The organism is Nonomuraea sp. JJY05 (assembly GCF_043496855.1).
Lineage (GTDB): Bacteria > Actinomycetota > Actinomycetes > Streptosporangiales > Streptosporangiaceae > Nonomuraea.
Window position 1 is genome coordinate 114,446 of sequence record NZ_JBIEIS010000029.1, and the last position, 53,889, is coordinate 168,334.

General features: G+C 71.0%; 52 protein-coding genes, 2 tRNA genes and 1 pseudogene (1 of these 55 running past the window's edge). 30 read left to right on the forward strand and 25 right to left on the reverse strand.

Annotated elements, in window-relative coordinates; all coding sequences use genetic code 11:
• Positions 1-323, reverse strand: the start of a protein-coding gene (locus tag ACFKCF_RS38045) for a polysaccharide lyase family 1 protein (protein WP_394500150.1). It extends 1,216 nt beyond the left edge of the window; the window shows 323 of its 1,539 coding nt (coding positions 1-323); its start codon is at positions 321-323; the stop codon falls past the left edge of the window.
• 478 nt (positions 324-801) lie between these two features.
• A complete protein-coding gene (locus tag ACFKCF_RS38050) occupies positions 802-1,776 on the reverse strand; it encodes a helix-turn-helix transcriptional regulator (RefSeq protein WP_394500151.1) in 975 nt (324 codons plus the stop codon).
• Positions 1,777-1,912: 136 nt separating this feature from the next.
• On the opposite strand from ACFKCF_RS38050, the gene ACFKCF_RS38055 reads away from it, so the two are divergent.
• Positions 1,913-2,308: a RidA family protein gene (locus ACFKCF_RS38055; protein WP_394500201.1), complete on the forward strand. Its 396-nt coding sequence runs from the start codon at positions 1,913-1,915 to the stop codon at positions 2,306-2,308.
• 573 nt (positions 2,309-2,881) lie between these two features.
• On the opposite strand, the gene ACFKCF_RS38060 is transcribed toward ACFKCF_RS38055, so the two are convergent.
• Positions 2,882-3,484, reverse strand: a complete 603-nt coding sequence (locus ACFKCF_RS38060; protein ID WP_394500152.1) for a hypothetical protein — start codon at positions 3,482-3,484, stop codon at positions 2,882-2,884.
• 533 nt (positions 3,485-4,017) lie between these two features.
• Here ACFKCF_RS38060 and ACFKCF_RS38065 point away from each other — a divergent pair.
• Positions 4,018-4,716, forward strand: a complete 699-nt coding sequence (locus ACFKCF_RS38065) for a hypothetical protein (RefSeq protein WP_394500153.1) — start codon at positions 4,018-4,020, stop codon at positions 4,714-4,716.
• Positions 4,717-4,905: 189 nt separating this feature from the next.
• Here the strand turns inward: ACFKCF_RS38065 and ACFKCF_RS38070 are convergent, their stop codons facing one another.
• The 4 genes from ACFKCF_RS38070 to ACFKCF_RS38085 all read right to left on the reverse strand — a co-directional run bounded on the left by ACFKCF_RS38070 (position 4,906) and on the right by ACFKCF_RS38085 (position 9,760).
• Entirely contained in the window at positions 4,906-5,340 is a 435-nt protein-coding gene (locus ACFKCF_RS38070; RefSeq protein WP_394500154.1) for a VOC family protein, read from the reverse strand.
• A 58-nt stretch (positions 5,341-5,398) separates the two neighbouring features.
• Positions 5,399-6,592: a cytochrome P450 gene (locus tag ACFKCF_RS38075; RefSeq protein WP_394500155.1), complete on the reverse strand. Its 1,194-nt coding sequence runs from the start codon at positions 6,590-6,592 to the stop codon at positions 5,399-5,401.
• A 185-nt stretch (positions 6,593-6,777) separates the two neighbouring features.
• Entirely contained in the window at positions 6,778-8,928 is a 2,151-nt protein-coding gene (gene helR / locus ACFKCF_RS38080) for an RNA polymerase recycling motor ATPase HelR (protein WP_394500156.1), read from the reverse strand.
• Positions 8,929-9,622: 694 nt separating this feature from the next.
• Complete coding sequence (locus tag ACFKCF_RS38085) at positions 9,623-9,760, reverse strand: hypothetical protein (protein WP_394500157.1); 138 nt, start codon at positions 9,758-9,760, stop codon at positions 9,623-9,625.
• A 32-nt stretch (positions 9,761-9,792) separates the two neighbouring features.
• On the opposite strand from ACFKCF_RS38085, the gene ACFKCF_RS38090 reads away from it, so the two are divergent.
• Complete coding sequence (locus tag ACFKCF_RS38090; protein WP_394500158.1) at positions 9,793-10,461, forward strand: MFS transporter; 669 nt, start codon at positions 9,793-9,795, stop codon at positions 10,459-10,461.
• 35 nt (positions 10,462-10,496) lie between these two features.
• Here ACFKCF_RS38090 and ACFKCF_RS38095 read toward each other — a convergent pair whose 3' ends face one another.
• Positions 10,497-11,231, reverse strand: coding sequence for an aminoglycoside 3'-phosphotransferase (locus tag ACFKCF_RS38095; RefSeq protein WP_394500159.1), 735 nt, complete (start codon positions 11,229-11,231; stop codon positions 10,497-10,499).
• A 168-nt stretch (positions 11,232-11,399) separates the two neighbouring features.
• Between ACFKCF_RS38095 and ACFKCF_RS38100 the strand changes: the two genes are divergently transcribed.
• From ACFKCF_RS38100 to ACFKCF_RS38110, 3 genes are all read left to right on the forward strand, one after another.
• Positions 11,400-11,813, forward strand: a complete 414-nt coding sequence (locus tag ACFKCF_RS38100; RefSeq protein WP_394500160.1) for a molybdopterin-binding protein — start codon at positions 11,400-11,402, stop codon at positions 11,811-11,813.
• Between the two features lie 61 nt (positions 11,814-11,874).
• Positions 11,875-12,732 (forward strand): ABC transporter permease, encoded by an 858-nt coding sequence (locus ACFKCF_RS38105; RefSeq protein ID WP_394500161.1) that lies wholly within the window; start codon positions 11,875-11,877, stop codon positions 12,730-12,732.
• Complete coding sequence (locus ACFKCF_RS38110; RefSeq protein ID WP_394500162.1) at positions 12,729-13,760, forward strand: ABC transporter ATP-binding protein; 1,032 nt, start codon at positions 12,729-12,731, stop codon at positions 13,758-13,760. The genes ACFKCF_RS38105 and ACFKCF_RS38110 overlap by 4 nt, the downstream gene beginning before the upstream one ends.
• 19 nt (positions 13,761-13,779) lie before the next feature.
• On the opposite strand, the gene ACFKCF_RS38115 is transcribed toward ACFKCF_RS38110, so the two are convergent.
• The 4 genes from ACFKCF_RS38115 to ACFKCF_RS38130 form a co-directional block, all read right to left on the reverse strand.
• Positions 13,780-17,925 (reverse strand): molybdopterin-dependent oxidoreductase, encoded by a 4,146-nt coding sequence (locus ACFKCF_RS38115; protein WP_394500163.1) that lies wholly within the window; start codon positions 17,923-17,925, stop codon positions 13,780-13,782.
• Positions 17,926-18,143: 218 nt separating this feature from the next.
• The gene (locus ACFKCF_RS38120) at positions 18,144-18,431 is read right to left on the reverse strand and encodes a DUF1905 domain-containing protein (protein ID WP_394500164.1); all 288 of its coding nucleotides are present in this window, start codon (positions 18,429-18,431) and stop codon (positions 18,144-18,146) included.
• A 151-nt stretch (positions 18,432-18,582) separates the two neighbouring features.
• Positions 18,583-19,230: a response regulator gene (locus ACFKCF_RS38125; RefSeq protein ID WP_394500165.1), complete on the reverse strand. Its 648-nt coding sequence runs from the start codon at positions 19,228-19,230 to the stop codon at positions 18,583-18,585.
• The gene (locus tag ACFKCF_RS38130; RefSeq protein ID WP_394500166.1) at positions 19,215-20,456 is read right to left on the reverse strand and encodes a sensor histidine kinase; all 1,242 of its coding nucleotides are present in this window, start codon (positions 20,454-20,456) and stop codon (positions 19,215-19,217) included. The genes ACFKCF_RS38125 and ACFKCF_RS38130 overlap by 16 nt, the downstream gene beginning before the upstream one ends.
• A 237-nt stretch (positions 20,457-20,693) precedes the next feature.
• Here ACFKCF_RS38130 and lepB point away from each other — a divergent pair, with 237 nt between their 5' ends.
• The 6 genes from lepB (at position 20,694) to ACFKCF_RS38160 (ending at position 27,219) form a co-directional block, all read left to right on the forward strand.
• Positions 20,694-21,128, forward strand: a complete 435-nt coding sequence (gene lepB, locus ACFKCF_RS38135; protein WP_394500167.1) for a signal peptidase I — start codon at positions 20,694-20,696, stop codon at positions 21,126-21,128.
• Between the two features lie 10 nt (positions 21,129-21,138).
• The gene (locus ACFKCF_RS38140) at positions 21,139-24,042 is read left to right on the forward strand and encodes a BTAD domain-containing putative transcriptional regulator (protein ID WP_394500168.1); all 2,904 of its coding nucleotides are present in this window, start codon (positions 21,139-21,141) and stop codon (positions 24,040-24,042) included.
• A gap of 74 nt (positions 24,043-24,116) precedes the next feature.
• Entirely contained in the window at positions 24,117-24,308 is a 192-nt protein-coding gene (locus ACFKCF_RS38145) for a hypothetical protein (protein ID WP_394500169.1), read from the forward strand.
• A 63-nt stretch (positions 24,309-24,371) separates the two neighbouring features.
• Complete coding sequence (locus tag ACFKCF_RS38150) at positions 24,372-24,893, forward strand: MauE/DoxX family redox-associated membrane protein (protein ID WP_394500170.1); 522 nt, start codon at positions 24,372-24,374, stop codon at positions 24,891-24,893.
• A 14-nt stretch (positions 24,894-24,907) separates the two neighbouring features.
• Entirely contained in the window at positions 24,908-25,405 is a 498-nt protein-coding gene (locus tag ACFKCF_RS38155) for a hypothetical protein (protein WP_394500171.1), read from the forward strand.
• The gene (locus tag ACFKCF_RS38160; protein WP_394500172.1) at positions 25,402-27,219 is read left to right on the forward strand and encodes an ABC transporter ATP-binding protein; all 1,818 of its coding nucleotides are present in this window, start codon (positions 25,402-25,404) and stop codon (positions 27,217-27,219) included. Before ACFKCF_RS38155 ends, ACFKCF_RS38160 begins: the two co-directional genes overlap by 4 nt.
• Here ACFKCF_RS38160 and ACFKCF_RS38165 read toward each other — a convergent pair.
• From ACFKCF_RS38165 to ACFKCF_RS38185, 5 genes are all read right to left on the reverse strand, one after another.
• A complete protein-coding gene (locus tag ACFKCF_RS38165; RefSeq protein ID WP_394500173.1) occupies positions 27,192-27,680 on the reverse strand; it encodes a S26 family signal peptidase in 489 nt (162 codons plus the stop codon). The two genes, ACFKCF_RS38160 and ACFKCF_RS38165, sit on opposite strands and share 28 nt — an antisense overlap.
• The gene (locus tag ACFKCF_RS38170) at positions 27,677-29,518 is read right to left on the reverse strand and encodes an ABC transporter ATP-binding protein (RefSeq protein ID WP_394500174.1); all 1,842 of its coding nucleotides are present in this window, start codon (positions 29,516-29,518) and stop codon (positions 27,677-27,679) included. The genes ACFKCF_RS38165 and ACFKCF_RS38170 overlap by 4 nt, the downstream gene beginning before the upstream one ends.
• Positions 29,515-30,063: a hypothetical protein gene (locus ACFKCF_RS38175; protein ID WP_394500175.1), complete on the reverse strand. Its 549-nt coding sequence runs from the start codon at positions 30,061-30,063 to the stop codon at positions 29,515-29,517. The genes ACFKCF_RS38170 and ACFKCF_RS38175 overlap by 4 nt, the downstream gene beginning before the upstream one ends.
• A gap of 63 nt (positions 30,064-30,126) precedes the next feature.
• Positions 30,127-30,312: a hypothetical protein gene (locus ACFKCF_RS38180; RefSeq protein ID WP_394500176.1), complete on the reverse strand. Its 186-nt coding sequence runs from the start codon at positions 30,310-30,312 to the stop codon at positions 30,127-30,129.
• 184 nt (positions 30,313-30,496) lie between these two features.
• On the reverse strand, positions 30,497-33,217 hold the full coding sequence (locus ACFKCF_RS38185; protein WP_394500177.1) for a BTAD domain-containing putative transcriptional regulator: 2,721 nt from the start codon (positions 33,215-33,217) through the stop codon (positions 30,497-30,499).
• Between the two features lie 86 nt (positions 33,218-33,303).
• Between ACFKCF_RS38185 and ACFKCF_RS38190 the strand changes: the two genes are divergently transcribed.
• From ACFKCF_RS38190 to ACFKCF_RS38200, 3 genes are read left to right on the forward strand one after another with little or no spacing between them, the layout of a single operon-like run.
• A complete protein-coding gene (locus ACFKCF_RS38190; RefSeq protein ID WP_394500178.1) occupies positions 33,304-33,828 on the forward strand; it encodes a MauE/DoxX family redox-associated membrane protein in 525 nt (174 codons plus the stop codon).
• On the forward strand, positions 33,792-34,730 hold the full coding sequence (locus ACFKCF_RS38195) for a hypothetical protein (protein ID WP_394500179.1): 939 nt from the start codon (positions 33,792-33,794) through the stop codon (positions 34,728-34,730). The genes ACFKCF_RS38190 and ACFKCF_RS38195 overlap by 37 nt, the downstream gene beginning before the upstream one ends.
• Before the next feature lie 48 nt (positions 34,731-34,778).
• Positions 34,779-35,411: a 2'-5' RNA ligase family protein gene (locus ACFKCF_RS38200; protein ID WP_394500180.1), complete on the forward strand. Its 633-nt coding sequence runs from the start codon at positions 34,779-34,781 to the stop codon at positions 35,409-35,411.
• A 148-nt stretch (positions 35,412-35,559) separates the two neighbouring features.
• Here the strand turns inward: ACFKCF_RS38200 and ACFKCF_RS38205 are convergent, their stop codons facing one another.
• Positions 35,560-36,471 (reverse strand): NAD-dependent epimerase, encoded by a 912-nt coding sequence (locus ACFKCF_RS38205; protein WP_394500181.1) that lies wholly within the window; start codon positions 36,469-36,471, stop codon positions 35,560-35,562.
• Positions 36,472-36,542: 71 nt separating this feature from the next.
• Between ACFKCF_RS38205 and ACFKCF_RS38210 the strand changes: the two genes are divergently transcribed.
• Complete coding sequence (locus ACFKCF_RS38210; protein WP_394500182.1) at positions 36,543-37,478, forward strand: GlxA family transcriptional regulator; 936 nt, start codon at positions 36,543-36,545, stop codon at positions 37,476-37,478.
• Between the two features lie 29 nt (positions 37,479-37,507).
• Here the strand turns inward: ACFKCF_RS38210 and ACFKCF_RS38215 are convergent, their stop codons facing one another.
• Positions 37,508-37,780 carry a ribbon-helix-helix protein, CopG family gene (locus ACFKCF_RS38215; protein WP_387578709.1) on the reverse strand — a complete coding sequence of 91 codons (273 nt, stop codon included), beginning with the start codon at positions 37,778-37,780 and terminating at the stop codon, positions 37,508-37,510.
• Between the two features lie 555 nt (positions 37,781-38,335).
• On the opposite strand from ACFKCF_RS38215, the gene ACFKCF_RS38220 reads away from it, so the two are divergent.
• Positions 38,336-38,599, forward strand: a complete 264-nt coding sequence (locus ACFKCF_RS38220) for a hypothetical protein (RefSeq protein ID WP_394500183.1) — start codon at positions 38,336-38,338, stop codon at positions 38,597-38,599.
• Here ACFKCF_RS38220 and ACFKCF_RS38225 read toward each other — a convergent pair whose 3' ends face one another.
• From ACFKCF_RS38225 to ACFKCF_RS38235, 3 genes are read right to left on the reverse strand one after another with little or no spacing between them, the layout of a single operon-like run.
• Entirely contained in the window at positions 38,600-39,103 is a 504-nt protein-coding gene (locus ACFKCF_RS38225; RefSeq protein WP_394500184.1) for an NUDIX hydrolase, read from the reverse strand. It lies immediately after the preceding gene.
• A 12-nt stretch (positions 39,104-39,115) separates the two neighbouring features.
• Positions 39,116-39,859 (reverse strand): ABC transporter permease, encoded by a 744-nt coding sequence (locus ACFKCF_RS38230; RefSeq protein WP_394500185.1) that lies wholly within the window; start codon positions 39,857-39,859, stop codon positions 39,116-39,118.
• The gene (locus ACFKCF_RS38235; protein ID WP_394500186.1) at positions 39,840-40,781 is read right to left on the reverse strand and encodes an ATP-binding cassette domain-containing protein; all 942 of its coding nucleotides are present in this window, start codon (positions 40,779-40,781) and stop codon (positions 39,840-39,842) included. Before ACFKCF_RS38235 ends, ACFKCF_RS38230 begins: the two co-directional genes overlap by 20 nt.
• A 248-nt stretch (positions 40,782-41,029) precedes the next feature.
• Between ACFKCF_RS38235 and ACFKCF_RS38240 the strand changes: the two genes are divergently transcribed.
• The 5 genes from ACFKCF_RS38240 to ACFKCF_RS38260 all read left to right on the forward strand — a co-directional run bounded on the left by ACFKCF_RS38240 (position 41,030) and on the right by ACFKCF_RS38260 (position 43,382).
• Complete coding sequence (locus tag ACFKCF_RS38240; protein ID WP_394500187.1) at positions 41,030-41,272, forward strand: AAA family ATPase; 243 nt, start codon at positions 41,030-41,032, stop codon at positions 41,270-41,272.
• Positions 41,273-41,399: 127 nt separating this feature from the next.
• Entirely contained in the window at positions 41,400-42,362 is a 963-nt protein-coding gene (locus ACFKCF_RS38245; protein ID WP_394500188.1) for a GH25 family lysozyme, read from the forward strand.
• A gap of 76 nt (positions 42,363-42,438) precedes the next feature.
• Positions 42,439-42,966 carry a C40 family peptidase gene (locus tag ACFKCF_RS38250; protein WP_394500189.1) on the forward strand — a complete coding sequence of 176 codons (528 nt, stop codon included), beginning with the start codon at positions 42,439-42,441 and terminating at the stop codon, positions 42,964-42,966.
• Positions 42,967-43,039: 73 nt separating this feature from the next.
• On the forward strand, positions 43,040-43,270 hold the full coding sequence (locus ACFKCF_RS38255; RefSeq protein WP_394500190.1) for a transposase: 231 nt from the start codon (positions 43,040-43,042) through the stop codon (positions 43,268-43,270).
• A gap of 39 nt (positions 43,271-43,309) precedes the next feature.
• Positions 43,310-43,382, forward strand: a tRNA-Thr gene (locus ACFKCF_RS38260).
• 502 nt (positions 43,383-43,884) lie between these two features.
• On the opposite strand, the gene ACFKCF_RS38265 is transcribed toward ACFKCF_RS38260, so the two are convergent.
• Entirely contained in the window at positions 43,885-44,631 is a 747-nt protein-coding gene (locus tag ACFKCF_RS38265; protein WP_394500191.1) for a DUF2071 domain-containing protein, read from the reverse strand.
• A 301-nt stretch (positions 44,632-44,932) separates the two neighbouring features.
• Between ACFKCF_RS38265 and ACFKCF_RS38270 the strand changes: the two genes are divergently transcribed.
• The 7 genes from ACFKCF_RS38270 to ACFKCF_RS38300 all read left to right on the forward strand — a co-directional run bounded on the left by ACFKCF_RS38270 (position 44,933) and on the right by ACFKCF_RS38300 (position 50,121).
• Positions 44,933-45,006, forward strand: a tRNA-Met gene (locus tag ACFKCF_RS38270).
• A gap of 71 nt (positions 45,007-45,077) precedes the next feature.
• Complete coding sequence (gene rpmG / locus ACFKCF_RS38275) at positions 45,078-45,242, forward strand: 50S ribosomal protein L33 (protein WP_019632658.1); 165 nt, start codon at positions 45,078-45,080, stop codon at positions 45,240-45,242.
• Positions 45,243-46,166: 924 nt separating this feature from the next.
• The gene (locus tag ACFKCF_RS38280) at positions 46,167-46,616 is read left to right on the forward strand and encodes a MaoC family dehydratase N-terminal domain-containing protein (protein WP_394500192.1); all 450 of its coding nucleotides are present in this window, start codon (positions 46,167-46,169) and stop codon (positions 46,614-46,616) included.
• 1 nt (position 46,617) lies between these two features.
• Positions 46,618-47,046, forward strand: coding sequence for a MaoC family dehydratase (locus tag ACFKCF_RS38285; RefSeq protein ID WP_366320717.1), 429 nt, complete (start codon positions 46,618-46,620; stop codon positions 47,044-47,046).
• A 111-nt stretch (positions 47,047-47,157) separates the two neighbouring features.
• Positions 47,158-48,282, forward strand: a complete 1,125-nt coding sequence (locus ACFKCF_RS38290) for a hypothetical protein (RefSeq protein WP_394500193.1) — start codon at positions 47,158-47,160, stop codon at positions 48,280-48,282.
• 11 nt (positions 48,283-48,293) lie between these two features.
• Positions 48,294-49,331 carry a UDP-N-acetylmuramate dehydrogenase gene (locus tag ACFKCF_RS38295; protein WP_394500194.1) on the forward strand — a complete coding sequence of 346 codons (1,038 nt, stop codon included), beginning with the start codon at positions 48,294-48,296 and terminating at the stop codon, positions 49,329-49,331.
• A gap of 223 nt (positions 49,332-49,554) precedes the next feature.
• A complete protein-coding gene (locus ACFKCF_RS38300; RefSeq protein ID WP_394500195.1) occupies positions 49,555-50,121 on the forward strand; it encodes a TMEM165/GDT1 family protein in 567 nt (188 codons plus the stop codon).
• Positions 50,122-50,162: 41 nt separating this feature from the next.
• Here the strand turns inward: ACFKCF_RS38300 and ACFKCF_RS38305 are convergent, their stop codons facing one another.
• Positions 50,163-53,021 (reverse strand): ATP-binding protein, encoded by a 2,859-nt coding sequence (locus tag ACFKCF_RS38305; protein WP_394500196.1) that lies wholly within the window; start codon positions 53,019-53,021, stop codon positions 50,163-50,165.
• A gap of 115 nt (positions 53,022-53,136) precedes the next feature.
• A complete protein-coding gene (locus tag ACFKCF_RS38310; protein ID WP_357753286.1) occupies positions 53,137-53,283 on the reverse strand; it encodes a hypothetical protein in 147 nt (48 codons plus the stop codon).
• Positions 53,284-53,481: 198 nt separating this feature from the next.
• On the opposite strand from ACFKCF_RS38310, the pseudogene ACFKCF_RS38315 reads away from it, so the two are divergent.
• A pseudogene (locus tag ACFKCF_RS38315) lies at positions 53,482-53,889 on the forward strand (deoxyribose-phosphate aldolase); the annotation flags it as partial.

The window sequence follows — 53,889 nt, forward strand, 5'->3', positions numbered from 1 at the left end:
TCGATCACGCCGGCGGCGGTGTCGCAGCTCCCGCCCGAGACCTTGGTGGTGTTGCCGTGGTTGATGGTTCCTGAGACCTCGATGATGATCGGGGTGCTGCTGCTGGCCCGGTCGCACAGGGCCGCGTGAATCGCGGTCCCCGTGGTGGCCCTCACCGTCTGCCCGCCTGCGCCACCGGTGGTCCCGCCGTTGGCGGTCGCGTAGCCGCTGGCGCCGTCGGCCGCCGCTGATGCCTGCAGCACCGGTAAGGCCACACCGGCCGCGGCCGCGATGGCCAGGGCGGCCAGGACCGCATGGAGTCGCGACGCGACTGCTCGTCTCATCCTCGGTTCACCTTCTCCTTCGAACAACGGGTGCGGTCTTCGCTGCGCGGTCGAGGCCGCGGCATCGGGCTTGTTACAGGTCAGGTCGGCCACTGGGGTCCGGCTCCGGCCGCCGACGGGACGGCGGAGGCCGGCAGCGAATACGCACCACGCGCATGAACGAACACCTCCGCGGTGGGGATGACCCACACCGTAGGAAAGCGCTTTCCGAGTGTCAATGGAGCTTGAAACTTTCATCTCGTCACCCGATGACGTCTCGGAGGGCCCGATACCGGTCGCCCTTGGCGTCGTTGTACGCGGCGGACACTGCTTCCGGAGCCGGGAGCCGGATGTCACTCACGAGCTGTGGGATCGAGGGAGGCGGCGTCCGCCACCCGTTTCCCGCCCCCTGACCCCCGGAATCGAGGTCCGCTATGTCGAGGCGGCTCGATGGGGCGCGCCGCCGTCGTCCCGTTCGGCTCGCAGAAGGCGGCGACTCTCAGGATGACGCCGCGTAGCGGGCGGCGATCGCGGTGGCGCGGTTGTGCAGGGAGGTGCGCAACCAGTGCGGGGCCAGGGCCTCCCCGTCCGTGCTGAGCTGCCACAGCGCCCATTCGGCGTGTCGTGAATCCTGGAAGGTCACCTCCAGCCGCAGCCAGCCGTCTGCGTCGGGTTCCTCGGAGCGGACGGCCAGCGCGGTGCCCAGCAGTTCCTCCCGCCGCCTCGGGTTCACCCGTACCAGCACGGCGACTTGGTCGCCGCCGGCCCGGAACCGCGTGCTGCGTTCCTGCCAGGCCCGGTCCAGATCGACCCGGTCTGGTCGCTGTGCGGGTTCGGGGAGTTCCTTGGCGTCCAAGACCCGGGACAGCCGGTAGGTGCGGTCCGCGCCGGACCTCGTGGCCAGCAGGTAGCCCCGGTCGCGGATGGTGACCAGGCCGATCGGGTCCACCGTGCGCCACTTCGGGGGTTGGTCCATGGCCGCGTAGTGGATCCGCAGCTTGTGTCCGGCGAACACCGCGCGCAGGACCTCGGCCGCTATGGCGTCAGGAACCTCCTCGGCGACCAGCCGACGCGAGAGGAGGTCGGTCTCCGGGTCGATGAGCAGTCGCTCGGCCGCGCCGGCCGCGGTGTCCCGATAGCTCTCCGGGAGCGCGTCAACCACCTTGAGCATGGCCGAAGCGAGCGCCGAGCCGAGGCCGAAGGCCTGCGCGCCGCGCCGCGATCCGGCGACCAGCAGGGCAAGGGCCTCGTCGGGGTTCAGTCCGGTGAGCTCGGTCCGGAAACCGGGCAACAGCGCGAAACCGCCGTGCCGGCCGCGTTCGGCGTAGACCGGGACGCCGGCTGCGGACAGCGCCTCGATGTCGCGCAGCACGGTGCGGGTGGACACTTCCAGCTCGCGGGCCAGCGCGGCCGCGGACAGCCGGCCGTGCTGCCGCAGCAGCAGCACCAGCGAGACCAGCCGGTCGGCGCGCATGCGAGAACTTTATCGAAATACACGACACAGGATGTCGTGATTTGTTGGGAGGCTCATCAACGCGGCCAGAGAGATCACGGCCACCGAGCCGATGGACGTACGTGATGTCGACGAATCGAATGGAGCTGATGTGGCAATGGAGCGAACGGCGGTCAACCCGTGGGCGTGGTCCGTGGAGATGGGGTACAACCAGGGTGAGATCGTCTCCGGGCACACCCGGACCCTGTACTGCTCCGGGCAGACGGCGATGAGCGGCGAAGGCAAGCCCCAGCATGCCGGTGACATGGCGGCGCAGTTGGCGCTGACCCTCGACAACCTGGAGGCCGTGCTCGGCGAGGCAGGCATGTCGCTCGCGAACCTCGTCCGGCTCAACGTCTACACCACCGACGTCGATCGGCTCTTCGAGCACTACGGCGTGCTGGCGTCGCGGTTGGGCGCCGCCGGGGTGGCACCGTCCACCACGATGCTCGGGGTGACCCGGCTGGCGATCCCCGACCTGATGGTGGAGCTCGAGGGGACCGCCGTCGCGTGACGCGTCCTCGCCGGCCGTCCGCACTGCAGTACCGACCGCCCGGCCCGCCGCCGGTCGTGGTCCTCGGCGGGCGGCCCCGAGACGCGGGCGGACGACGGCGTCCTGACCCGGAAGAGGCCCGTCACCAGCAGTAACGCGGTGACGGGCCGTTCGCGTTGTGACCGGCCGCCTACGGCCACCCTGTACGGGGAACCGCGCCGGAGATCGCAGCCTGTCCCGGCGGTGTACGACCGCTCATCGGGAGGAGGCGGCCGGGGGAGTGCCGTAAGGACCGACGCCCGACAGAACGCCGCGGAGGTCCGGCGCTGTGCCGCGCCGTCGGCCGCTCACCTCGTTGTCGTCGCCGGCCTGATACGCCGAACTCCGCTGACTCGAAATGACGCCAAGAGACAAATGCCGTGGCAAGACAATTTGCCGCGGCATTTGTCATCCGCCTTTTCGAGCGGCCGAGGGTGATTTCGACTCCATCGCCGATCACAGTGCCAGGAGACGCCCTCAGCCTCCGGGGACGGGGTCCTCGCCGAACTCGTCCCCGGCGGGCGTTCTCACCCTAGTCCGTACCGTGCACCACGGCTACCAGCCGTGGTGGCCGTGGTCGTCGTGCTCCCACTTCTTGTCGTGCTCCCACTTCTTGTCGTGCTCGAACTTCTTGTCGTGGTCGGACTCGTCGTGCTCGAACTTCTTGTCGTGCTCGAACCGGTCGTGCTCCCACTTCTTGTCGTGCTCGAACTTCTTGTCGCGGTCGAGCTTGAGGTGGTCGATCTTGACGTGGTCGACCTTGAAACGATCGCGCTTCTTGTCGCGGTCGAACTTCTTGTCGTGGTCGGAGTCGTCGTGCTCGAACTTCTTGTCGTGCTCGAACCGGTCGTGCTCCCACTTCTTGTCGTGCTCGAACTTCTTGTCGTGCTCGAACTTCTTGTCGTGTTCGAACTTCTTGTCGTGGTCGGACTTGTCGTGGTCGGACTTCTTGTCGTCCTCGCCCCACCAGAGGACATCGCATACGCCCCACTCGTCCGAGCAGGCGTTCCCGGCTTTGGGCTGGAGGGAGGCGGTGCTCGCGCTCGCCACTGCCTGGCTCAGCGGAACGAACATGAGACCGGCGGCCGCAGCGGCCAGAGCCAGCTTCGCGGTACGCGTGTGGCGCGGCGTCGGCAGGTGCCGAATTTCAGTATTCACGTTCTCTCGTTTCCATTCATGGATAAATCGACGCGAAATCCAATGCCCACATGTGGATAGGCATTCAGACAGAAGCGTACATACCCGCAAGGAATATCTCATTCACCTCAATGAACTCAAACAACACGTCAAAATCCGACACCTTTAAAGGGGGGTGTCGCCGCATAAAGATTTTGGCCTTCTTTGCATGTCGCGGGACATGTCACGACGCTTCTTCTGACTAATCGGCATTCGCCGACACGTGGCAAGGAATGGCCGACCGGCAGTTGGGGAAGCCGGCATGGCTCGGCACCTGCTCGAGTGACCATGCCGACAACCAGCGACGCGCGGTCCAGGGGCGGCCACGCCGAGGCCGTGATCAAGAGTCCTCACGTGAAAGGGCCCCGGAGATCCTCCGTGACCCCGGCCGCCGTGGACCGCGGCGTCTCACGAACACAATGAACACAATCTCCGCTGGTCACACAAGGCAGACGACCGATCGGCCGGGTTCGCATAATCAGGGCGCCGCACTTGTCAATGCGAAAGAGACCACTGTGAGAAATCGGATCAGCGCCCTCCTCGGCGCTCTGGCGGCGCTGTCCATGCTCGCGGTCAGCGCCTGCGGAGCGACCGCGGCCAAGCAGACGGGCGCGGGCGCGAGCGCGGCCGGCGAACCCGTCAGCGGGCTGCGCATCATGGTGCCCAACGCCCCCGGCGGCGGCTACGACACCACCGCCCGCACGGCCGCCAAGGTCATGGAAGACACCAAGATCGCCTCAGGGGTGCAGGTGTTCAACCTGCCCGGCGCGGGCGGCACGGTCGGTCTGCAACGCACGATCAACGAAAAGGGCAACGGCAAGCTGGCCATGCTCATGGGCCTGGGCGTCGTCGGCGCCTCCTACGCCTCCAAATCCACGGCCACGCTCACCCAGACCACGCCGATCGCCAAGCTCATCGAGGAGGCGGGCGCGATCGTGGTCTCCAAGGACTCCCAACCCTTCGACCTGGTCCTCCTGCTGGTGCTCGGGCTGCTCGGCTTCGGGATGCGCCGCTTCGGGCTGCCGGTGCTGCCGCTGATCGTCGGCGTCATCCTCGGCCCCCGCGCCGAACTCCAGGGCCGCCGCTCCCTGCAACTTTCCGGCGGAGACCTGTCGGGCCTGCTCGGCGGGCCCGTCTCCTACACGGTCTACGCCGTCATCCTCATCCTGCTGGCCTGGCCGCTGATCAGGCGATTCGTCCGGAAGTCCGCGTGACCGTCCTGGCCGGCCACGTACCCGACCGTCGTGGTCAGGCGGCCCCGCAACCCCCGGTTCTCGCAAGAGAGGCACACCATGCACGACCTCCCCCGCCTCAGGGTCCCAACCCCCGTAGCGGGGAGATGGAAGGACCCGACGGCTGACAGGAGCTGAAGGCCGGCGGCCGCCCACCCCAGAAGAAGACCTCTAGAGGTTGCCGAAATCAGGAAGGGTGATCGAACCGTCCTCGGCGAGGGGGATGCCGGGGTTGTGCGCGATCTCCCAGGCGTGGCCGTCGGGATCGACGAAGGCACCGGAGTAGAACCCGATGGCGTTGACGGCCGCGGGCTTGGTGACGGTTCCACCAGCCCGCGCCACCGCCGCCAGCAGGGCATCGACCTCCGCGTCGGACCGTACGTTGTGCGCCAGGGCGATCCCGCCGAAACCGCCCGCCGGCCCAGGCTCCAGACCGCAGTCCTTCGCCAGTTTGTCGCGGCCCCACAGGATCAGTCCCAGGCCTCCGGCCTGGAAGAAGACGGTCTCCTCGACTTCTTGCCCCCGCCAGCCGAGGGCCTCGTAAAAGCCCTTGGCGCGAGCGAGATCGGAGACCCCCAGCGTGATCAGAGTGATTCGCTGTTCCATGCAATCACGCTACTCCGGGCCGTGATGACCGGCCACGCCCGTTGACAGACCGCGCCCGCTACCAGGTCACCGGTAGCTTGTGCACGCCGTAGACCAGCATGTCGGACCGCATGGGCACGTCCTCGGCAGGCACCGCCAGGCGCAGGCCCGGCAGCCGGTCGAGCAACGCGGGCAGGGCGATGCGCATTTCGTTGCGGGCGAGTTGCTGGCCCAGGCACTGGTGGATGCCGTGTCCGAACGTCAGGTGGCCGGTCGCGTCCCGGACGATGTCCATGATCCCGGGATCGGCGAACCGCAGCGGGTCCCGGTTGGCCGCGGGCAGGGAAACCGTCACGGTCTCACCCGCCTTGATCGGATGACCGTCGAGATCCACGTCCTCCAGCGCCGTCCGGACCATGAAGTCGACCACTGTGAGATAGCGCAGCAGCTCTTCCACCGCGCCCGGCACCAGGGCGGGGTCGCGGCGCAGCGCGGAGAGCTGGCCGGGGCTGCCGAGCAGGGTGAACGTGCCCAGGGCGAGCATGTTGGCCGTCGTCTCGTGTCCGGCCAGGAGCAGCAGCAGGGCCACGCCGGACAGCTCCTCCTCGGTGAGCTCCCCGCCGGACGACAGGCCGCTGATCAGGTCATCGCCCGGTCGGGCCCGCTTGTCGGCCACCAGAGCGCGCAGGTAGCTGTTCAGCTCGTTCATCGCCCGCTGCTTCTGCTCAGTGCTGACGTCCAGTGCCACGATCGTCGCCGACTGCCGCTGGAAGCTCTCGCGGTCGGCGTACGGGACGCCGAGCAGCTCGCAGATCACCAGGGCGGGGATCGGCAGCGCGAAGTCGCGCACCAGCTCGGCCGGTGGGCCGGTACGCAGCATCGTGTCGATCGTGGAGGCCGTGATCTCGGCGATCCGCGGTTCCAGCAGTTTCATGCGGCGCACAGTGAACTGGCCGGTCAGCAGCCTGCGATAGCGGGTGTGCTCGGGCGGGTCCAGGCGTACGAAGAACGCGGGCGGTCGGCGCATGGCCAGGTGCTGCCCGATCTGCGGCGTCGTCGGATGGTGGAGCTCCGGCCGCGTGCTGAAGCGGCCGTCGCCCATCACGGCACGGGCCGCCGCGTAGCCGGTCACCAGCCAGCCGAGGTGGCCGTCGGCGTACCGCAACCTGCGGACCGGGGCCTCCTCCCGCCACTTCTCCAACTCCTGCGGAGGATCGAGGGGACGCTGGCGCCGGGTAGGCATGGTGACCGGAGGGGGCGCGGCATCGCTCATGTCGAACTCCTCGTGGATCGCTTCTGGTCGCTTCCACTTGCCCCACCAACATCCATCACCGGGGGTGGCGCATCAATTCACTTCGATGAACTGATGGCCGGTGCGGAGCCGGCCGTCCCCCGCCGCCCTCGACCGCCTCACCGGCCATCACCCCGCCGCACAGGCGGTCCTGGGGGTCGGCACGGTCAGGAGCTCGTGAGGATGACCAGTTGCTGGGTCGCTCGGGTCATCGCGACATAGCGATCGACCGCTCCTTCGATGCCCTCGCCGAACGCCTCCGGGTCGATGAGGACGACCAGGTCGAACTCGAGCCCCTTCGACAGCACCGGCGTCAGCGACCGGACGCGGGACGTCGCCTGGAAGGTGGGGTCGCCGATGACGCAGGCGATCCCGTCGGCATGCGCGGCGAGCCAGGTGTCGAGGATCGAGCTCAGGTCGGAAACGGACCCGTGCACGACGGGGACGTCGGTGCTGCGGATGGAGGTCGGCACGTTGGCGTCCGGGAGCGCGGCCCGGATGACCGGCTCGGCCTCCGTCATGATCGCTTCCGGCGTCCGGTAGTTGATGCTCAGGGAGGCCAGGTTGATCCGGTCGAGCCCGACCCGCTCCAGCCGTTCCTGCCACGACTCCGTGAACCCGTGCCTGGCCTGGGCCCGGTCCCCGACGATGGTGAAGCTCCTGGACGGGCACCGGAGCAGCAGCATCTGCCACTCGGCGTCGGTCAGCTCCTGGGCCTCGTCCACGACGATGTGCGCGAACGGGCCGGCGAGCAGGTCCGGTTCGGTGGTGGGCGACGCGTTCTCGTCGATCAGGGCGTCCTGCAGGTCCCGTCCGCGCAGCATCGTCACCGCGCCTTCACCGTCGTCATCGGCCTCGAGCAGGTTGTCGACGACCCCGGCCATGCGCTCGCGTTCGGCGGCGACAGCGGCGTCCCGCCGCCGCTTGTGCCGCGCCGCCTCCGGGTCGCCGAGCCGCTGCCGTGCCGCGTCCAGGAGCGGCAGGTCGGACACCGTCCAGGCCTGGGCGTCCGCGCGCTGCAACCGCCGAACCTCGTCGGGGCTGAGCCAGGGAGCGCACATCCGCAGGTAGGCGGGTACCGACCACAGGTCTCCGACGAGGTCGGCCGCCTCGATCAGCGGCCACGCGCGGTTGAAGGTCGTGAGCAGCTCCCTGTTCCGCAGCAGCGACTTGCGGAGCAGGTCAGGTGAGATGTCCTCGTCGTCGTGCTTGTCCGCCAGGATCGTGAGCAGTTCCTCCCAGATCTGGTCGCGCGCCTCGTTGTGCGGAGTGCCGGGCTCCGCCGCTTCGAACGCCTCGGCCCAGTCCTCGGGGCCCAGCCAGATGTCGGACCAGTGGGTCGTGACCGTCATGCCCTTGGTGGGCGGGTTCTCGTAGAACCTGACGGCCGGCTCGATGGCCTTGACCAGATTCGCGGACGACTTCAGGCGGGCCACGTCCGGGTCGGTCTCGATCGTCGCCGTGGCCCCCTCGGCGACGAGGTCCCGCAGGGTGCAGGTCTGCACGCCCTCCTCGCCGAGGCTGGGCAGGACGTCGGCGACGTAGGCCAGGTACGGCTGGTGCGGACCGACGAACAGCACGCCGCCCCGGCGGTGACCGAGGCGAGGGTCGGAGTAGAGGAGATAGGCGGAACGGTGCAGGGCGACGACGGTCTTGCCCGTACCCGGACCGCCGTCGACCACGAGAGCGCCGCCGGATCCCGCGCGGATGATGGCGTCCTGGTCGGCCTGGATGGTGCCGAGCACGTCCCGCATCCGTGGCGAGCGGCTGCTGCCCAGGCTGGCGATGAAGGCGGACTGGTCGTCGAGCGCGGCGTGCCCTTCGAACCCGTCCGCGGTGAACACCTCGTCCCAGTAGTCGCTGATCCGGCCGCGGGTCCAGCGGTACCTGCGGCGGCTCGCCAGACCCATCGGGTTCCCGTGGGTGGCCCCGAAGAACGGCTCAGCCGCGGGGGAACGCCAGTCGAGCAGCAGCCGGCGGCCCTCGCTGTCCGTGAGGCCGAGCCGTCCGATGTACACGGGCTCGGGGTCGTCCGCGCCGACCATGTGTCCAAGGCACAGGTCCAGACCGAAGCGACGCAGGGCGCGCAGGCGAGTGGTCAGCCGGTGGATCTCCAGGTCCCGGTCCAGCGCCGCCCGGCCCTTTCCGCCGGGCGCCTTGCGCTCGGCGTCGAGGCGGTCGGACAGCTCGGCGATCGACTGCTCAAGGCTCTCCGCGATGGCCGCGAAGTGTCGCTCGTCGCCGGCGATCAGTGCCGGGTCGGCCTTGGGGGCGAGGTGTTCGGGCAGGTCGAACGCGCTGGCAGTCAGGGGATTCAAGTCATCAGCTCCGATGTGAGGGCGCTTGCGAAGGTTGGCGTCTGGGCCGGCGTGACGGACCCGGTCGCGAGGGCTGGATTCACCCCGGACACGGACGAGGCCGCCGCAAGAACTACTCGTCCGGCGGCGCGCAGATCCGCGCCTCCGCGCCGAGTCCCCGCAACCGCACCGTCAGTGCCGCCATCGGCTCGACGTCCCCGCGCGACCCGTACGTCGACAACAACGCGCGCATTCCGCGTCCCCCATTTCCGCAGGTTCTGGCCTCGGCCGACGATTCTGCGGCATGACCCGGGGCTTGTGGCAAGCCCCCCGGTGCGCTATACGTTGAGAATGGAAAGGAGTGGACACTCCCCTTTCCTTCTTGGTCCGCTGTGGACGGACGAACCTTCTCACATGGCGGCGGCAGCCGGTCCGATCGGATGCTCGCCCACGTCGTCATGACGATCCCGCGGGCTGACCGTCGGTCAAGCACCGCGGTGACGTGCCACGGTACGGCACAGGAACGTGCCCTTCTTCTCCGCCGGCTCTTCCATGCTCTTGCACCCCCAGTCTCCAGCGGAGGAGAACCTTCCATGTCCGGGACCGCCGTCCCGTCCGGGACGTCCGCGGACGCCTCGCGCCGCACGCGCGGCGTCTCGCGCGTCGCCGCCGCCAGCCTCATCGGCACCACCATCGAGTACTACGACTTCGCCGTTTACGGCACCGCCGCCGCCCTGGTCCTGGGCCCCGCCTTCTTCCCGGCCGGGACCTCGGCGGCGCAGACCCTGGCCGCGTTCCTCACCTTCGCCGGCGCGTTCCTGGTCAGGCCCGTGGGCGTGGTGCTGTTCGGCACCCTCGGCGACCGGCCGGGCCGCAAGCCCGCGCGTGCTCATCGTCATCGGCATCTGGGTGCGCAGCCAGCTGCAGGAGTCGCCGGTCTTCACCACCGCGCCGCGCCAGGCCACGTCCCGCTTCCCGCTCGGCACGCTGCTCAAGGAGCATCCCGGCCGGCTGGCCCTCGGCATCGGCGCGGCGATCGGCGGCTCGTCCGTCTACTACCTGACCACCGTGTACAGCCTGCAGTACGGCCCCGCCGTACTCGGCCTCCCGCAGAGCACGGTGCTCGCCGCCGCCAGCATCGCCGCGACCGCCGGCGCCCTGGCCACCGTGCCCGCGGCCCGCCTGGCCGGCCGGGTGGGCCGGCGCCCGGTGATGCTGGCCGGTCTCTTCGGCTGCGTCCTGTGGGCGCTGCCCATGTTCGGCTCGCTGCAGACGGGGAACGGCGTGCTGATCACAGGTGCGTTCGCCCTCGGGCTGCTGCTGTTCACGCTGAGCTTCGCGCCGATCGCGGCGTTCCTGCCGGAGTTGTTCCCCGCCCGCCTGCGCTACACCGGCGCCTCGACCACCTTCATCCTGGCCAACACCCTGGGTGGCGGCTTCGCGCCGGTCATCGCCACCTGGCTGAACACGCAGTGGGCCTCGCCCCCTGGTGCTCGGCGTCTACACGGGCACGCTCTGCCTGGTGAGCCTCGTCTGCGTGCTCCTCCTGCCTGAGACCCGCGAGCAGGAGTTCTCGTCCTGACCCCGCGTCAGAGAAGCTCGTCCAGCAGCCGGTAGTAGTACAACCGTTCTTCCTCGATGTGGTCCACGAGGCCGTAGGCGGAGACGAATTCCTCCCATGCCGCCGGGCCGTGGTCCTCGGACAGGTCTCTGTGCGCGATGGCGAGGTCGCGGTACCGGTCGGCCACGCCCAGTGCCGGGACGTCGATGACGACGGGCTCTCCCGAGGCAGGCAGCAGCACGTTGGAAGGTGTGTAGTCCCCGTGCGCGACGACGAGGTCCTCAACGCGTGGGCGGGTGGCCAGCAGCCGTTCGTGGACCGTGTCAGGGGTCAGCCCGAGGTGGTCGGCGTCGAAGTCGTCCGGGTCGACAAGGCCGTCACGGACGTTGGCGGCGGCGCGTTCGAGCACCGCCGGCAGCCGGCCGTCGAAGGGGCAATCGGCAAGGGGCAGCTCGTGCAGGATGCGCAGCGTCCGGCCCAACACGGCCCCAATGCCGGCGGGCGCGGCGGTCTCCAGGGACGGAGCCCCCACGTCGGCGAGAACGAGGACAGGGTCGTGGAAGGCGACCACTTCGGGAACGGGGACGCGTCCTTGGAGCCAGCGCAGTCGCAGGTGCTCGGCCCTGGCGAGGGGGCCGTGCTTGACGTAGAAGACCTTCGACCCCGACACGACCCTCAGGGCGGTACCGCTGGCCCCTTCATGATCGGATGACCAGGAAGCGTCCTGCCCGATCAGCCGGCGGAGTCGATCAGGAAGCTGCATGGATCACATTCTCATCCATCCCGGCAGCACCGGACGCCGGCTCGGGGCTCAAGTGGATGACTCGTGGATCGGCCGAGATGCCGGCCGGGCGGGTGCGGGTCCGGCCTCGTGGATGCCATGGCCGAGCGGTATTTGGGCTGGAATGTGCGAAGGGTATGGTGAGAGCCTATGACGACGTTTCGGATCAGCGAGGCCGCGGCGCTGCTCGGGGTCAGCGCCGACACCGTCCGCCGGTGGGTGGACGCGGGGCGGCTGGCGGCCGAGCGGGACGAGCACGGTCATCGGCAGGTGAACGGCGCCGACCTGGCCGCCTTCGCCCGTGCTCAGGTCGAGGAGAGCGAGAGCGGCAGCCGTTCCTCGGCGCGTAACCGCTTTCGCGGGATCGTGACCGAGGTGCTCCGGGACGCCGTGATGGCGCAGGTGGAGATCGCCGCCGGGCCGTTCCGGGTGGTGTCGCTGATGAGCCGCCAGGCCGCCGACGAGCTCGGCCTGGAGGCGGGGGTGGTGGCGGTCGCCGTGATCAAGTCCACCAACGTCGTCGTCGAGATCCCCGGTCACGAGCGCGTGGCCGGCAGCCTGTGACCCCGCCCGGCACGACGGTCGAGCCCGGCTTCGGGCCGGCGGCTCGTGGACCTGGTGCTGTATGACCGAGCCCGAGCCCGAGCGCGCTGACCGGGCGGAGCCGGAAGCCGGGTCCGCCGTTCGCCCGGCCCGTCAGGCTGCCGGACGGCTGCCGTGGATGCTGGTGCTGCCCGCCCTGGCCGGGCTGGCGTTCCTGGTGCTGCCGCTGGCCGGGCTGCTGATCCGCGCGCCCTGGGGCACGCTGCTGGAGCGGCTGACCGAGCCGCAGGTGCTGGAGGCGTTGCGGCTGTCGCTGGTGTGCGCGACCATCGCGACGGCGCTCTGCCTGGTGTTCGGGGTGCCGCTGGCGTGGTTGCTGGCGAGGGTGGATTTTCCCGGGCGGCGGGTGGTGCGGGCCCTGGTGACCGTGCCGCTGGTGTTGCCGCCGGTGGTGGGCGGTGTGGCGCTGCTGCTCGTGCTGGGGCGGCGCGGGCTGGTCGGGCAGTGGCTGGAGTCGTCGCTGGGGATCACGCTGCCGTTCACGACAGCGGGGGTGGTCGTCGCGGAGGCGTTCGTGGCGATGCCGTTCCTGGTGATCAGCGTGGAGGGGGCGCTGCGCGGCGCCGACCGGCGCTTCGAGGAGGCCGCCGCCACGCTGGGGGCCTCGCGCTGGACGGTCTTCCGCCGGGTCACGCTGCCGCTGATCGCGCCGGGAGTGGTGGCCGGGGCGGTGTTGTGCTGGGCGCGGGCGCTGGGGGAGTTCGGCGCGACGATCACGTTCGCGGGCAACTTCCCGGGCACCACCCGTACGATGCCGCTGGCCGTCTATCTGGCGCTGGAGACGGAGCCGGAGGCGGCCATCGTGCTCAGCCTCGTCCTGCTGGCCGTCTCCGTGATCATCCTGGCCAGCCTGCGCGACCGGTGGGTGAGCAGCCCATGACGCTGCAGGCCCATCTGGTGGTCAGCCGGCCCGCCTTCACCCTCGACATCGCGTTCGAGGTGGCCGCCGGCGAGGTCGTGGCGCTGCTCGGCCCCAACGGCGCGGGCAAGACCACAGCGCTGCGCGCCCTGGCCGGGCTCACCGCGCTGTCCGGCGGCGAGATCGTCCTGGACGGCCGTGGCCTGCACCCGCTGGCCGCCGAGGAGCGCCCGATCGGCATGGTCTTCCAGGACTACCTGCTCTTCCCGCACCTGTCCGCCCTGGACAACGTCGCCTTCGGGCCGCGCTGCCAGGGCGTCCCCAAGGCCGAGGCCCGCCGTACGGCCGCCGCCCTGCTGGAACGAGTCGGCCTGGCCGACCGGGCCGCCGCCAGGCCGCGGCAGCTGTCCGGCGGGCAGGCCCAGCGGGTCGCGCTGGCCCGGGCGCTGGCCGTACGGCCGGGTCTGCTGCTGCTGGACGAGCCGCTGGCCGCGCTGGACGCCCACACCCGGCTGGAGATCCGCTCGCACCTGCGCCGTCACCTGGCCGACTTCGACGGCGCGACCGTCCTGGTCACCCACGACCCGCTGGATGCCATGGTGCTGGCCGACCGGCTGATCGTCATCGAGAACGGCGCCGTCGTCCAGCAGGGCAGGCCCGCCGAGGTGGCCCGTCACCCGCGTACCGACTACGTCGCCCGCCTGGTCGGGCTCAACCTGTATCGGGGAGTGGCGGACGGGGCGCGGGTCAAGGTCGGTGAGCTGGTGTTCAGCACGACCGAGCACCTGTCGGGGCCCGCGTTCGTGGCCTTCGCCCCCGCCGCCGTGGCCCTCTACCGGACCCGTCCGGACGGGAGCCCGCGCAACCTGTGGCAGGCGCGCATCGAGGGCATCGAACGGCACGGCGACAACGTACGCGTCCACCTCGACGGGCCGATCACCGCCTTCGCCGACATCACCCCCGCCGCCCTGGCCGACCTCGATCTGACCCCGGGCCAGCGGATCTGGGCCTCGGTCAAGGCCGGCGAGACCCACGCCTACCCGGCATGAACGCCGGTCGGCGGGGCTTTCAGTACACGTCGCGCACGTAGCGTTTCGTCGTGGCCAGCTGCTTGACGTACGCGGCGGCGTCGTCGGGGGCCAGGCCGCCGTGGCGGGCCGCGATGTCGCGCAGGGTCTGGTCGACGTCCTTGGCCATCCGGGTGGCGTCGCCGCACACGTACACGTGCGCGCCGTCCTGCAGCCAGCTCCACAGTTGCACGCCGTGCTCGCGCATCCGGTCCTGCACGTAGACCTTGGCCCGCTGGTCGCGGGAGAAGGTTAGGTCCAGGCGGGTCAGCAGGCCGTCGTCGTGCAGCTCGGCCAGTTCGTCGCGGTAGTAGAAGTCGGTGGCGCGGCGCTGCTCGCCGAAGAAGAGCCAGTTGCGGCCGTGGTGGCCGAGGGCCCGGCGTTCGTCGAGGAAGCCGAGGAAGGGGGCCACGCCGGTGCCCGGGCCGATCATCACCATGGGGGTGGCGGGGTCGGAGGGCGGCCGGAAGTGCGTGGTGGGCTGGACGTGCACCGGAACGGTGGTGCGCTCGGGGCTGTCGGCCAGGTACGCCGAGCAGGCGCCGCCCCGCGTCGCGCCGCGCGGGTTGGGGAAGCGCACCACGGAGACCGTCAGGCTGATCTGGTCAGGGCTGGTGAGCGGGCTGGAGGAGATGGAGTAGAGGCGCGGTTTGAGCCGCTTGAGCACGTCGGCCCACTCCTGGGCCGTGGCGCGCACGGGGATGTCGGCGAGCACGTCCACGGCCTGGCGACCCCACACCCATTTGTCCAGCTCGCCCTTGTTGCCGGGGCGCAGGAGCCGGGCGAGGTCGCGGTCACGGGTGCGTTCGGCGACGAACTTCAGCAGGCCAGGGGTGATCTTGGTGATGTCGAGGTGGCGGTACAGGGCCTCGCGCAGCGGCAGCGTGCCCAGGCCGGGCAGCTCGACGGTGTCGGCGGGGCTGAGGCCGGTGCCGGCCAGCCACTCCATGACCAGGTCGAGGCTGTTGACGGGCATCACGCCGAGGGCGTCGCCCGCCTGGTAGGTCAGCCCGCCGCCGGTGTCGAAGGTGAACCGGCGCACTTCTTTGGCCGAGCCGGGCAGGCTGAGCAGCCTGTTCCCGGTCAGCGTCGCGGTGACGGGGGTGACGCGGGTGGCGGGCGGCGCGGCCTTCTTCGTTTCGCTCCGCCCCGGTCCGGGATCGGCCAGCGTGGACAGGAGCTGGTCGAGCCAGTCCAGGGCGCGTTCCTGCTCGTCCGGCTCGCAGTCCACGCGCGGCGCGAGGCGGAGCGCGCCGAGCTCCTCCAGGCGCCGATCGAGGCGCCGGCCGTGGCCGCAGAAGTCGTCGTAGCTGGAGTCGCCGAAGGCGAGGACGGCATAGCGCACGCCGTCGAGCCGCGGCGCCGCGGGCTCGGCGAGCGCCTCCCAGAACGCGGCGCCGTTGTCGGGCGCCTCGCCGTCGCCGAACGTGCTGGAGATGATCAGCAGGTCGGCGTCCGGCGTCAGGGCCTGCGGGGCGCAGTCGTCCATGCTGACCACCCGCGCGCTGCGGCCGGCGCCCGCCAGCCGCTCGGCGCTGGCCGCGGCGAACTCCTCGGCGTTGCCCGTCTGCGAGGCCCACAGAATGACGATCTCGCGCGCGGGGGTCTCCGGCTCGGCGGGCGCCGGCTCCGGTGCGGCGGGCGTGGGTTTCTGGACCGGCAGGACGATGCGGGAGAAGGCGCCGGCCAGCGCCCCGTTCACCCACAGCGCGTGGTCCGGCGCGAAGGGAGCATGGCCGGGCAGCACCGGTACGTCCGTTCCGTCGAGCGGGGTGCTCGCCAGTCCGGACAGGAATCCGGACAGATAGCGGCGTTCCGACGGGGAGAGCTCCGGCGGGGTCACGTCGGCGAGCCCGAACAGCCCGTGCAGCGCCCCAACGGCGATCGGTGTCCGCGCCTCCTCGGCGGTCGCGGCCGCACGGACGCCAGATGCGGAGGTGGGTACGGCCGTGACGGGATCCGGGGAGATCTTGGCGAGGGAGACCGCGCACACCTTCAGCTCGGGCTGGAAGGAGATGGGGTCGACGGCGTCGCTGGTGACGGCGTTGACGCTGAGGTACTCGCCGAACAGGTCGTTCCAGTGGAAGGGCGCGAACAGGTTGCCCGGCATGACCCGGTCGGTCACCACCGCCGGCAACACGGCCCGGCCGCGCCGGGAGGAGACCGCCACGAGGTCGCCCTCGCCGATGCCGTGCTCGGCGGCGTCGGCCGGGTTGATCTCCACGAACGGGCCGGGGTTGAGCTTGTTCAGCTTCGCGATCTTGGCCGTCTTGGTGAGCGTGTGCCACTGGTGCTGCACCCGCCCGGTGTTGAGCACGTACGGGAAGGTGTCGTCGGGCAGTTCGGCGGCGGGCAGGTGCGGGCGCGGGAAGAAGACGGCCCGGCCGTCGGGGGTCGCGAAGGCCAGCCGCGGGCCGCTGCCGTCCTCGCTCGTGAGCGTCGCCTGGCTGCGGCCGTCGTTGAGGTAGCGGACCGGATTGCGCTCGCCGGAGCCGGGCGGGGCGGGCCACTGCACGGGAGTCTCGCGCAGCCGGTCGTACGTCACGCCGCGCAGGTCGTACCCGGTCGCCGGGTTCCACGCCCGCCTGATCTCCTCGAACACCTCCTCCGCGCTGGAGTAGGAGAAGCCGTCCTCGAACCCCATCTCGCGGGCGACCCGGGCGATGATCAGCCAGTCGGGCAGGGCCTCGCCGGCCGGCTCGACGGCCTGCCGGAGCAGGGTGAGGTTGCGCTCGGAGTTGATCATCACGCCTTCGGTCTCGGCCCACAGGGCGGCGGGCAGGACCACGTCGGCGTAGGCGTTGGTCTCGGTGGCCGCGAAGACGTCCTGCGTGACGACGAACTCGGCGGCCTCCAGGCCCGCGATCACGGTCTTGCGGTTGGCGACGCTGGCCACGGGGTTGGTGCAGATGATCCAGCAGGCCTTGATCTCGCCGTCGGCCATCCGGGAGAACATGTCGATCGTGCCCTGCCCGATGTCGGTACGCAGGGTGCCGGGCGCGATGCCCCACAGGTCCTCGACGAACCGGCGCTCCTCCTCCACCAGCACCGAGCGCTGGCCGGGCAGGCCGGGGCCCATGTAGCCCATCTCGCGGCCGCCCATCGCGTTGGGCTGGCCGGTCAGCGAGAACGGGCCGCTGCCCGGGCGGCAGATCGCGCCGGTGGCCAGGTGCAGGTTGCACAGCGCGTTGGTGTTCCAGGTGCCGTGGGTGCTCTGGTTGAGCCCCATCGTCCAGCAGCTCATCCACTCGCCGGCCTCGCCGATCCACTGGGCCGCCTGGCGCAGGTCGGCCTCGGGGATGCCGGTGAGCTCGGCGACCTTGGCGGGCGGGTAGTCGAGCAGGAAGTCCGGCATGGCCTCCCAGCCGCGGGTGTGCTCGGTGACGAACTCCTCGTCGACGTGCCCGTTCTCCACCAGCAGGTGCAGCAGCCCGTTGAGCAGGGCCAGGTCCGTGCCGGGGCGGATCTGCAGGAACAGGTCGGCCTTGGCGGCGGTGGCGGTGCGCCGCGGGTCCACCACGATGAGCTTGGCGCCGGCCTTGACCCGGTCCATCATGCGCAGGAACAGGATGGGGTGGCAGTCGGCCATGTTCGCGCCGATGACGAAGAACACCTCGGCGCGCTCGAAGTCCTCGTACGAGCCGGGTGGGCCGTCCGAGCCCAGCGACAGCTTGTAGCCGCTGCCCGCGCCGGCCATGCACAGCCGCGAGTTCGACTCGATCTGGTTGGTGCCGACGAAGCCCTTGGCCAGCTTGTTGGCCAGGTACTGGGCCTCCAGCGTCATCTGCCCGGACACGTAGAACGACAGCGCGTCGGGCCCGTGCTCGTCCAGGATCGCGCGCAGCCGCCGGGCGGTCGCCGTGATCGCCGCGTCGATCCCGCTCTCCTCCGGCTGCACGCCCCTGGCGGGCCTGACGAGCGCGTGTTCCAGCCGGTCCGGGGCGGCGAGCAGGTCGGCGCTGGTGGCCCCCTTGGTGCACAGGCGACCGGCGTTGGCCGGATGGCTCTTGTCGCCGGAGACCTTGACCACCCGGCGCCGCCCGTCCGCGCCCTGGGCCACGTCCAGGACGATCCCGCACCCCACCCCGCAGTAGGAGCAGACGGTCTTCACGCGCGCGATGGCGTTGCTCGGGTCTGTCGCCGTCATCGGCCCTTCCCCTTCGACAGGGCCTGAACGACGTTCCCTATCAGTGGGCGCGCCGTAGCCGCACCGGGCAGATCCAACGCGCAAAACGTAAGAAACAGGCGTTACGCGGATGTCACAGCAACCGACCGCCGCCGGTTACATCCAGATCACCGCCGATCCCCGCCCGCCACACGCGCAGGGTCACGAGGCGGCGCGGCCGGCACGTCGTGGGGCGCTGGTCAGGCCTCAACGGTCAGGCGAACGGTCACCACGTCCCCCACGTCGAGCCCTTCGGCCTTCCGCACCCCCGCCTTCACCGGCACGATGTAGCGCCCGTCCTTCGGGAACAGCGACGTCTTCCACCGGGTCTCGCGGATCTGGGCGGTGACCGGAATCATGCCCCAGCCGTAGCTCACCAGGCCGGCGGTCGTCTCCAGATCGCGGCACTCCTCGTCCGGGACGGTGATGAAGTGCCAGGGCGCCGGCCCTCTCCAGTACCACATCTCACTGCTGAACTCGACGTCCATCAGACCCAGGATAGGAGCTGTCACAGCCCGAGATCGTCCGATTCCTTCAGCAGCGCGCTTCTCGGGCTCCACTGCGGCGGGGAGGACGCCTTGCGCCGGGACCGGTTCCTCCGCGTGCCGGTGGTGCGCCCACGCCTTTCCGCCGAGGGCGTCAGGGCTGGTTCAGGTAGGCGAGGACGGCGAGGACGCGGCGGTTGTGGTGGTCGTCGTCGACGATGCCGAGCTTGCCGAACATGGAGGTCGTGTACTTGCTGATGGCGCTCTCACTGAGAAAGAGCCGCCGGCCGATGGCCTGGTTGGACAATCCTTCGGCCATGAGGCCGAGCACGGCGTGTTCGCGTTCGGTGAGCCGCCCGAGCCGCCGGTCCGAGGACCCGCTGGACAGCAGCTTGGCGATGACGGCCGGGTCCATGGCGGTCCCGCCGGCCGCGACGCGTTCCAGGGCGTCGATGAACTGATCGGCGTCGAACACGCTCTCCTTGAGGAAATAGCCGATGCCGCCGGCGCCGTCGGCCAGGAGCTCGCGGGCGTACAGCTGCTCGACGTGCTGAGAAAGGATCAGGACCGGCAGCCCGGGCACCTCGCCGCGGGCGGCGAGGGCCGCCCGCAGGCCCTCGTCCGACTGGGTCGGCGGCATGCGGACGTCGACGACGGAGACGTCCGCCCGCCACCTCAGCAGCGCGTCGAGCGTCTCGGGGCCGGTGGCCGCCGTCGCCACCACCTGGTGCCCGTACGCCTGGAGCAGGCGGACCATCCCGTCGCGCAGGAGGTAGAGGTCTTCGGCTACGACGATTCGCATGGCACGACCATCCTCACCCGCGTCGGACCGCCTGCCGGGCTGGTGATCTCCACGGTGCCGTCGAAGACCGCCAGGCGCCGGCGCAGCCCGGCGAGTCCGCCATCAGCCGGCACGTCGGCCCCGCCTCGGCCGTCGTCCTCGACGTCGACGACGATGCCGGTGTCGTCGCGGGCGACGGAGATCCGCGCCCGGGTCGCGCGGGCGTGCTTGACGGCGTTGGTCAGCAGCTCCGCGACCCCGAAGTACACGGCGGACTCGATCGGCGGGTCCAGGCTCAGCCGAACGTCGGCGCTCACAGCCACGTCGAGCGGGCTGTCCAGGGCGAGAGCGCGAACGGCGTCGACGAGCCCGCGCTCGTTCAGCACCGGCGGGCTGATGCCCCTGACCAGTTCGCGCAGCTCGTTCAGGGAGGTGGCGGCGCCGGCTCGCGCGTCCCGCAGCAGCGCCCTGGCCTGGTCGGGGTCGGTTTCCATGAGTTTCTCCGCGGTCGCCAACGAGAGCCCGAGCCCGACCAGGCGTGCCTGCGCTCCGTCGTGCAGGTCCCGCTCGATCCGGCGGATCTCGGCGGCCTGCGCGACCGTGGTGTCCGCGCGCTGGGCCGTCAGCTCATCGACCCGGTCCGCCAGCGACCTCGCGGGCGACGGGCGCAGGAAGCGGGCGGCCACCGGTACGACGGGCCGCCAGGCGTACGGGGCGGCGGCGATCGCCACGACCAGGCCGAGCACCCCGGCGAGGAACGATGACCGGCTGAACCCGAGGACCGCCACCGCGACTCCGGCCGGCGGGACGGCGGCGACCACGCCCGCGGTGAGCGGCGCGATCGCCGTGAACCGCAGGTCGCGCCAGAAGGCGGGATCTCTCCACCGGGTCCGCCACTTCTGGTCCATGAGGGCGTCGCGCCTGGTGCGCTCGTAGCTGAAGCCGTTCCACCAATATCCGGTGGACATCCGCGTCACCGGCCCGGCCTGCCGATATCCGGCGGGAATGACGGTGCCCGTCCACCTCGCGACCAGGGAGCGGACCATCCGGCCCACCGGGCGCGCCAGGGCGAGCGTGCCGATGCACGCCCACACGAACGGCACCGTCCCCGACCACGGGTCCCCGCCCCACCACCAGACCCACAGCGCCGCGGCGGCGGCCCACACGGCCGGGACCAGCATGGTGACGGCCGCCACCACGCACGCGCGTACGAACCCCGCGCAGGCCCTCGCCACCCACTGTCGCATGATTCTTCCTTCTCACCTCACGAGCACGGCTTGGTGTCTTCACTGTGCACCGCACCGGAGCCGCTCCCCGCCGGATCGGCCCTGAAGTGGGTCTGGACCCACCCAACCGTACGCCCAGGCCTATAACGCACCATCCAAGGACTCGTCGTGGTGCCCGGTTGACAGCGTGCGGAGCCAACGGCGATCCTCAGCCGGATAAAGATCAATATTTCCCTGGGGCCGACGGTGGAAAAGCGGATGAAGCTGATCAGCATGGGATTGTTCGCCGGTGTGCTCGCGGCGGCGGCCGGCGCCTTGGTGGCCCGCCGGCGCTACGTGGTGGTCACCGTCGAGGGGATGAGCATGGCTCCGACCTTGCACGACGGCGACCGGGTGCTGGTCCGGCGGCGCCGGATCGGCGAGGTGGCCAGGGGCGACGTCGTGGTCCTCGAACCTCCGTCCGAGCCGCGGGTGGACGTGGACGGCACGCGCTGGAACATCAAGCGCGCCGTCGCCCTGCCGGGTGACCCGGTGCCGCCGGACGTGGACGACGCCGGGGAGCGCGTGCCCGCCGGCGCGCTGGTGGTCTACGGCGACAACCCCCACAGCGTCGACTCGCGGCAACGCGGTTTCTTCCCGGCCGATCGCCTGCTCGGGGTCGCGCTGCGGCGCTTGGGCGGGTCTGCCCTGTAGGCGGCGGGACATGAAGTTCCGGATGCTCGGACCGCTGCGGATCGAGGGCGACGACTCGCCGGCGGGAGGAGCGAGGATCACGGCGCCCAAGCAGCGGACCGTGCTCGCCATGCTGCTCGCCCGGGCGGGCCACGTCGTCCCGATCCGGTCATTGGTGGCGGAGGTGTGGGACGATCAGCCGCCCCGCTCCGCGGTGGCGAACCTGCGTACGTACCTCATGCAGTTGCGCAAGCTGATGCCACCCGCGGCCGACCCGGCCGTGGAGCGCCTGGTGACCTCGGACGCCGGTTACCTGTTGCGGGTGGAGCGCGAGGAGTTCGACCTCTTCGAGTTCGAGGCGCTGACCGCGCACGCCCGCCAGGCGCTGGGCAGGCGCGATCTCAGCACCGCCCTGGACTCCTACACCCGGGCCCTCGCGCTGTGGCAGGGGATGGCGGCCGAGGACGTGCCGCTGGGGCCGACGCTGCGCGAGGTGGTCGCCCGCCTCACCGATCACTACCTGAGCGTGGTGGAGGAGCACGCGGACATCCAGCTCGCCCTCGGCAGGCACGCGACGGCGGCCAAGCGGCTGCGCGAGGTGATCGGGCAGTACCCGCTGCGCGAGCGGCTGCACGGCCAGCTCATGGTGGCCCTGTACCAGAGCGGCGACGTGGTCGGCGCGCTGGACGCGTTCGGGGCGGCCCGGAAGGTCCTCGCCGACGAGCTGGGCATCGATCCGGGGCCTGACCTGCGCAGGCTGCATCAGCTGATCCTGCGCAGGGACCCGGCCCTGTTGTCGGAGGAGGGGGAGGCCCCCGCCGACGACGGGCGGCCCCGGCCGCGCCAGCTGCCGCGCGCGCCGAGCGTGTTCGTGGGCCGCTCGGCCGAGCTCGCCCGGATCCACGCCGTGCTGGGCGCCGACGCGGGGCCGCCCGTGCTGGCACTGCACGGCCCCGGCGGGATCGGCAAGTCGACGCTCGCCCTGAAGGCGGCGTACGGCGTGGCCGAGCGGTACCCCGACGGCCACCTCTACGCCGACCTGCAGGGATCGACACCGAGCCTGTCTCCGCTGCGCCCCGACGAGGTGCTCGGCCGCTTCCTGCGCGCGCTGGGGGTGCCCCCTGGCGAGGTGCCCGCGGTGCCGGCGGAGGCGGCCGCCCTCTACCAGTCGGTGCTGGCCGACCGGCGCGTCCTGGTCATCCTCGACAACGCCGTCGGCGCCGCCCAGGTGGCCCCTCTGCTGCCGGCGGGCGGTGGCTGCGCGGCGCTGGTCACCAGCCGGTCGGCCCTGACCACGTTGGACGCCGTACCGATCGCCGTGAACCTGCTCGACGAGGAGCAGTCGGTACGGATGCTGGCGCTGCTGGCCGGTCAGGCGCGCGTGGCCGCCGAGACGGAGGCGGCGGCCGAGATCGCGCGCTGGTGCTGCCACCATCCGCTGGCACTGCGCATCGCCGGCGCCCGCCTCGCGGGCCGGCCGGACTGGTCGCTCGCGGGCTTCAACGAGCGGCTGAGCAACCAGCGGCGGCGGCTGGACGAGCTGCAGGCGGCCGACCTGCGCGTCCGCTCCTGCTTCGAGGTCGGTTACGCGACCCTGACGAGTGCCGCGCGGACCGTCTTCCGCCTGTTCGGCGTGCTGGAGGTGCCGGAGGTGGGCGTCGAGCTCGTCGCCGCGCTGGCCGACGTCGACCGGAAGACCGCCGAGGCCGTGCTCGACGAGCTGGTCGAGGCCCGCCTGATCGAGCCGGTCGGCGAGAGCCGGTTCCGCACGCACGACCTGCTGCGGCTCTTCGCGGGGGAGCTGGCCGCCTCCCACGCCCCGCCGGAAGACCTGGACCTGGCCGTACGGCGGGCCCTGGACTGGTACCTCGACCTCTGCCACCAGCTGCGCGACCTGCTGCAGCCGCACCTGCGCGCCGCCGGCGGGAACAGCGAGCGCCGCCGCGACCCCGGCCTGATGCTGCGTGACCCCGCCGCGGCCGTGCGGTGGCTCGACACGGAGCTGCGCTGCCTGGTCGCGGCCGCCGTCCAGGCCGCGCGGGGGAAGCCGGACGTGGCGCGCTTCGCCATCGAGCTGATGACCCTGGTCAAGGCCACGGTGATGAAGGGCGGCTACTGGCGCGAGCTGGAGACCATCGCGCGGCTCGCCATCGAGGTGGCGCGGCGCGACGGCGACCGCGGCGCGGAGGCGTCCACGCTCGCGACCCTGGGGCTGCTGGAATGGCGGGCCGGCCAGGGGGAGGCGGCCGACGGCCACCTGCGGCGCGCGCTCGATCTCTGGCGCGACCTGGGCAATCCCGAGGAGGAAGGGATGGCGCTGCACAACCTCGGCTGGCTGCACATGCAGACCGGCGACCTTGAGGCGGCCCTCGGCCACATCAGCGCGAGCCTGCGGCTGCTCAAGGCGCACGGGTCCAGGCGCGTCGGGCTGGTCGGCCACAACCTGGGCGAGCTCCTGCTCCAGCTGGGCAGGGACGCCGAGGCGGCGGACCGCTTCGAACGGTGCCTGACCGTCCGCCGGGCCGATCGCGACCTGAACGGCGAGAGCATCACGCTGGCGGCGCTCGGCCGCGCCTACTGCCTGCTCGACCGGCAGGACGAGGCGCTGGCCGCGATGGACGAGGCGCTGGCCCGCTGCGAGGAGACCGGCAACCGCGAGGACGAGTGGGAGGTGCTGCTCAGCAGGTCCGAGATCCGGCTGCGCCAGGGCGCCCTCGCCGCGGCCGAACGCGACCTGGTCAGGGCCCTGGAGCTGACCGCCCAGATAGGCGACGCGTACGGCTACGCCGCCTGCACCCGCCAGCTCGCCAGGGCCCGGACGGCGGCGCGCGACCCGCGCGCCGCGGGTGACGCCCGCAGGGCCGAGGAGCTGTTCGCGGATCCGGCGATGCGCCTCAATCCGGTGCTGGAAAGGCTGCTCACCGCCCAGGTGTAGCGCGGCTGTATCGGTCGCTGTATGTCCCCCAAATAGCGTTTCGGCCTGACCGCATCGCTATACAAGGAGCGAACATGACTTCTGTCTTGGGCAAGCTCGGCGACAGGATTCTCGACAGGCTCGTCCCGAAGGCGTCCGCCAAGGCGGCTGCCGAGTGGTACGTGCACTGCTACTGCAGGGAGCGTTCCGACTTCAGGAAGATCTGCACGACCGCCGGCGGCACGACCCGCTGTGGGTCCTGCTACGCCTTCAGGATCTGCGGCTAGGTAGAACGCGCGGGCCGGCGGCGGCCACCTCCGCCGCCGGTCCCCGGACCCGAGGGTGACGCCGTGCTCTTTCTCATGATCATGTGCCGGGCGCTGCTGGCCGCCGTCTTCGCGGTCGCGATCGCGGGGAAGGTGCGCGGCCGATCGGCGCACAGCGAGTACGTGTCCTCGATCGTGGTACTCAAGATCCTGCCGAGAACCGTGTCCACCATGGCCGCGCACGCCCTGGTGGCGGCGGAGGCCGCTTCGGTCGTCCTGCTGGCGCTGCCGTGGACCGTACCGCTGGGGTTCGCGGTCGCGGTGGGCACGCTCGCCGCGCTGACCGGCGGCATCCTCGTCGCCCTGCGCCGGGGGCGGCAGGCGCCGTGCCGGTGCTTCGGCGCGTCCGTCACGCCGCTCGGCCGGCCGCACGTGATCCGCAATCTCGTCCTGGCGGCGTGCGGCGGCACCGGGCTGGCCGCATGGGCCGCGGCCGGGACGGCGACGGCGCATCCGGCCGGTGTCGCGCTCGCTCTCGTCGCCGCCGCCGTGGGCGCCCTGCTCGTGGTGCGCCTCGACGACCTGTTGGAGCTGTTCACCGCCTGAAGAGGGGTTGTCCGATGCCTTTCCTGATCGCCGCCGTCGTGCTGGTCGGCCTGCTGTGCCTGCTGGACCTGGTGCTCACCCTGGGCGTGCTGCGCCGGCTCCGAGAGCACACCGCCGAGCTCGAACGCCTCGCGGGGACGTCGACGCTCATGCCGTACGATCCCCGCGTGCTGGTCGGGCGCACGCTGCCGCAGGACGTGGCGGGACCGCGGCTCGTGGGCTTCTTCGACGTGGGCTGCGACACCTGCCACGAGCGCGCGCCGCAGTTCGCCGCGCAGGCCAAGGGGCAGAGTGCCCTGGCGGTCATTTCCGGCGCCGTCGAGGAGAGCGCGGACCTGGTCGAAGTGGTGGGCGGCGTGGCGAGCGTCGTCATGGGCGAGGACGCGCAGCGCATCGTGCAGGCTCTCGACATCCACGCGTTCCCCACGTTCCTGAGGACCGACCAGGACGGCAGGGTCGTGGCCGCGGACACGGAGCTGACCGATCTCGTCGCCATGGCGCCGGCGAAGTGACCCGGTCCCCGCTGCGCCGCGCCGCCACCCTGGCGCTGCTGTGCTGGCGGGCCGGGCCGGTGCTGGCGATGTCCCAGCTGGTCACCACCGTCCTGGCCGGGCTGCTGCCCACGGCCACCGTGTGGGCGACCAAGACGCTCGTCGACGGGCTGGCGACGGGCCGGCCGGAACGCGTGCTGACGCCGGTCGCCGGCCTCGTCGTCCTGGGGCTGGTCGCCGGGGTGCTGCCGCAGCTGACCGGCTATCTGCGGGGTGAGACGGATCGCCGGCTGGACCTGTTGCTGCAGGATCGCCTGTACACGCGGGTGAACACGTTCCACGGGCTGTCGCGGTTCGAGAATCCGGTGTTCCTCGACGAGCTGCGCATGGCCGCGCAGGCGACGGGCAACGCGATGGGGCCGATCACCTCGGGCCTGTTCGACCTCGGGCGCAACGTCATCGCCCTGGCCGGGCTCCTCATCGCCCTCGCCGTGCTGAGCCCGCTCATGGCGGGCCTGGTGGCGCTCGCGGCGCTGCCCGTCCTCGCGGCGAGGATGTCCCTGGAGAAGCGGCGGATCAGGATGATCGCCGGGCAGTCCGCCGCGGCGCGGCGGCAGATCTTCTACTCCTCCCTGATCACCGACGTGGAGGCCGCCAAGGAGGTCCGGCTCTTCGGGCTCGGCGACTTCCTCAAGCGCCGGGTGCTCGGCGAGCTGGCCGTCCTGCAGGCGGGGGAGCGGCGGCTGGACCGGCGGGAGGCGCTCACGCAGTCGGCGCTCGCGGCGCTCTCCGCCGCGGTCAGCGGCGCCGGGCTGCTCTGGGCGGTGTACGCCGCCCTCGACGGCCGGCTCACCCTCGGCGACGTGACCGCGTTCGCCGCCGCCGTGGCGGGCACGCAGGCCGCGCTGGCCGCCACCGTGGACAACGCCGCGAACGCACGCCAGGCGCTGTTGCTGTTCGCCCACCACGAACGGGTGATGTCGCTGCCCGGCGACCTGCCCGCGCCCGGGGAACCGCAGCGGCTGCCCGCGCTGCGCCGCGGCATCGAGCTGCACGACGTGTGGTTCCGCTACGACGAGAGCCACCCCTGGGTGCTGCGCGGGGTGGACCTGACGATCCCCCACGGCGCTTCCGTCGCGCTGGTGGGGCTCAACGGAGCCGGCAAGAGCACGCTGATCAAGCTGCTGTGCCGCTTCTACGACCCCTCCCGCGGCGCGATCCTCTGGGACGGCATCGACATCCGCGACGTGCCACCCGCCGAGCTGCGCGCCAGGATGGGCGTGCTCTTCCAGGACTACATGAGCTACGACCTGACCGCGGCGGAGAACATCGGGGTGGGCGAGGTCGAGGCGATGTCCGACCGCGCCAGGCTCCAGGCCGCCGCCGAGCTGGCCGGCGCGCACGAAACCGTCCAGGCCCTGCCCCGGGGCTACGACACCATGCTGAGCCGCGTCTTCTTCGGCCCCGAGGACGACGACGACCCGCAGGCGGGCGTGACGCTCTCCGGGGGCCAGTGGCAGCGGCTGGCCCTGGCCCGCGCGCTGGTGCGCGAGCGCCGCGACCTGCTCATCCTCGACGAGCCCAGCTCCGGCCTGGACGCGCAGGCCGAGTACGAGGTGCACCGGCGGCTGCGCGAGCACCGCGCGGACAACACCAGCCTGCTGGTCTCGCACCGGCTCGGAGCGGTCCGCGACGCCGACCTGATCGTGGTCCTCGGCGACGGCCGGATCATCGAGCGGGGCACCCACGACGAGCTCATCGCGCTGGGCGGCCGGTACGCCCGCCTGTTCGCCACCCAGGCCAGCGGCTACCGCGAGGGCGCCGACATCGGCTGACCGACCTTGCGCAGCACCACGCCGAACAGGCGATCCGCCATCAGGTAGCCGGACTGGCGGGAGTCGAGCGAGTGGTCCGGATTGTCGCCCAGCACGACCAGGCGTCCGTCCGGCACCAGCGTGCCCGGCTCGGTCCGCAGCGCGGGGACGGTGTCGCGCGGGACCGGGTCACCCGGGACGGCCGCGACCCGCTTGATGATCCAGCCCGGGCCTGCGCCCAGCTGCTGGTGCGCTTCCCGCCGGCGCTCGCCCGGCCGGGCGTGGGCGAAGCCGCTCAGCACGACGACCTGCCCGGGGCGCAGCGATCCCGGCGGCGTCCGCCGTACGAGGACGCGCTCACCCGGCCGGTACGCCGGCAGCATGCTCTCCCCCTGGACGGTCACCACCAGGTAGCGCCGGCGCACCCGGAGAACGGCGAGAGCGACGCCGACGGCCGCCAGCACGACGATCGCGCCGGTCACCGCGACACCTCCACGTCGTCCCGGTAGCCGGTCGCCTGCCGGGCGAACAACTCGGCGTACGTGCCGCCCTCGGCCAGCAGGGCGGCATGCGTGCCCTGCTCCGTGACGACGCCGTCGGTCAGCACCACGATCCGGTCGGCCGTGCGGACCGCGCCGAGCCGATGGGTTATGACCACGCTGGTCCGCCCCGACCTCAGCGTGGCGAGCCGGCCGTGCACCTCGTACTCGGCCTCGGGGTCCAGGCCGGCGCTGGGCTCGTCGAGGATCATCAGGTCCCGGTCGCGGCGCAGGAACGCCCTGGCCAGCGCCAGCCGCTGCCACTGCCCGCCGGAGAGCAGCACTCCGGAGTCGGCATTGTCCTGCTCGTCGTCCGGGTCCTGGGGGAATCCACGGCTCAGCAGCGTGCGGTAGTCGTGCGGCAGGGCCGCGACCACGTCGTGGATCCCGGCGTCCCGCGCCGCCCGCTCGATCCGCGCCGGGTCCTGGGCGGCGGCGAGGTCGCCCACCGCGATGTTGTCGGTCGCCGTCAGCTCGTACGACACGAAGTCCTGGAAGACGGCGCCGATCCGGGCACGCAGCGTCTCCGGCGGCACGTCGCGGAGGTCCACGCCGTCCCACAGGATCGCCCCGCGCGTCGGGTCGTAGAAGCGGCACAGGAGCTTCACCAGCGTGCTCTTGCCGGCGCCGTTGCGCCCGACCAGCGCGACCGTGTGGCCGTTCGGGATGAACAGGTCGACGCCGCGCAGGATCCACGGATGGTCCGGGCTGTAGCGGAACCAGACGTCGCGCAGCTCGATGCCCCGGCGCAGGGGCGGCAGCGACGGGTGAGCGCCCGACGCCGGAAGATCGGACTCGGCGGTCACGATCGCGACGTGGTGATGAAGGGTCAGGAGGTGCTCGTACGCCATCACGCCGGCCGACACCATGCTGTCCAGCGCCGCCTGCACGCCGGCGACCGCCGCCACGAACATCGCCACGTCGCCGACGCTGAGCCGTCCCTGCCCCGCCGCCAGGATCGCCCAGATGAGGCCCGCTCCGGCCACGATCGCCGAGGCGCCTGACAGGCTCGCGTGGATGCGGAGCTCCCGCCGATCCATCCGGCGGCGTTCGGCGTTCGCGGTGCGCAGCTCGGCCAGCATGCGAAGCCGCAAGAAGGCGCCGAGGTCGAACAGGCGGATCTCCTTGGCGGCGTCCGCGGTGGACATCAGGTGCGCGTAGAACATCTCGCGACGCTCGGCCGGCCCGATCCGCCACAACATCGTGTTCCGTTGCCGCGACATCCGCAGCTCGATGAGCAGTGCCGGCAGGGCCGACAGCACGACCAGGATGGTGAAGGCGGAGTTGACGAGTGCCAGGGACGCGACGAAGCCGGCGACCGTCACCGCGCTGCGAGCGGTGGTGAGCGCGGTGTCCACCAGCCTGCCGGGGTTGCTCGCGCTCTGCTGGGCCAGCCGCAGCCGGTCAAGGAATGCCGGGCTCTCGAACCTGGCCAGACCGGTGAAGCCGGAGACCGCCGCGAACAGCTCGTCCTTCGCGTGCAGCGCCGTCCTGCGATCCACCTCGGCACGCAGGTAATGTCCCGCGTGCGCCGCCACGGCGGCGGCCGTGGTGACGGCGGCGACAGTCGCCGCCAGGGCGAGCAGCGTGCCGGTCTGCCGTAGCGCCACCCCGTCCAGCACGGCCTTGGTCAGCCAGGCCACGGCGATCGGGGTGGCCGAGCCCACCAGCGTGACCGCCAGGTAGGCAAGGACATGGACGGGCGCCGACCGCCACACCATCGCGGCGGCGCGTGCCGCGCTCCTGGCCAGCCCCCGCGACGTCGGCGCCGGCTCGCTCACGCAGGCGACCCGGCCGGCAGCCGGGAGATCTCGGGCGCCACCGCGAGCAGCTTGCCGCCCGCGCTCACCTGGAGGAACGTCGGGAACGAGTGCACGCCGAACGCGTTGCTCACAGCGCTGTCCACGATCACCTGTGCCACGGGCTCCAGAGTGCTGACCATGTCCGCGGGGTCACCCGATCGGTTGTCGACCACCGCCAGCACCCGCGAGCGGTCCTGGCCCGCGGCCCACGAGGCGAAGCCGGGAAGCTTCTCATGGCAGCCGCGACAATCGGGCGACAAGAACGCGACGACCGTCCCGTCCGGCAGGAGATCCCGGGTGAGAGGGCTCCCGTCCACCGTCGTCGTCGCGAAATCACCGGCGACCTCGCCCACGGTCGGCCCCCTGCCCGGCCCGGAAGGGCCGCCCATCAGGTCGACGGCTTCATACAGTCCGTCCAGCAGCTTGGTGTGCTCCCGAAGCCGCCGGACCACGCCGAGGGTCAACACGAGGTCCACGAGGCACAATGCGCCGACGAGGGCCACGACGGCGATCAAATAGGACATGAGACAACCTTCCGTGTGAAGGGCCCGGCCGGCTCGCCAGCCGGGCACCCGGTCAACGTGCGGTCAGGAGCAGTAGATGTAGCTCTTGCAGCCGCCGCAACTGCGGCTGCCGTTCGGGTAGTAGCAGCAGTACTTCGCGGTGAACGCCGGGAAGCTGCAGCACTCATAACCGCAGTCGGCAGCCCTGGCCACGGTGTGCGGCGCGATCAGCTCGAGGAGCCGGTCGGCCATTCTGGTCACGACGCGCATCGAGTTTTCCTTTCGGTCGTCCCGGCGGGCCGGCGCCCGCCCGTGCGGCAGCGGTACGCCGGACCACGCCGCCGTCCCGCTGCCCGTCGCAGCCTGAGCCAGAGGTCTGAGCGATTTCTCAATGAATTCTTAACGGCCTGTTCCGGCAGCTCAGAAGGGCGATCGCGCGGCGGGTGAGGGCGGGTCAGGGACGGTGGAAGGAGACGATGCGGTCGCGGACCTTCTCCGCCTGCGCACTGCCCACGGCGTCGAAGAACTCCGCCGCCTGCTTCCAGGCGTCGAGCGCGGCCGCGATGTCACCCGCCGTGACGTGCGTCTCTCCCAGGCGGACCAGCGTCGCGGCCGCCGCGTGCGGGTCGTCGCAGTCGCGCAGCAGCTCGGCCGCCCGCTCGAAGCACGCCACCGCCCCCGCCAAGTCGCCTTTGAGGCGCAGGACATGGGCGACGCTGTCCCACGCGTGCCCCTCGCCCTGGGTGTATCCGAGGTCGGCGAGGAGCCGCTGGGCCCGGCGGCAGTCGGCCAGCGCCTCGTCGTACTCGCCGAGCTCGGCCCGCAGCCAGCCGGAGTTGTTCAACGCCCGCGCCTCTCCGACGACGTCGCCGGCCTGCCGGAACAGCTCCTGCGCGTGCTGGGTGTGGCTCAGCGCCTCATCGGGCCGCGTCCGGCTCAGCGCGACGGTCAGGCCGAGGTGGATGTGCGCCCGCAGGACCGGTTCGTCGAGGTCGCGGTGCAGCTCGACCGCCCGTTCGAAGTGCACGACCGCCTCGCCGTCGTGGCCGAGCCGGACATGGGCGCGGGCGATGCTGTTGTGGCAGCGGGCCTCGGCCAGCCGGTCGCCGAGCCGTTCGGCCGCGGCCAGCGCCACCGCGTGGGTGCGCAGGATCTCCTCCCAGAGGCAGCGCCGCTGCATGAACTCCGCGAACGCCCACGCCAGCCGCCACGCGTGAGCGTCGAACCCGGCCTCGGTGGCCTCCGCCAGCAGCCCGGGCAGCACCGCCGACGCGTCGGCGTACCAGCGCAGGGCCTCCGCCGGTTCGGCGAACCGCTCCACCACGGCGCCCCGCGCCGGCGGGTCCAGGAGCAGGTTGTCGCGGTGCGGGTAACACACCCCGTTCGCGGCGCAGGCCGAGTGCACGTAGTAGTCCAGCAGCCGCCGCGTGGCCGACCTGCGTACCGCCCGGGTGTCGGCGGCCCGTGCCTGCTCCGACGCGTACACGCGCAGCAGGCCGTGCAGGTGCAGGCGGCCGGGCGCGCGGATCTCGACCAGGTTGACGCGGTCGAGGTGCCTGGCCAGCTCCCGCGCGCGCTCCACCGGCAGGGCCGCCAGGCTCGCCGCCGCCGGCAGCGGCAGGTGCGGCCCGGGATGCTGCCCGAGCCGCCGGAACAGCCGGGCCGCCGGCACGGGCAGGTCCCGGTACGAGCGTCCGAACACGCGGCGCAGGTCGATCGCGGGGTCGCTGTGGGCGAACGGTTCCAGGTCGGCCTCGGCCCGCTCGAGGTCAGCGGCGACCTCGGCCAGCGGCAGATCGGTGCGCTGCGCCAGCTGCGCCGCGACGATCGCCAGCGTCAGCGGCAGCCGGCCGCACCGGCGGATGATGTTCGCGGTGGCCTCCGGCTCCGCCGCCGGCCGGGCCTCGCCCAGCCACGCCACCAAGAGGGCGTACGCGTCGTCGCCAGGCAGGACGTCCAGGTTGACCAGGTGCGCCCCGGCCGTGACCGAGAGCCCGGACAGTTCGGAGCGGCCGGTCACCAGCGTCAGGCACCCCGGCGCGGTGGCCAGCAGCGGGCGGACCTGGTTGGCGCTGCGGGCGTCGTCGAGCACGACCAGCACCCGGCGACAGTCCAGCATGCTGCGGTAGAGCCCGATCTGCGCCTCCACCCCCGACGGCACCTGCGCCTCCGTGACCCCGAGCGCGCCGAGGAACCGGGGCAGGACCATGGCCCCGTCGGCCGGGTCGATCGTGCTGAGATCGGCGTACAGCTGCCCGTCGGGGAAGCGATCGCGGTGCAGCCGGGCCCAGCGCAACGCGAGCGACGACTTGCCCACCCCGGGCGGTCCGGAGATCGCGCAGACCGCCGCGGTGGCCGGCTGTTCGCCGATCGCGGCCAGCCGTTCCAGCTCGGCCGACCGGCCGACGAAGTGCCGCAGGCCGACCGGCAGCTGCGCCGGGACCGGACGCGCCGTCTCGGCCGTGTCGCCGGAGCGCAGCAGCTTGCGGTGGACGCGCCGCAGCGCCGTGCCCGGTTCGACGCCCAGCTCCTCGGCGAGCGTCCGGCGTACCTGGGCGAAGTGGGCCAGCGCCTCGGCGGTCCGCCCCCACGCGTGCAGCGCCTCGATCAGCGCCGCCGCCACCAGCTCGTCCAGGGGGTACTCCTCGGCCAGCGGCGACAGCGCCGCCACCGCCGCCGCGGCGTCCCGGCCGGTCATCACCCGTGCCCAGCCCAGGAGGATCTCCCTGCGCTCGTCGCGCAGGCGGTGGCGGGCCCGTTCGGCCCATTCGCCGGGCAGCCCGGTCAGCGGATCGCCACGCCACAGCGCCAGAGCCGCGCCCAGCGGCGGCACCGGGTCCGGCACGGCCACCGCCTGGTCGGCGAGCGCGCGGAACCGCGGCACGTCCACCGCTGACTCGTCCACGTCGAGCAGGTAACCCCCGAGCCGGCCGACGACGGCGCCCTCGTCCGTGAGCACGTCGCGCCGGATGCGGGTGATGATCGTGTACAGGGTGCGCCGCGCGCCGGGCGGGACCTGCTCGCCCCAGACCCGGGCGAGGAGCGTGTCGACCGGCACGACCCGGCCGACCTCCCAAGCCAGCGCGGCGAGGGCGAGCGCGACCTGCGGCGGGCGCACGGGCCGGGGCTGCCCCGCGCGCTCCACCTCCACCGGGCCGAGTAGCCGGATCAGCACGACGGTCCACCCCCTGATCGTGGATCTTCGAGAGTAACGCAGTGGTGCTCTTGCCGGATTTGCCTGGCCATGGCAGGTTGCGGTCTATGCAGTATGTCGATGTGGCGAGCAGACTGCTGCTGCTCACGGTGTTCGCTCTCGCGCTGGCGAGCAAGGTCTCCAGCCGCCGGGCCTGGAGCGAGTTCGTCCAGTCGATCAGGGCGATGGCGGTGATCGACAAGGCCAGGGCGCCGGCGGCCGCGACGGCGACGGCGGTGGCCGAGGCCGGCGTCATCGTGCTGGCCGCGGTTCCCCTCCGCTGGGCCGGATCGGCGTCGTTCGTCCTCGCGGCGGGGCTGCTCGGCTGTCTCACCGTCGCCGTCGTCATGGTGGTACGGAGGGGCGCCGCCGTCCCCTGCCGCTGCTTCGGCGCCTCCCAGACGCCCTTGAGCATGGCGCACGTGGCCCGCAACGGCATCCTCATCGCGGTGGCGCTGCTCGGGCTGGCCGCTTCCTTGGTGAATGGCTCCTTCGATCCGGCCATCGGCGCGATCGTCGGTGTCTTCGGCGCCGTGCTGGGCCTGCTGATGGCCCGGTGGGACGATCTCGTCTCCCTGCTCCGGACGACCTGAGCGCGGCGGCTCTCGTGGCGGGCTGGCGGGTGGCCGAGCGCGCGGTGCGCGCGAAGGGCGCGGAGCCCGGCGAGGACCGGGTGGTGGTCCTCGAGGACGACGGCGGCGTTCGCTGCGCGGCGGTGATCGACGGCGTCACCGACAAGTCCGGCCGCGACTACGGCGGGGCGAGCGGCGGGGCCCTGGCCGCCGATCGCGTCGCGCAGACCCTCGCCACCCTGCCCGCCGACGTCACCGTGGCGGAGGCGGTCGCGGCCGTCTCGGCGGAGCTGATGGAGCTGCGCCGCAAGTGGTCCGTCGCCTACGACGACCTCCTCGCGCCGGCCGCCGTCGCGGCGGTGGCCTGGCCGCGACGGCGGCTGGTGTGGCGCGTGGGCGATGTCCACGTCGCCCTGGGCCACCGTGACGGCGGGTGGCGTCGTCACCCCGGCGGGAAGCTGATCGACACGGTGCTGGCCGGTGCCCGGGCCGCCTACCTTCACTGCCTGCTGCTGCAGGGAGAGCATCCGGAGGAGCTGGCGGCCACCGATCCGGGGCGGGCGCTGATCCGGCCAGTCCTGGAGCGCCAGGCTGTGCTGGCCAACCGGGATGAAGCCGGTCCTTTCGGATATGGCCTGCTGGACGGGCGGCCGGTCCCGGAGCGGTTCGTGGAGACGTTCGTGCTGGCGGACGACGTGGATGAGGTGGTGCTGGCGTCGGACGGCTACCTCGGCCCGGCGCAGACCCTCGCGGCGGCCGAAGCGGAGCTTCGGGCGTCGTTACGGGCCGACCGGCTGCGCATCCTGGAACACGCGGCCACCAAGGCGGTGGCGGCCGGCGCCGGGAGTTTCGACGACCGGGCCTATCTGCGGCTGTCCCGCGCTTCCCCTCGTGACCGCGACTCGCCGAGTCGGATATCGTGACCACGCTGCGTGAGCAGATCAGCTGCCCGCTCCCACCGAGGAGGACGCGTGAGCCCGCTTCCGACGCGCATGGCGAATCGCTGGGACAGGCGCCGATCGCTCATGCTGCCGCCGGGCCAGGGCCGGCTCTACTGGCACGTCCTGCTGGGGGAGGACCCGCAGGCGCGGGCCATCGTCCAGGAGGCGCACGACCGGCTGGCCGGCCTGGCAGGGCTCGATCTGGTGCCGCGCCGGTTCATCCACCTCACCACGTTCGTCGCCGGAAACTCGCACGAGATCACCGACCGTCAGGTGAGCGTGATGGCCGAGGAGGCGGCGGGCCAGCTCGCGCGGGTCGAGCCGATCACGGTCACGCTGGGGCGGGTGCTCTACCACCCCGAGGCGGTCGTGCTGGAGGCGCGGCCGGCCGAGCGGCTGCGGCCCCTGCTCGAGGCGGCGCGGTTCGCCACGCGGGCGGCTACGGGCCGTGACGGCGTTCTCGCCCATGACACCTGGCTGCCGCACGTCACCGTGGCCTACAGCAATGCGGACGGCCCGGCGGCCCCCATCATCGACGCGCTCGGGGAGCGGCTTCCGGAGCGCGAGGTGACCATCCGCAGCATCCACGTCGTCAACCAGGACGGACCGGAGACCGCATGGGACTGGCGGCCGGTGGCGGAGGTCCGGCTCGGCGCGTCGTGAGCGCGTGCCTGGTTCACCCCCGCACTTCCTCGGTGGCGGAACGGTAGGCCTCGGTGACGCGGCTGAACATGTCCCGTCCCGCCGCTGATCGCCCGGCTGGTCCCGGAGACCTACCAAACCACCATGCTCGCCCGCTTCAGCAACCGCCTCAACGAACCCCTTGGCGACGCTGGATCAGTGGCCGGAGCACCTCATCGACCGGGGTGGCGCTGACGCCGAGGATCTTCTCGGTCTCGGAGAAGTCGACGACGAACGGGTGGCCCGGCTTGGTGAGCACCTCGTGCATCTCCCCCCACAACGGATCGGTGACCCCGAGCAGGACCAGGTCGCGTTCCGTCATCTCCTCCAGCCGCGGCGCCGGCGCCCCCGCGAGGTCCGCCAGCCGCCCGGCCAGTTCCCGCACCGACAGGGTCGCGGTGGGCACGTGCCAGGCCCGGCCGTACGCCTGCTCCTCGCGGCTCGCGGCGACCAGCGTGCGCGCGGCGTCGTCGATCGCCGAGTAACTGTGCGGAACGTCGAGTTCCTGCGGCACCAGGGCCAGGCCGCCTTCCAGCACGGGCCGCTGCACCATGAGGCTGAACACCGAGAAGGCGCCGGCGCCGTAGAACTGGCCGGCCCGCACCTCGGTGACCTTCACCCCTGAGGCGGCGGCCTCCTCCCACACGCGTGCCCTGGCCCGCCCCTTGGGCCCGGTCGCCGTCAGCGGGAAGTGGGGCGTGATCGGCCCGTCCACCGGCCCGTAGGCGTAGAGATTGCCGAGCATGACGTACGCGGCCCCGGTCCGCCGCACGGCGGTGATCAGCGACGCCGACAGGATCGGGAACTGCTCGGGCCAGGAGTGGTAGGGCGGCGCGGCGGTGGTGAACAGCGTGTCCGCCCCCTCGGCCAGCTCTGTGAGCCGGTCGGCGTCGGTCGCGTCCGCGGCGACCCTCTCGACGAGCCGGTGGTCGGGCCCGCCGCCCGTGCGGCTGATCATCCGTACCCGCTCGCCGTCCTCGGCCAGCAGCAGAGCGGTCTTCGACGCGGTGGCCCCGCGACCCACGATCACATGAAATTTCATGATTACAACCGTGCCGACCTGCGGCCTCGTAGCATAGTGGCCGGAATGCCAACTATCCGGAGGATCTGGCCATGCACCGCCTCGCCGCAGTGATCGTTCCTCCCGTGCTGAGCTTCGACGTCTCGATCCCGCTCATGGTGTTCAACAGCGTCCCCCACTACGACGTACGCGTCTGTACGGCGCGGCCCGGCGCCGTGCCGACCGTCGCGGGCCCCGACGTGGTGGTGGCGCACGGCCTGGAGGCACTGGAGGACGCCGACACGGTGATCGCGGTCGGCAGCGGCGGCGAGCAGGCTCCCCCGGAGGTCCTGGACGCCCTGCGCAAGGCCGCGGCCGGCGGGGCGCGGATCGCCTCGCTGTGCACGGGCGCGTTCGTGCTGGCCCAGGCCGGCCTGCTCGACGGGCGCCGCGCCACCACCCACTGGGGGCTGGCCGGCGACCTCGCCGCCCGCTTCCCGTCGGTCGACGTGCGGCCCGACGTCCTGTTCGTCGAGGACGACGGCATCTTCACCTCGGCGGGCGCCGCGGCCGCCATCGACCTGTGCCTGCACCTGATCAGGCTCGACTACGGGGCGGCGGTGGCCAACACGGCCGCCCGCCTCGCGGTCGTCTCCCCCGTACGGCCGGGCGGGCAGGCCCAGTTCATCGAGACCCCGCTGCCTCCCGAGCGCGGCACCTCGCTCGCCTCCACCCGGGCCTGGGTGCTCGAGCACCTCGACCGCCCGCTCACCCTGGCCGACCTGGCCGGCCACGCCAAGATCAGCGTGCGGACCCTGGCCAGGCGCTTCCACGCGGAGACCGGGCTGAGCCCGCTGCAGTGGCTGCTGCACCGGCGCGTCGACCGGGCCAGGGAGCTGCTGGAGACCACCGGCCTGCCGATGGACCAGGTGGCCGGGCGCAGCGGCCTGGGCAGCGCGGACTCCCTCCGCAAACACCTGGTCAGCCGGGTCGGCCTCACTCCCACGGCCTACCGCGCGAGCTTCACCCGGGAGCCCCTTTCGTCATAGGGGTTCCCAGGAGCGCGGTGAATAGCTGATCAGAGGAACAGTATTTTCCGCGGATTTCCGTCGGACTCCACGATGGCCAGCTCATGGCCCTGCGCGAGCTGGTCCTCGACGAATTTCCAGATGGTGATGGCGCGGCGGATCGCCTCGGTGAACGACAGGCCCTTGCGCTCGGCCAGGGCCTTGAACGTCTGCGCGGTTTCGTGGCTCAGATTGACGGACAACCGGACGAAATTGCTGTTGTTGTTGCTCCTCTCCTGCTCGAGCCTGGTGTCCTTGCCGGTGGACTCACGCGTCATGGTCATGTCTCCTGGCCCTTGGGGGTAAGGGGGCACGTGGAGTAGAGGGCGGGGATGCTCCGACGTCTCGCTGCTTGCTGGGCCCTCATCGTAGGTGCATGTTTTTTTATACACGCTGGCCTGCCATGAGAACCGGGTCCGATCCATACCGAGTGTTGTCCTGTCACACCTGGAAGTAGGAACGTTATACCGGTGCGGAAAGATCCTCCCGTCATATACGGCTAATCCTGGCAAATGGTACGAGTCATGTCATCATGAAATGTGGGCTAAAGGCGCGCTCGAATCCCACAGGCCCCTAGGATGTGCCTTATCCCGCAGGGGCGCGCGATCGGGCAGCGTGGCAGAAATCCCGCATGAAGCGGCAGAGATCTGACATAAACACGTGGCTCGCTCTCCGAGGTGGGTCCCATCGCAGTCTGAGGTGGTCCAACGCACCTCCCCGTAGTCAGCCCTGACGCATGGGCTGATGGAGGAAACATGAGTGGAGCCAGTCAGCCGTCTGGCGCCGGAGATCGATCCGGAGCCGAGGGGGCCGAGGACGTCCAACCGAAGAGCGAACTGGTGGATCTCTCCCCGCCGCCCCCGGACTCACCGGTGGTGCAGCTGCTGGAGAAGACCGCGGTCCGCCATCGCAGCTGGTTCATCGGCGTCTACTTAGGCGTGCTCATCACCGTCATCATGGCCAGCATCCTCGGCCCGGGCTTCCTGCCCGAGCAGGCGTGGACCCAGATGAAGCCCGAGGTGGCGGACGTGCGGCTCTGGCTCTTCCAGATCGGGTTCGTGATCGTGGGCGGTTATCTCTTCAAGGAGAAGGCTCCCAAATAGCTATTGCGGGCTCGGGCCGTCCAGAAGCGACAACCAGGTGCGATCAGGGCAGACGCGGGCGATCTCCGACGGTGAGAGCCAGTCCGCCCTGGTGCTCTCCGAGCCGGCCGGCGGCTCGGTCGGCCGGCCCGGATGCGGGAGACGGGCCCTGAACATCACCATGTACGTCAGCGGCGGGTAGCGGTAGCCGGCCGGGGCCGCGTCCAGGAGCTCGATGCGCTGCCAGGCGAAGGCGGACAACGCGGTGGGCGGCAGGCGCAGGCCGGTCTCCTCATACAGCTCCCTGGCCGCGGCGTCGAGGGCCGTCTCGCCGGGTTCGAGATGGCCGCCGGGGATGTCCCACCCGCGGCCCTCCTTGTCCACACACGTCATGAGCGTTCTGCCGGTCCCGTCCGAGACGAACGCGAACGCCGACGTGGTCTTGTCCAGCGGCGGCAGGGCCGGGGACAGGATCACGTCCAGACGATGGCGTACGGGGATCCAGGGGACCGTCAGATGAGTCATCCCTCAAGGGTCTCAGACCCCCCGGCGCATGGCCCGGTTGCCTAGGTAGAGGCCGATCGCGGCTATCGCGCAGGCTGCGGCGGTCCCGTACAGGATCGAGGGGCTTGTCAGGTTTCCGGAGAAGAGGGCTCGCTGGGCTTCGACGATGTACGTGACCGGATTCGCGTACCCGACCGTCCGCAGCCACGCCGGAGCCGTCTCCATGGGGAGCAGCACCCCCGAGAGGAGGAGCAGGGGGAACATGACCGACTGGCTGACGACGTAGAAGAGCGTGCCGCTGGGCGCCGACTTGATGGCCAGCACGAACGACAGCGAGCCCAGGCCGACGCCGAAGACGACCAGCTGCGCCAGGCCCGCCAGGACGCCCGCCGGATGCAACTCGAAGCCCAGGGGGACCGCCAGCACGATGATCAGGACGGCCTGGGCCAGCAGCACGATCATGGTCTTCATCGTCCGGCCCACCAGCATCGCCGTGCGGTTCAGCGGGGTGACCATCAGGCGCTCCAGCGAGCCGCCGATCAGCTCGACCAGCAGGGTGTAGCCGGAGGACATGGGGCCCGTCAGGCACATCATGACCAGGATCCCCGGCACGAACCACTGCCACGACGAGCCGACGGCCCCGTCCAGCAGCGCCCCGAACAGGAACAGGAACAGCAGCGGCTGCCCCATCTCGAACAGCAGCCCGACCGAGTCGCGCACGACCGGCTTGAACTCGCGCGAGAAGACGGTGGCGGTGTCACGAAAGAATGTCGTCATCGGTGAGGCTTCTCCCGGTAAGAGCGAGGAACACGTCGTCGAGCGTCGGACGGATGGTCTCGGCGGTGGTGACCTTGATGCCGGAGCCGTCCAGGGTTCTGAGGTAGTCGGGGAGCGCGGCGGCCGCGTTGGGGACGCGCAGGCGTACGGTGGTGCCGTCGGCGGAGCCGCCGCCGAGCTCCGCCGCCCTGCGGGCCTCCACCTCCGTGCTGGTGGTGATGGTGATGTGGTCACCGGCGAGGTCGTTCTTGAGCTGCTCGGCGGTGCCGTCCGCAATGATCCGACCGTTGTCGATGATCACCACGCGTTCGGCCATGTTGTCGGCTTCCTCCAGGTAGTGAGTGGTCAGGAAGAGCGTCGTCCCGTACGTCTCCCGCAGCCGCAGGATGTGCTGCCAGATGTCGGCGCGGCTCTTCGGGTCGAGGCCGGTCGAGGGCTCGTCGAGGAAGAGCAGGCCGGGGCGGTGGATGAGGCCGAGCGCGATGTCCAGGCGGCGGCGCTGGCCGCCCGAGAGCGTGCCGGGGCGCCGCTTGGCCAGCGCTCTGAGGTCGAGCAGATCGAGCAGCTCCTCGGCGCGGGCGGTCGCCTGTCTGGCGTCGAGGCCGTAGCAGCGGCCCTGGGTGACGAGCTCGTCGCGGACGAGGAAGTTCTCGCCCGCGCTGTTGCGCTGGCCCACGTAGCCGATGCGGGCCCGCACGCCCGCCGGGTCCTTGGCCACGTCGTGGCCCGCCACCGTGGCGGTGCCCGAGGTGGGCGGCAGGAGGGTCGTGAGCATGCGCAGGGTGGTGGATTTACCCGCGCCGTTGGGCCCCAGGAAGGCGACGAGCTGACCGGCCTCCACCTCCAGGTCGATGCCGCGTACGGCTTCCACACGCTCCTTCTTGACTTTGAACACTCGGGTCAGTCCCCGGGCATGGATCATGGTCGGCCTCTCCGGGCATGGCGAAATAACCCCTGGTCGGGGGCGCGATTGAGGATCGGATCAAGTTTGTGCAGGTTGAATCGGGTTTGGCAAACGCGAATGTCACGTTCATAAAGCGCTCCTACCTGCGGAAACGCCGTTTCTGAAGGTGGCCTGCGACGGCGGATTTCGGGGCGCTGAGGTGCGGGTTTCCGGGTGTTCGGAAGATTTTCCGGCCGGGGCTGGCAGCATGGCTGACCGTGTGCCGGATGGTGGTGCTGGTGAACGGGTTGCCCGGGGCCGGGAAGTCAACGGTCGCGCGGGCGGTGGGGCGGGCGCTCGGCCTGCCGGTCTTCAGCAAGGACGACCTCAAGGAGACGCTGGCCGACGTGCTCGAACGGCCGCCCGGGGTCGACGAGCGGGAGTGGAGCAGGCGGCTGGGCGTGGCCGCCGGGGAGAGCCTGTGGACGCTGCTGGCCGGCGCCGGGCGGGGGCACGGCCGCTGGGAGTAGGGGCGGTCTATTGGGTTGATACCTCAAAAACAGTCGATATTTCGGGACTTGCGGGATTGTGTCAGGCTCCGCAATGATCTCCCGCGTGAAAAGTCTGTGGGTAATTGCGGTATTTGCTGCCTTAGGGATGGGCGGAGTCGCGGAGGCGGCCGACGGTGTTCCCGGTGTCGACGTCAGTAACTGGACGGGCGACGTCGACTGGGGAAGCGTGGCCTCGGGGGGTGGGAAATTCGCGTTCGTCCAGGCCACTGAGGGGACGAACTACCGCAACCCACGTTTCGACGCACAGTACGGCGGCGCCGCCGGGGCCGGGCTGATCCGGGGCGCATATCACTTTGCGCAACCACACGAATCCGATGGGACGGCCCAAGCCGACTATTTCCTGCAGAACGGCGGCAGCTGGATCAGTGATGGTCAAACGCTGCCCGGAGTGCTCGATATCGAGGACAACCCGTACAAGGACAAGAACGGCAAGAACAACTGCTACGACCTGTCCACCGAGGACATGGTCAAGTGGATCAAGGACTTCACCAAGAAGTACCACGAGGCCACCGGCCGTCGCGCGATCATCTACACCACCACGAGCTGGTGGCAGACCTGCACGGGCAACTCCGACAAGTTCAAGTCGAACCCGCTCTGGCTCGCCCGCTGGGGCGACGACCCCGGTGAGCTGCCGAAGAGCTGGAAGCGGCACACGTTCTGGCAGTCGGCGGAGAAGGGCACGCTGGCCGGCGGCCAGAACTCGTTCAACGGCTCCGAGTCCCAGCTCAAGGAGCTGGCCAACCCGCCCGCCGAGGTGACCGTCTCGGGCGCGGCCAGGAATCGGAAGACGTACACGGTCACCGTCTCGAACACCGGCCCGCACCCCGTCAAGGACGTCAAGGTGTCGGGGCGGGCGTTCGGCGGGCAGCGCGTGGTGAAGGCGCCCGGGTGCAAGTTCAGCGGCACGGCGGTGCTGTGCCAGGTCGGGGAGCTGGCGCGGGGGCAGAAGGCGACGTTCACGATCACCACGAAGCCGTCCAGATCGAAGGGCACGGTCGGGCTGTCCGTCACGGTGGGCTCGGTGAAGCTGACTCTCAAGGCCCGCTGACACGCCTTCTAGCGCTTTGTCGCCATAAGGCAGGATGGCTCCCAAAGGCCATGGAGCTTGTCGGGGGCGGGACGGTATGAGGCGGTGGCGACTGGCGGCAGGGGCGGCGGTGCTGGTCATGCTGGCCGCCACGGCCTCCGTGCCGCTGCGGCTGTACGTGCCGGAGAACGTCGTGCGGATCGCGTACGAGCTGGAGCAGCGCAGGATCGTCTACTCGTGGGGCGGCGGCCACGCCGAGGAGCCCGGCCCCTCGAACGGGACCTGCAAGGGATACCACGGGAAGATCCAGCCCTGCCCGGCCGCCCGGACGCGGGGGCTCGACTGCTCGGGGTTCGCGCGGTGGGTGTACGCGCTGGCGAGCGGGTCGGACGTGCTGGGGCCGGGGAACACCAACGATCATGTCCGGCGGATGCGGTGGGTAGGGGTGGCCATGCCGGGGGACTTGGCCTTCTTCGGAAAAATCACGAAAAAAGCCATCAAAACCCACCATGTGGGCATATATCTCGGCAACGGGAAGATGATGAACGCGCCCGAGACCGGAGCGGTGGTGCGCGTGGACGACATCGCCCGGCGGAAGGACTTCTTGGGCTTCTACCGGCTCTGAACCGATTCGGTATGGCCTGTAACGCGTGTGGCATGGCAAAAATTGAGAGACCCGGGGGCTACTCTGTGCCGCTATGGACAGGCGATGGGTCGGCCTCGACGGCTACGAGGTCGTTGGCGTGGTGCGCGGCGGGCGGCAACTGCTGCGCGTGCAGCAGCATGGGTGGGTGGTCGCCGACTGCACCTCTGTGGCGGAGGTGGCCAGACACGTCGACCTGGCCGATCTGTGCGAGGTCATCGAACTGCCGGCGCAGCGGCGTGCGGAAGAGCGCGCGGAGGCCCGAACGAGTTCGCATCATCGGTGAGTGCCGTGTATGGTTACACCTGTCCGCAGCGCTGGACAGGCCCCTATAGCTCAGTCGGCAGAGCGTCTCCATGGTAAGGAGAAGGTCAACGGTTCGATTCCGTTTGGGGGCTCTCCCTCAGAACAACCACAACGCCCGACCCGCAGACAGCGGGGCCGGGCGTTTCGCATTTTCCCCGTCTCCCGGCCCGCATCTCCCGGTCTCCCGGCCTCCCGTTCTCCGGGTCTCCCGGGCTCCTGGCCTCCCAGAGCCGGTGCCCCACCCTTAACCACCGCCACGCCCTGCCACCGACCTTCCCCACGCCCCCACCCACCCACCCACCCACACCCACGCGCTCCCGCTCGCCCTACGGCGCCGCGCCGGATGAGTTGGGTCGAGCAAACCCTGCCCGTCCTGCGCGGGCTGCCCGTCTTGCGGTGCACTCGCCTTGGCGGCGCCGTGCTCACCCTGTGGAGGCGCGCCGGATGCCTTGCCGGGATGCGCCCCACTACTCCACCCCAGCGGGACCAACGCCCACTGCACCCCAGCGGGACTCAACGCCCACCTCGGAACGCGGCCTCAGCCCGCCCAGCGCATCCGGCAGCCACGCGTGCTGGTCGCGGTCGAGGGTGTGATCACTCGTCCGGGTGGAAGCGATGCGGCGGGGTGTGGATGTCGAAGGGGATCCGGGCCTGCGCCAGGATCGAGTGTGGGGGCGTGTCCGGCGTGATCAGCCCCAGGCGCTCGAAAAAGGGGAACCTGGCGAAGACGGCCTCCAGATGCCGGGGCCGCATGACCGGGTGCCAGATGCTGTAGGCGCCCACCCTGCCGTCCCTGTGCCGGTACCAGCCCTGGGTCGGATGGGTGAGTTGCTCCAGCCAGTCCGAGTCGTCCGAGAAGCCGTCCAGCAGCGCCGGAGCCTGAGGGGCCTCGACCGCCTCGCACCGGCCGTCGGCGGACTGCAGGCGCCAGCGGGCCGGGGTGGCGAGCCAGTCGGCCTCGATGCGGATGTGGTCGCGGCGCCACGGCATGCCCCAAAGGTGCTGCGGGATCGCCACGACGGGGTGGTCCAGGCGGGTGCCGAAGAACCAGACGCCCGCCTTGCCGTACGCGGTGACGTAGGCCCGGTAGTTGATCTGGCCGCAGTTGATCGACACCTGAGGCAGGAACCGGAAGTGGAAGTCCCGGTCGCGGAAGGCGACGGCGGAGACCAGGGCTGCGGGGCCGTCCCCGAAGTTCGTCTCCATGGGGGCGAAGCCCTCGGGCAGGTGCCGGGCGAGCGCGTCGGCGTCCACCCGGTAGCTCACGATCGCGAAGTCCTCCAGATCCGTGTGCGCGTGGTACCAGCGCGGACGGGGCCGGGGAGTGCCCACGAAGCTCATGCCCAAAAGGTACGGCTCTCACGGCTGCGCGGAGCGGGTGGGATGTTGAGCGCCACGGCGAGATCCAGGGGCTGTCAGGGGTTGTGCGCCTCGCGCCGGTCGCTGCTACGCTTGCCTCCTCCACTGATTGATCTTCACGTGGAGTCGGCTGTTCGGGGGCGAGCATCGCCGATTGGTAATGGATTTCGGTTGTCGGGGGTTCCTGAGGCATACTGGGAGCACCCCACCCGATCGGGCGAGTTACGAATGTGCTCGCTGCGTCGGGTATCCTCTACGGGGCCGGGGTCGTTACCGGCTCAAAGGCGGAGTAGCTCAGTCAGGCAGAGCAAACGGCTCATAATCGTTGTGTCGCCGGTTCAAGTCCGGCCTCCGCTACTGCCCACTCCCAGGTCAACAGGCCTGGGTACGGGCGTGTCCATGTCCCGAACGTAGAAAGGCACTCCCAAGTGGCTGCCACCGACGTTAGGCCGAAGATCACGCTGGCCTGCCAGGAGTGCAAGCACCGCAACTACATCACGCGGAAGAACCGGCGCAACGACCCGGATCGGCTTGAGCTGAAGAAGTACTGCCCCAACTGCCGCTGCCACCGCGCGCACCGCGAGACCCGCTAGGTCTCCGGGCAGGGCTTCTGCCCCACATTTCGTCATATCGCGCAACCGGCGTCCTACCACAGGGCGCCGGTTCGTCGTGTCTGCACATCGTTCCAGGGGCTCCACACGGGCCCCATGGTCCCCTCTGGCGCCCTGATGGCGATCGTCCCTGCGGAGGGTTGGGCCAGCAGGGGCTGCGGGTGTCGGACCGTCGCTGGTCTCCTGGGAAGGGCGGCGGGTGTCGTGACCGTCGCCGGTCCCGTGGGAGAGGCGGCGGGTGCCGTGACCGTCGCCGGTCTCCTGGGAGAAGCGGCGGGTGTCGTGATGCGGCCTGGTCCTTGGGAGTTGCGGGCGTGCTGAAGGTGGCCGGCCGCCTGCGGGTCCGTGGGTGCCGTGGTGGTGGCCGTGCGGGTGCTGTGACGATGATCGGCCTTCGGGGGTCGGTAGACGTGCTGACGGCGGTCGGCTCCGTGCCGGTCATCGGGCACCGGGTGCCGTGATGGCGGTGGGCTCTGCGGTGCCGGCGGATGGCCGTGACGTGGCCGGTTGCATGGGAGTCCGCGGGTGTCGTGACGGTGGCCGCTTGCGCTGAGGGTGGTTGACCGGGTGCGGGGCAGTGGGTGCCGTGATGGGCTCGGGGCTTGGCGACGGTGGCTGGTCCCGTGTGCGGCGGTGGCGCGCTGAGGGTGGGTGGCCCGTGTGCGAGGCAGTGGGCGGTGTCACGGTGGCGGACTCTGTGAGTCCTGGAGGCGCTAGGTCCCGTACGGGGGACGGTGGTCACCGCGGCGGCGTGCCAGGGCGGTGTTTATGGTGTGGGTTTTGGGAAGGCACGGCGGCGGGAAAGTTCGCGGAGCAAAATCAAGATAATCACCGGCGACAGCCGAACCTTGTTCTGTTACCGTCGGCCTCAGCAGCGCTCGGTTGGTGACATGCGAGGGAGCACTGATGGCCTTGAACCGAGACTTCGTGGGCAGGACCTATTCGCCCAGCACGCCCTACGAGGTCAGCCGGGTGAAGATCAGGGAGTTCGCCGCCGCGATCGGTGACAACAACCCGCTCTACCGGGACAAAGAGGCCGCCCAGGCCGCCGGATACCCCGATGTGATCGCGCCGCCCACGTTCCCCATCGTGTTCAGTCTGCAGAGCGGGGGTGAGGCGCTCGTCGATCCCGACCTCGGGCTGAACCTGGCCATGGTCGTCCACGGCGAGCAGCGCTTCGAGTACGTCCGGCAGGTCTGCGCCGGGGACCAGCTCGTCACGACCGCGACGATCACTGACATCCGTACGGCCGGGCGGAATGAGCTGCTGACGGTCAGGAGCGAAGTGACGACCGTCGACGGCGAGCCGGTCTGCGTCACCTACAACACGATCGTCGAGCGCGGAGGGGCCGGTTGAGATGACCGCCACGGTGAAGTACGACGAGGTCGAGGTCGGGCAGGAGATCCCGGCCGTGGACTACAACGTGCGCCGGCTCAACCTGGTGATGTACGCCGGGGCTTCCGGGGACTTCAACCAGATCCACTGGAACGAGCGGTTCGCCAAGATGGTGGGGCTGCCCGACGTGATCGCGCATGGGATGTACACGATGGCGCAGGCCGGGCGGTTCGTCACGGACTGGGCGGGGGATCCCGGGGCGGTGGTGGACTTCGGGGTGCGGTTCTCGTCGATGGTGGTCGTTCCCGACGACGATCAGGGGGCGACGGTCTCGGTCAGCGGGGTGGTGGAGGAGAAGCTGGAGGACAAGCGGGTGGTCATCGGGCTCACCGCCAGGTCAGGCGATCAGAAGGTGCTTTCCAAGGCCCGTGCGGTGGTGCAGCTGTCCTGACGGGCCGGCCGGCCGGGTGATATTTCGGGCGGGTCTCGGGTACGCGTGACGTCTATGAACGAAGCTGCGCGACGAGTTTGGCCCACGGTTCGATCGATCCCGGTTTCCGCTGTGACCGATGCCAAGCCGCCCGCCCACCTTCGGCCGGCGCGGGTCGAGAGGGTGGCGGGCAGCTCCGGCACCGGACGGGACACCGCGGGCGGCACCGAAACCGGCATGGCGGCTGGTACGAAGGCCAAGGCGACCGGAACCGGTACGAAGGCTGAGGGGAGTGGGGCAGGGGCGCATGCTCGGCTTGAGCCTGCCGCCGAGCTGGGGTTCTCCGGCGCTCCCGGGCAGCCTGGCGACACGGGCGACTCCATGCTGCACGCCCAGCGCGCCTGGGACAGTTCGCTGGCCACCAACCGCCTCGACGAGCTGGGCGTCAAGCTGGAACGCCAGCGTACGGAGACCAAGGACGTCACCGTCAGCGTGAGCCTGCTGGTCGACGGCTGGCCGGAGGACGTCAGGAAGAGTGTGCGATCGATCGTCGAGCACACGAACGCCCGCGTGCTCGCCTTCGATCTTGGGGACGTCGACGGCGCCGGTGACGTGCTGGACGAGCTGGCCGACCGGCATCCGGACCGGATCGCCGTGTGGCACGTCGCCGAGGAGCCGCACTGGCGAGGGGGCACGGCGACCTGGGGCGAATGCCGCGCCAAGCTGCTGCGGCTCGACGAGTCGGACGTGCACGTTCTCATGGAGACGAACATCGAGCTCTGCGGCGACGCGCTGACCCCGCTGGTCGCGGCCGTCGCGGAGGGCGCCGTGGCGGCCGGGTGGAAGGGTGTGGACTTCCCGGACAGGGAGCCGGGGCCGGGGCCGGAGCCGGTCAACGACGGGGTGGCGCCGTCGGTCCGCGGCGGCGGCGAGCCGGGGCCGGTCCGCGAGGGCGAGCCCGGGCCGGTTCGGGTGGTGGAGTCGGGGCCGGGCCGGAGGGTGCGGGCGCTGACAGGGGAGCTCATGGCGGTACGCCGAGCCCCGGCGCTCGGAGCCCTGCCCGAGGACGCCGGCTACGGCAGGAACGCCGATCTGGCGCTCTCCTTGGCCCTCCAGCAGGAGCACAGAGAGCTGGTCGTGCCCGAGGAGCCGCTGCCCGCGGTGCGGCTGGGATCGCACGACGTGGATCCCGACTACGACGCCCGGGAGTCCCGGCGGAACTTCGACCGCGTGCTGCGCATACTGGGCACCTCATAAGCTAGTGGCCCATGGAGATGCTCGCGCCGTACACCACGCTGCGCCTAGGTGGCCCCGCCCGCGACTTCGCCGAAGCGACCACGGCGGAGCACCTCGTGTCCCTGGTGGCCGAGGCCGACATGAAAGGGCTGCCCACGCTGGTGCTCGGCGGGGGCAGCAACGTCGTGGTGTCCGACGAGGGCTTCGACGGGCTGGTCGTCAAGGTCTCGACCCAGGGCGTGGCCGTCTCGCGCGACGGCGACGAGGTGCTGCTCACGGTCGAGGCGGGGGAGGACTGGGATCCGCTGGTCGCCCGCGCCGTGGCCGAGGGCTGGTCGGGCATCGAGTGCATGTCGGGCATCCCCGGGCTGGTCGGCTCGACGCCCATCCAGAACGTCGGCGCGTACGGGCAGGAGGTTTCCCAGACCATCCGGTGCGTGCGTGCCTACGACCGCCGCACCAGGCAGGTGGTGGATCTGGAGGCGCGGCAGTGCGGCTTCTCCTACCGTGACAGCGCCTTCAAGCGCGACCTGGCGCGGCACGTGGTGCTCGCGGTGACGTACGCGCTGGATATTTCGGAAATGTCCGGCCCGCTGGCGTACGAGGAGCTGGCCGGCAGGCTGGACGCGGAGGTCGGCGGGAAAGTGCCGCTCGCGCAGGCCCGCGAGGCCGTGCTGGCGCTGCGGCGCGGCAAAGGCATGGTGCTCGACCCGGACGACCCCGACACCCGCAGCGCCGGCTCGTTCTTCACCAACCCGGTCCTCACGCCCGAGGAAGCCGAGGAGCTGGCCTCCCGCGCGCCGGGGCATCCGCGCTGGGAGCTGGCCGACGGGTCGGTCAAGGTGCCCGCCGCGTGGCTGATCGAGCAGGCCGGCTACCCGAAGGGGTACGGGCGCGGACCCGTGCGCATCTCCACCAAGCACACGCTCGCGCTGACCAACCCTGACGGGGTCGCCACCACCGGCGACCTGCTCGCGCTGGCCAGGGAGGTCCGGGACGGGGTGCGGGAGAAGTTCGGGGTCACGCTGGTCAACGAGCCCGTGCTCGTCGGCTGCGACCTCGGGGAATAGGTCCCGCTCGCGGGCTGTTATGGTTGGTTGGAATTTCCGAAGGGGAGTAGTCCCAATCGTGTGATCGACACACTGGCGCTTCATCGCGCCCGGTCACGCGGGCCTCATACGGGCGGACGAGACCTTCGGCCTGGCAGTTGTGCAATGAGACGCTGCCGGGCCGAAGTCGTGCCCGAAACTCCCCGGGTCGCCGCTTCCGGCTCGGTCGCGCGGAAGGGGACCGTTGGAAGCGTTCTGGATCAGTCTCGCCGTCATCTTCGTGGCCGAACTCGGCGACAAGAGCCAGCTCATGGCGATGACGTTCGCGACCCGTTTCAAGACCTGGCCCGTGCTCGCGGGCATCACGATCGCCACGACCGTCGTCCACCTGGTCAGCGTCGCCGTGGGCGGGCTGATCGGTGACGCGCTGCCGACGACGGCCATCACGGTCGTGGCGGGGCTGGCCTTCCTCGGGTTCGCCGCGTGGACGCTGCGCGGGGACGAGCTGACCGAGGACGAGTCGAAGAAGGCCCAGCGCACCACCAGGAACGCCCTGATCGCGGTGACCGTGGCGTTCTTCCTGAGCGAGCTGGGCGACAAGACGATGCTGGCCACCATCACGCTGGCCACGCAGCACGGCTGGCTCGGCACCTGGATCGGCTCGACCGTCGGCATGGTGGCGGCGGACGCGCTGGCGATCCTGGTCGGGCGGCTGCTGGGCAAGCACCTGCCGGAGAAGATCATCCGGTACGGCGCCGCGGCGGCGTTCGCGGTGTTCGGCGTCGTCCTCCTGGCGGAAGCGCTCCTTTAATCCGGGGGCAGCCCGTTCGGGAACAGCTGATCCGGGGCGAGCTAATTCGGGGACAGCAGCGAGAGGCGGTGGGCCGCGGCGGCGGCCTCGCCCCGGGTGGTGACGCCGAGCTTGGCCAGGATGTTGGACACGTGCACGCTCACCGTCTTCGCCGAGATGAACAGCTCGCTCGCGATGTCCCTGTTGGTCCTGCCCTGGGTCACCAGCCGCAGCACCTCCAGCTCGCGCGGCGTCAGCAGCCCGGAAGCCTCCTGGACGGGCTGAACCCCGCCCACCCGGCGCGACAGCGTCTCGATCTCCTCGATCAGCGGGGTCGCGCGCAGGGCCTGGGCCAGCGGGAGCGCCACCTTCAGTCGCGTCGCCGCCCCCTCGCGGTCGCCGCCGCGGGCGGCCACGGTGGCCGCCCGCATCAGGGCCTTGGACTGGTTGTGCGGGCGGCCGAGCCGCTCCCAGGCCGCGGCGGCGGCGTCGAAGTCGCCGCTGTAGGTCAGCCGGTACGCCTCGGTGACCGGCCCGATGACCGACAGCTCGGCCGCCACCTCGGCGGCGTGCCCGCGTACCGTCGCCGCCCTGCCGGGCTCGGTGGACTCGGCGGCGTCGCAGACCACGCGGAGCAGGGCGAGCAGCCGCCAGCTCAGCATGGCCTTGCTCGACTGCCGGGGGTGGGCCAGCACCCGCTCGGCCACGGCCAGCGCGGCCGCCGGCTCGCCCCGGACCAGGTGCCAGCCGATGTGCAGGCGGGCGTTGCTGATGATGTCCTGGACGAACTCCTCGGGGCGGTCCTTCAGCACGCCGACCTCGGACAGGATGCCCTCGACGAGTTGCACCTCGCCCCTGGCCAGCGCGATGTCGGCGCGCGTGCGCAGCATGGCGTACCTGTGGCGCAGGACCGGCCCGTGGCTGAGCGCGCCTTCGAGGATCTCGATGGCCTCGTCCCAGCGACCCATCGCCTCCAGCGCCTCGGCCCAGTTGTTCTTGATGAACAGGCCGCTGCCGCGCAGCCTGCCGTACTTCTTGGCCAGCTTCCAGCCGTGCTTGGCCAGGCGCAGCGCGTCCTCGTGGCGGCCCACGTCCATCAGGGAGTCGACGTTGTTGCCGATCGCCCTCGTGATCAGGCGGCCCGAACCCTGCGCCACGCCGATCTCCAGCGCTTGCTCGTTGAGAGCGATCGTGGTCTCGGTCTCGCCGTTGAGCGAGTGACCGAGCGCCAGGTTCATCAGCAGGTCGGCTTCGAGGCAACGGTCGCCGAGCTCTCTGACCAGGCGCAGGCCCTCGGCGATGAGCTCGTTGGCCTCGGCGATCTCGCCTCGCAGCATGAGTTGGCGGCTCAGCGGCGTGACGACCTCCGCCCGGTCGAGGCTGTCGCCGGGCACGAGCCGCAGGGCGTGCCTGAGGTCCTCGATGACGCCCATCTGGCGCTTGGAGTTCTTGAACCCGACCCCGCGCACGATGAGCTGCGCGACGCGCGCCGGCTCCTCGGTCTCGTCCAGCTCCGACAGCGCGGCCTTGACGAACTTCGCGCCCTTGTCGACGTCGCCGCCGGCGTTCGCGGCCTCTGCGGCGCGTTCGAGCACGGCGGTGTGGTCGGCGCCGATGAGCTGGGCCGCGTCGGGCACCCGGTCCCAGAGCATGAGCACGCGTTCGAGCAGCGGGACGGCCTCGGTGTAGGCGAACGCCTTGAACGACTTCTGCGCGGCCTCCCAGGCGGAGATCAGCGCCCAGGTGTCGTTGCGGGCGCCGTACCAGTGGTGTGCCAGCTCGACGGCGGCGCGCCCGGGCGGGACCAGCCCGCGGTCCTTGGAGATCTCCTCGGCGAACCTGGCGTGCAGGCGCTGGTGCTCGCCGGGCAGCAGCTCGTCGTGCACCGCCTCGCGGATGAGCGAGTGCCTGAAGACGTAGGCGCGGTTGTCGGCGATCTGCAGGACGTTGCCCGCGATGGCGGGGCGCAGCGCGGTCTCCAGCTCGACGTCGGACAGGCCGCTCACGGCGGCCAGCAGTTTGTGGCTGACCCGGATGCCGCCGGCGGCGGCGACGCGCAGCAGGCGCTGGGTCTCCTCGGGCAGCCGTTCGACGGAGTTGAGGATGAGGTCCTGCATGGACTCGGGGAACGCGCAGTCCTCGCCGCCCTCCAGCATGGCCTCCACGAACAGCGGGATGCCCTCGCTGCGCTCGTAGACCTTCTGGACCTTGGCGTACTGGGGCACCTCGCCGAGGATGCCGGCCATCTGCTGGGCGACCTCGTCCCGCGACAGGCGGGGCAGGTCGAGCCGGTGCACGCCGCTGACCCTGCCCAGCTCGGCCAGCACCGGCCGGAGCGGATGCTGGCGGTGCAGGTCGTCGGAGCGGTAGGTCATGACGATCAGCACCTGCGGGGCGTGCAGGTTGCGGCTGAGGAAGGCGATGAGATCGCGGCTGGACCGGTCGGCCCAGTGGATGTCCTCGATGATGAGGACGGTGGGGCGGGAGGCGGCCAGGCGTTCGAGGAGGGTGAGGAACTGCTCGAAGAGCCGGGCGCGGCCGGTGTCGGTCTCGCCGTCGCCGCTCGGCTCGCCGAACTCGGGCAGCAGCCGCGCGAGATCGCGCTCCGCGCCGTCCGGCAGCAGCCCGGCGACGGCCGCGGGGCCCTGCTCCCTTACGAGCTGCCGCAGCGCGGCGGTGAACGGCGCGTAGGCCAGACCCTCCGTGGACAGCTCCACGCAGCCGCCGAACACCACGTGCGCGCCGCAGGCCTGGCACTGCTCGGCGAAGCGCTGGACGAGCCTGGTCTTGCCGACCCCGGCCTCGCCACCGAGCAGGAGGGCCGTCACCCTGCCCTTTCGTGCCTCGTCGAAGCTTTCAGACAGAGCCGCCAGCTCCTCTTCCCGCCCGACGAAGACGGGACTGACAGAACGTCCCCGCATGTCATCCAGCATGTCATGCCCGATCGATTGCTTTCGACGCTTTTATGGGGGTCCCTTTACGGGGGTTTCGAGGCCCGGCCACGAGGGAGGTGGTGGCCGGGCTCTCGTGGGATGGTCATGAGAAACGGAGCTTGCCGAAGACCGAGCGGCGCTCGGACTTGTTGGCCCGCTCGGCCTCGCGTACCCGCCGGTGCTCGGCGGCGGCCCTGCGGAGCTCGCTCGCGTGGTTCTTCATGAGCTCGTACTCGATCTCGGGGTGCATGGTGTGTCTCCTGAAATTTCGTGCTTCTTCCTGACACCTTTAAGACTCGGTCTAAGGCCCTGCCTGCCACATCGGGTGGATGCCTTATCTCTGGTACGCGGACGCGTACGGCATGCCTAAGACCCCGGGTCCGATCGCCTAAGGCGGTCCGGTTTGGAGCTCACGGCCCTGGTCGGCGATGCTGTGTTGGTGTCAACTGTGACTACCTCGCTCGCGGACGTCGCCTCGTCCGACTCGGCGTTGCGAGCTTTCCTGCACGGCCTGCCCGGGGTTGACCGGGTCGGCGCGGACCAGCGGGCGGCGATGCTGGGCACCCGTTCGATCAAGACCACGGCCAAGGCGCAGGCCATCGACCTGGCCATCTCCATGGTCGACCTGACCACCCTCGAAGGAGCCGACACCGCCGGCAAGGTGCGGGCGATGTGCGCCAAGGCCGTCCACCCCGGCGGCGGCGCCGGCCGGGTCGCGGCGGTGTGCGTCTACCCCGACCTGGTCGAGGTGGCCGTCCGGGCGCTGGCCGGGACGGGCGTCAAGGTGGCCTCGGTCGCCACCGCCTTCCCCAGCGGCCGCTCCTCGCTGGAGGTCAAGGTGAGCGACACCGCGCTG

What these genes read in the sequence shown, in the direction of transcription:
- ACFKCF_RS38280 (WP_394500192.1), top strand. Translation starts at nt 46,167, where the DNA reads ATGGCCTTGAACCGAGACTTCGTGGGCAGGACCTATTCGCCCAGCACG.
- ACFKCF_RS38055 (WP_394500201.1), top strand. Translation starts at nt 1,913, where the DNA reads ATGGAGCGAACGGCGGTCAACCCGTGGGCGTGGTCCGTGGAGATGGGG.
- ACFKCF_RS38190 (WP_394500178.1), top strand. Translation starts at nt 33,304, where the DNA reads ATGCAGTATGTCGATGTGGCGAGCAGACTGCTGCTGCTCACGGTGTTC.
- ACFKCF_RS38230 (WP_394500185.1), bottom strand. Translation starts at nt 39,859, where the DNA reads ATGACGACATTCTTTCGTGACACCGCCACCGTCTTCTCGCGCGAGTTC.
- ACFKCF_RS38145 (WP_394500169.1), top strand. Translation starts at nt 24,117, where the DNA reads ATGACTTCTGTCTTGGGCAAGCTCGGCGACAGGATTCTCGACAGGCTC.
- ACFKCF_RS38140 (WP_394500168.1), top strand. Translation starts at nt 21,139, where the DNA reads ATGAAGTTCCGGATGCTCGGACCGCTGCGGATCGAGGGCGACGACTCG.
- ACFKCF_RS38100 (WP_394500160.1), top strand. Translation starts at nt 11,400, where the DNA reads ATGACGACGTTTCGGATCAGCGAGGCCGCGGCGCTGCTCGGGGTCAGC.
- ACFKCF_RS38210 (WP_394500182.1), top strand. Translation starts at nt 36,543, where the DNA reads ATGCACCGCCTCGCCGCAGTGATCGTTCCTCCCGTGCTGAGCTTCGAC.
- ACFKCF_RS38115 (WP_394500163.1), bottom strand. Translation starts at nt 17,925, where the DNA reads ATGACGGCGACAGACCCGAGCAACGCCATCGCGCGCGTGAAGACCGTC.
- ACFKCF_RS38050 (WP_394500151.1), bottom strand. Translation starts at nt 1,776, where the DNA reads ATGCGCGCCGACCGGCTGGTCTCGCTGGTGCTGCTGCTGCGGCAGCAC.
- ACFKCF_RS38225 (WP_394500184.1), bottom strand. Translation starts at nt 39,103, where the DNA reads ATGACTCATCTGACGGTCCCCTGGATCCCCGTACGCCATCGTCTGGAC.
- ACFKCF_RS38205 (WP_394500181.1), bottom strand. Translation starts at nt 36,471, where the DNA reads ATGAAATTTCATGTGATCGTGGGTCGCGGGGCCACCGCGTCGAAGACC.
- ACFKCF_RS38305 (WP_394500196.1), bottom strand. Translation starts at nt 53,021, where the DNA reads ATGCGGGGACGTTCTGTCAGTCCCGTCTTCGTCGGGCGGGAAGAGGAG.
- ACFKCF_RS38265 (WP_394500191.1), bottom strand. Translation starts at nt 44,631, where the DNA reads ATGAGCTTCGTGGGCACTCCCCGGCCCCGTCCGCGCTGGTACCACGCG.
- lepB (WP_394500167.1), top strand. Translation starts at nt 20,694, where the DNA reads ATGAAGCTGATCAGCATGGGATTGTTCGCCGGTGTGCTCGCGGCGGCG.
- ACFKCF_RS38110 (WP_394500162.1), top strand. Translation starts at nt 12,729, where the DNA reads ATGACGCTGCAGGCCCATCTGGTGGTCAGCCGGCCCGCCTTCACCCTC.
- ACFKCF_RS38295 (WP_394500194.1), top strand. Translation starts at nt 48,294, where the DNA reads ATGGAGATGCTCGCGCCGTACACCACGCTGCGCCTAGGTGGCCCCGCC.
- ACFKCF_RS38130 (WP_394500166.1), bottom strand. Translation starts at nt 20,456, where the DNA reads ATGCGACAGTGGGTGGCGAGGGCCTGCGCGGGGTTCGTACGCGCGTGC.
- ACFKCF_RS38155 (WP_394500171.1), top strand. Translation starts at nt 24,908, where the DNA reads ATGCCTTTCCTGATCGCCGCCGTCGTGCTGGTCGGCCTGCTGTGCCTG.
- ACFKCF_RS38180 (WP_394500176.1), bottom strand. Translation starts at nt 30,312, where the DNA reads ATGCGCGTCGTGACCAGAATGGCCGACCGGCTCCTCGAGCTGATCGCG.
- ACFKCF_RS38175 (WP_394500175.1), bottom strand. Translation starts at nt 30,063, where the DNA reads ATGTCCTATTTGATCGCCGTCGTGGCCCTCGTCGGCGCATTGTGCCTC.
- ACFKCF_RS38070 (WP_394500154.1), bottom strand. Translation starts at nt 5,340, where the DNA reads ATGGAACAGCGAATCACTCTGATCACGCTGGGGGTCTCCGATCTCGCT.
- ACFKCF_RS38075 (WP_394500155.1), bottom strand. Translation starts at nt 6,592, where the DNA reads ATGAGCGATGCCGCGCCCCCTCCGGTCACCATGCCTACCCGGCGCCAG.
- ACFKCF_RS38235 (WP_394500186.1), bottom strand. Translation starts at nt 40,781, where the DNA reads ATGATCCATGCCCGGGGACTGACCCGAGTGTTCAAAGTCAAGAAGGAG.
- ACFKCF_RS38250 (WP_394500189.1), top strand. Translation starts at nt 42,439, where the DNA reads ATGAGGCGGTGGCGACTGGCGGCAGGGGCGGCGGTGCTGGTCATGCTG.
- ACFKCF_RS38120 (WP_394500164.1), bottom strand. Translation starts at nt 18,431, where the DNA reads ATGGACGTCGAGTTCAGCAGTGAGATGTGGTACTGGAGAGGGCCGGCG.
- ACFKCF_RS38125 (WP_394500165.1), bottom strand. Translation starts at nt 19,230, where the DNA reads ATGCGAATCGTCGTAGCCGAAGACCTCTACCTCCTGCGCGACGGGATG.
- ACFKCF_RS38215 (WP_387578709.1), bottom strand. Translation starts at nt 37,780, where the DNA reads ATGACCATGACGCGTGAGTCCACCGGCAAGGACACCAGGCTCGAGCAG.
- ACFKCF_RS38285 (WP_366320717.1), top strand. Translation starts at nt 46,618, where the DNA reads ATGACCGCCACGGTGAAGTACGACGAGGTCGAGGTCGGGCAGGAGATC.
- ACFKCF_RS38310 (WP_357753286.1), bottom strand. Translation starts at nt 53,283, where the DNA reads ATGCACCCCGAGATCGAGTACGAGCTCATGAAGAACCACGCGAGCGAG.
- ACFKCF_RS38095 (WP_394500159.1), bottom strand. Translation starts at nt 11,231, where the DNA reads ATGCAGCTTCCTGATCGACTCCGCCGGCTGATCGGGCAGGACGCTTCC.
- ACFKCF_RS38255 (WP_394500190.1), top strand. Translation starts at nt 43,040, where the DNA reads ATGGACAGGCGATGGGTCGGCCTCGACGGCTACGAGGTCGTTGGCGTG.
- ACFKCF_RS38105 (WP_394500161.1), top strand. Translation starts at nt 11,875, where the DNA reads ATGACCGAGCCCGAGCCCGAGCGCGCTGACCGGGCGGAGCCGGAAGCC.
- ACFKCF_RS38245 (WP_394500188.1), top strand. Translation starts at nt 41,400, where the DNA reads ATGGGCGGAGTCGCGGAGGCGGCCGACGGTGTTCCCGGTGTCGACGTC.
- ACFKCF_RS38240 (WP_394500187.1), top strand. Translation starts at nt 41,030, where the DNA reads ATGGTGGTGCTGGTGAACGGGTTGCCCGGGGCCGGGAAGTCAACGGTC.